Below are 49,037 nucleotides of genomic sequence, written 5' to 3'. Positions count from 1 at the left end.
CTTCTTCAATTCGGCTCTGCTCAATGTCACTGTCTCCTGTCTCATAGTGACATTATCTCAGAACAGTTATAGGGTGACATTATCACAGCACAACGACAGGGATATCTTTTTTTCTTGACGCGAACGCCCACACGTGGTATTCTATATTTCGTTGACGCGATTCGCGAATAACACAAATATGCGGTCATGGCGGAATTGGCAGACGCGCTAGATTCAGGTTCTAGTGTCAGCAATGACGTGGAGGTTCGAGTCCTCTTGACCGCACCACTTTAACAATGAACAAGCTCTTGAATTGTCCTTGCGACAATTCAGGAGCTTTTTTTGCATGATTGGGTTTTGTATAGTATTGCGAATGTCCCTTGCGATGAAATCTTTGAACTGTAGTCAAAATGAACAAATCGATTACAATAGACATGGTCAGACATAATGGGAGGAGATGCAGCTATGAACGTTTTCATTCTCGACGACGACGAGAATATTGTTCAGGCACTATACAGAATGATCGAGCGCAGCGGACTCCCACTCGAGAGAACGCTTGAAACCTGTTCCCCGGTCGATGCGTTGAACATTGTCGTAGAACAGCGTCCCGATATTATCATAACGGATATTCGTATGCCGGGAATGACCGGACTGGAGTTTATTGAGGAACTCAAGCGAAGAGGCAGCCGCAGCAAAGTGATTTTCATGAGCGGTTATAAGGAGTTCGAATACGCGCAAGAAGCGATTCGTCTAGGAGCTCATGACTATTTGGTAAAGCCATTCAGCGAGCAGCGATTAACCGCTGTTCTCACTTCCGTCATCGAAGGGATTAAGCGGGAGAGAAAGAGCAAGCACGAGCGGGAAACGCTGCTCAAGAAAAGCCTATATCACAGTTTGATAAAAGGGTATCAATGGGAACTCGCCGATAAGGAGCAATTGGACGGCTGGAACATGCAAACAAAATCGTTGTTTTATTATTTGCTATATATTGAACTGCAAATTCCGGCAGACGGATCCATTGAACGATTTACCGATATTGAAGCTAAGTTGAGAAAATGGGAAAAGGAAGTGTTGTTGCCCGAGTACCATTCGCTTCTTCTGTTTGATGACGTGCGTCAACTTGCGCTTATATATTCTTATGCGGGACAACGGCAAGCGTCTATTCATGAAGAACATAGGGATGTATGGGTCGGTATTAAGCAGGAAATAGAATGCAATCTAGGCGTTATCGCCAATATTGGCGTAAGCAGCATTCTGCATTCCGTTTCCGAGCTGCCCAAAGGATTCCAAGAGGCGAAAAAAGCCTCGCAGCAAATGTTCTTTGCCGGAAAGCCGGGAATTCATATGTACGATCCATCTGACAAGGCTGAAGTGGTTTCTTCAGATCTGTTCGAGTCCGCCAAAATCGTCGAGTGCATTCTGCTAGGCAAACACCAAGAGTCGACGGAGCTCATCCTATCCGGTTTTGCGCGTATCAGGCAAAATCATCATGCGGATAAACAAGCGATTTTCTTAGCTTGCAACAACTTGATAGGCAGACTGTCGCCGATTCTAAAGCAGACGGGCGAGTCGTCGCTTATGGAGAACATCGGAACGTTAACGGAATTGCAGGAATGGATGCTTCAACAATTGGCATTGGCGGCCATGACGGCAGAACAGGCTAGAAAGGACCCTGACGATCAATTAATCGCCAAGGTGAAGCAATATTGCTTGGATCATATCGGGGAGGATATAACATTGCAGCAAATCGCCGAATTTGCCGGATATAATAAAGCTTATTTCTCATCCTATTTCAAGAAAAAGGCGGGCGTTTCTTTCTGGGATTACTTGACGGGGGTCAGAATCGACAAAGCAAAAGAGCTGTTGGAAACATCGCAATTGAACGTATATGAGATCGGACAAGCGGTAGGTTACCACAATCCCAGTCATTTCGGCAAAATGTTCAAGCAAGCGGTCGGGTGTACGCCTGCCGAGTACAAACTCACGATGGCGGGGTTCGGCAAATGAAGCGGATCCTCAATCGAATTCGGAAATCGTACCGGAATCTCTTGTTGCGGCAAAAAATCACGCTCATCTTTTCCCTCATGGCTATCGCCCTTCTTATCGTTCAAGGGACTGTCATCTATCGGATCTCAGTAGGCGTAATCCGCAATGAAATGGAAAGCGGCGCTAAACAAGCGATCGAACAAACAAGCTTGAATATCGATTCCTATTTTGAAGAAATCAAAACGATCATTCAACTGACCGCCAATAACCGAACCTTGATCGATTCCGTGGAAAATTATTTCTCCGGATTCGTCGATCAACTGGAATATAATCAAAACCTCCAAAACATTCTGGTCCAATATACGTACATGATTCCTTATGTGGATAATATCCTTGTCATTAAAGACGGGCGGGCGATTTACGATAAAAACAGTTCGACTCGCAAAGATTATGATTTCAATAAGCAAACTTGGTTTACGAATAATATCAGCCGTTTGATTAAAGCTTCATTCGTCGGTCCTCATCATAATGATTATTATTACGATCCGTCGAACACGCGCGTCATTTCGGTTATCATTCCCGTACGTGATTCGTTGAAAACCAACAGTCGCAATGCAGGAGAAATTATGATCGATATCGATATCAAAAAGATTACGAGTATATTCGGGAAGATCGGATTGGATAGCTCTCAAGATATTTCGATTATAGATCGTGCAGGGACGATTATTGCTAACCGGGATAATCAATTGATTGGCACCTCCTACAATCAAGACGATTTGGCAGAGATGAAAGCTAACGACAAAGGTACTTTTACGATCTCGGAAGGAAATACGCCTTCCCTAGTCGTCTATTCGACATCGCCTGTAACCGGCTGGAAAACGGTCATCACCACGAAGATGACGAAAATCGGACAAGTTGCGGGAAGCGTAAGGTTTACGACCGTACTAATCATTTTCACGGCCGTTTTGCTTGCAATGGCGACCTCGCTGTTCATTTCCTCCAAAATAACGAGAGGAATCATTAAATTAAAGGAAAAAATGGATCTTGTCGGCAGAGGGAATGACCTCGTAATCGTGGAAGTGGAGAACAACGATGAGGTCGGGATGCTAAGCAGACACTTCAACCGGATGGTCGTGGAGTTAAAGCAACTGATCAATGAAAATTATCTCGTGAAAATCAAACAAAAAGAGGCGGAACTCAGCGCGCTTCAAGCTAAAATCAACCCGCATTTTCTCAACAACACCTTGCAATCTCTACACGCGATGGCTGTCCTGAATAAAACGAAAGACATTGAAACGACGATTGAGAGCTTAGGCAAACTCTTCGATTACGTGCTATATGAGAGCGGCGATATCGTGCGTGTGGAGGACGAAATGAACTATCTCGAATCCTTTTTGCAAATCCAACAAAGCCGCAACACCAAGAGGTTCGAATATTCGATCGATGCGGATCCTCAAGCGAGAAATATTCAACTTCCAAAGCTTCTAATCCAACCTTTAGTGGAAAATGCATTGATTCACGGGTTGAAATCGAAATTTGCAGGAGGATTTGTAAGCGTTTCAGTTTGCTTGGAAGAAGGGAATGTCGTTATTCGAGTGTCCGATAACGGTGAAGGAATGTCTTCCGAACAATTAGAACGAGTCCATCGCCTTTTGAATGACGAGGACCTCCATGCCAAAAGCATCGGATTAAAAAACGTGAAAGATAGATTGAAATTGACCTATGGAGAAGACACGAGCTTCCTGATCGAAACTAAACTGTCAGAAGGAACCAGCGTATGGGTCAAGCTTCCGATAACAGCTGAATATTAGAACATCGATCTAAATACTTCGAGATTATCAATTTTTCTCGCTGCACTTATGATTGAGTCATTAGATCGTGTTCAAGAGAATCGGTCTCCTCGGGACACATCTAAAAAAATCAGATGGGGGAAAAAAAGTGAATAAAAGAATCTACTCGATCACGTGCGGGCTTCTGGCATTGTCGCTCGTTCTGGCCGCTTGCGGCAAAAGCAATAACAATGCGGAATCCTCTCCGTCGGCCTCGGCCTCGGCGACGGCAAGTCCCGGCAGTTCGCCGACTGAGAAGGTTCCGGTTACGATGGTCGTTCAATATAATCCTAATTTGTTCGGCGATCTGGAAAAGGCGTTCGAAGCCCAAAATCCGGATATCGATCTGCAGCTTGTATTTATGGATAACGCTCAAGCCAACAAAGTGCTGAACGCACAGTTCGCAGCGGGCGAAGGTCCGGATATCGCTCCGATGAACGTCGATTTCTACAAGCTTGGCTATGCGCTCAAACTGAATGACCAACCGTTCATCGACAGGCTCAGCGATGCTGCCAAGTTGTCGGCGACCCAACCCGATGGATCGATTTTCTCCGTTCCATTCGAAACGTGGTTCCAAGGTATCATGTATAACAAGAAAATTTTTGCGGACAACCAGATTGAAATCCCGAAAACGTGGGATCAGCTCATCGACATCAGCAAGAAGCTGAAAGCGGCCGGCATTAAACCGATGGGCGTGGGCGATAAGGATGGCGACGTCATCGGTAAAATGGCGCTGGGCGTCGTATTGTCAACCGGCGCAATTATCGAACCGGATGTCGAAGCCGGAAAAACAACGTATTCCGAGCGTTGGAAAGCGGGACTTGACGAGTTCTACAAAGCGGTTAAAGAAGGCATTATCGGTACGGATGCATTCGGGATGTCCGTAGACGACATGGTCAACGAGTTCCTGAACGGCAAATCCGCGATGATTAGTATGGGCAGCTGGCAAGTGGCTGACATGCACAAGAAAGATCCCAACTTCGACTTCAACATTTTCCCTTATCCTTCCGCTGCGGATGGGCAAGAGCAATGGGCGATCGGCGGCGTCGCAGGGGGCGGCGGCGTGAATGCGAACTCGAAACATATGAAAGAAGCTTTACGCGTTATGGACTTCATGGCAAGCCCTGAAGGGGACGCGCTGTGGATTGCAGTTACGCATGGCGGTCCTACGATCAAAGGGACGCAAGGCGGATTGGATCCGTCGCTATCCGGACTGCAGGAAACTCTTGGAGCCGGCAGAACCTATTCGCCATGGGAAGGGTTCAAGAAGATCAACGGAGAGAACTTCGTCAGAACGTGGTTTAAAACAAGCCAAGAAATCGTAGGAGGCAAGAAAACGGTCGATCAAGGCTTGAAAGCGATCGACGATTACGTTGCCGACCAGTTGAAGGCCGCACAGGAGTAAACAGAACGAAGAGATAACCTATTCGTTCCGCAAACAAAAGGTGGTATGCGAATACCGCCTTTTGTTCATTAAATCACAGAATCATGCTTTGCAGGGATTGGAGCGACTCTATGTTTAACAAAGAAAAGTGGAAGGTGTCGCTGCAGTATGAGCTGTTGCTGCTCCCGGCGCTCGTCGGGTTTATCATCTTCTTTCTATATCCTTCCGTTCAATCGTTCATGTATAGCTTTACGAATTACAGCGTGAACAAATTGAACTATTCGTTCATCGGGTTTCGGAATTTTATCGATGTATTTCAGGATGACCGGTTGATCGCTTCGATGAAGAATACGGTTTATTTTGCGATTGCATCCACCGTGCTCCAGAACATTTTGGCTATACCGCTGGCTGTCGCGCTTCATTCCAAGATCAAGACGAAAAACATCCTGCGGATGATCTATTTCATGCCGTGGTGCTTCAGCGGCTTGATCATCGGGTTTCTCTGGTCCTTTATCCTATCGTCCAGCGATACCGGTCTCTTGAACCATGTCATTCATCAGCTTGGCATTCATTTTTTGCCGAGCAATTGGCTGGGTGAACCGAGCTTGGCCATGAAGTCGGTTATCTTCGTTGCGGTATGGCAAACGACGGGTTGGGCCATGATCATCTACTTAGCCAACCTGCAAAGCATCCCCGCTGAACTTTACGAATCCGTGACGATGGACGGCGCAAACAAGTTCCAAGCTTTCTGGCATATTACGTTCAAGTTTTTGGCTCCCGCCATGACCATCAATGTATTGTTGTCTACTATCGGCGGATTTAAAGTTTACGATCAAATTTTGGCCTTGACCAACGGAGGACCGGGATACGCCACGGAATCGATCACGTTCTCGATCATCAACTACGGGTTTTCCGAGAACAGATATGGCTATGCGTCGGCGCTCTCCGTGGTCATGCTGATTATCATTCTGATCGTTTCCATGATCCAACTGCGCTATTTCTCCAAGAGGGAGGAAAGCTTATCATGAAGTCGGCAGCCTTACGCGCCTCGAAAAGATCGAATATCCTATTGGAGCTGCTGCTCTGGGTTCTTTCCCTGGTCATCTTGATCCCGTTCTATTATTTGATCGTGAACACGCTTAAACCACCTCAGGACGTGCTTGCGAAACCGATGAGCTTCGAATGGTCTCACCTATCGTTAAGCGCCTATTTCAAAGCTTGGAAAGACATGAAATATGAACACGTGTTCATGAACAATGTCATCACAACGGTAGGCGCCGTCATCATCATCGTACTCATCGGCTCCATGGCGGCATACACCCTGGTAAGAAGGAATAACAGATTCCACAGGTTTGTTTATTACCTATTCATTTCATCGATTATTATCCCGTTCCAAATGGCGATCGTTCCGCTTTTCAAAATTTTCGTGAAGTTTCATTTGATGAATTCATTGCTCGGGGTTATTTTGGTATTCGTGTTCTCGAATATTTCATTCGTCGTTTTTCTATATTACAGCTTTATCCGAACGATACCGATCCAACTGGAGGAAGCTGCGAAAATCGATGGGGCATCCATTATCAGAACGTTCGTGAGCATCTGTTTCCCTTTACTATGGCCGGTAACGGGAACGGTTATCATCATCCAATCGGTGGCGTTCTGGAACGACTTTTTCGTACAAATCCTGTTTATCATGTCGCCTAAATATTTCACTATCACGCGAATGATCTATGCGAACGTAGGGATATTCTCGACGGATTGGAGCGCGCTATTGCCCATGTTCGTGCTCGGGATGCTGCCGATTCTGATCTTCTACGTGTTCATGCAGAAGAGCATCATTAGCGGAATAACCGCAGGTTCGGTTAAAGGATAAGAGGGGCGGGAAACAGGCATGAATAGGAAAAAAGTTTTCATCGCGCCGACGACCCATTGGGACCGGGAATGGGTGATGACGAAAGGTCAATTTCAAGTAAGACTTGTTCGCTTGATGGACAATCTCCTGAAGATCATGGATGACCACCCGGACTATCGTTTCCTGCTTGACGGGCAAGCCATCGTGCTGGAGGATTATTTGGCTATCAGACCGGAACAGAGGGAGCGATTGTCGCTGCTCATGGAAGAGGGCAGATTGGTCGCCGGTCCATGGTACGTTCTAGCCGATCAATTTCTGGAAAACGGAGAGTCGATGATCAGGAATTTGTTGGTCGGCATGGAGACGGTCCGGGACATGCGCGGCAGGCCGATGATGCTCGGTTACGTGCCCGATTCTTTCGGCAGCATCGCGAGTTTACCCCTGATTCTGAACGGTTTTCGCATTCCGTTCGCGACCTTCGGGCGCGGAAGACCCAAGTGGGGAGCGGATCTTGCCCACTACGAGTTTTGGTGGGAAGGACCGGCCGGTTCCAAAGTATTGGCAGCCAACCATGGTTATAATCATGGCGTATTTCTGAGTTATCCCGATATATGGACCGATATCATGCAGCAGGCTTCTTTGAATCCCGATCCCGACGAGACGATGGCCCGATTTCTGGAGGAGGCTGGTAGTCAGGGCTGCAAAGCTGCTACATCCAACTTGTACTTTTCCGTCGGGATCGACCATATGGAACCTCGGAAGTCGTTGCCCGGATTGATGGCCTATATCAATGAAAATCAAGAGAAATATGAATTGGTTTACGGCACGCCGGAGGATTACTTGAACGTAGTGGCAGAGGATGCCCGTCATCTGTCCGTGTATGCGGGCGAGATGCGCGGCTCGGACGAATTGCCGATGGATTTGGTCGGAACGTTGTCCTCTTACATGCCCTTGAAACAAAAGAACGACCGCTGCGAAATCCTGCTGCAAAGAGAAGTCGAGCCTTTATGGGCGATGGCCTCCGCCGCGTCAGGGGCATCGTATCCCAAGGGGCTGTTGCGGCATCTGTGGAAGCTGCTGCTGGCGAATCATCCTCACGATTCCATATGCGGTTGCAGCGTGGATCAAGTGCATAAAGATATGCTGAATCGTTATGAGGAAATCGAGCACACCGGCGCCTACCTGATCAAAGATGGACTTCATGAGCTGATATCCGCTATCGATACGACCGGTAAGGATCATGACGCGGTTGCTGTCGTCGTGGTCAATCCGCTCGGACGAACGCATTCAGGTCCGGTTCGAAGCCTCGTCCGTGTGCCTCGAAAGTTCAAATATGATGCCTATACGCTGATAGATGACCAGGGCCGAACCGTTCCCTCCGTCATCCGCCACATCAAGGATAAAAATAAAGATTTGGAAAGCGTCTATATGACCGCCGAGATGCTGTCGGTCGTGATTTCCAAGGATGCCGATGACGAGCGGCCGGACGATCAGGTGTTCACCGTGCTGGAAGTAGATTTCAGAGCGACGGATGTTCCGGAAATGGGGTATAGAACCTACTGGATCAAACCCGGCGTTCAAGCGGAAGCGGCTCCTTCAACCGTAACCCTATGCGAGAACGGAATGGAAAACGATACGATTAAAGTCGGTTTTCACCCGGATGGCACGTTCGAACTGGCGTATAAGCGCACGGGGCGTATTTACCGCAACTTGAACTTTTTTGTCGACCGGGAAGAGATCGGAGATTTGTACGATCATGGCGAATATGTCGTTAGCGACGAAAGGGATTCCAGATCATGCGAAGCGGACTGGCGGCTGCATGAACAACAGCCTGACCGTATCGTGTTCAAGGCGGACATGATGTGGGAACTGCCAGAAGCCTCCGGGGAAGATGGACGCTCGATACAGTCTAAAAAGATGCGTATTACAATGTTTGCGACGTTACATGCGAACACCGAGCGGCTGGAACTGATCGTCGATCTGGACAACGTATGCGAAGACCATATGTTGCGGGCCGTATTCGATACGGGGCTGCATGCTCCAACCGTTGCCGCTTTCGATCATTTTCATGTCGTCGAGAGGAAAGTCCGGAATGTCGGCGAAGCATGGCGAGACGAGCCGTTCCAGGAATTCGTCGACGTGTCGGACAGCAAGGAAGGACTTTGCCTCTCGACGAAGGGTCTTCCGGCATACGAGGCTGTAAATGGGAGTTCCGGCACGCGCCTTTATCTGACCTTGTTGCGATCGTCAGGCAGTGTCGGCCAAGCCGCTGGCGCCAATTATCCGGCCCCGGGAGGGCAATGTCCGGGCGTTCATCGCTTTGAATATACGCTTATCCCCCATGAGGGGAACTGGCTGCAAGGAGATTGTTTAGGCAAGGCCAGCGACTATCGATCATCGTTCCTCGTCGAGGCCGACGTGCAGCATGAAGGGAAATGGCCCTCGACTGGATCGTTCCTATCCGTTAACCCGACGCAGGAAAACAATCTCTACGTTAGCTGTTTGAAGCAGGCCGAGGATGGCAGCGGGTGGGTCGTCCGAATGTGGAATCCGGGAGAGGACGGGCATGTTCAAGTACGGAGTTATCTGGATATCCGGGACGTCCGATTGGCCGAGTTGGATGAAAGTCTTAAGGATAGCGTTAGATCTATAGAGGAAGGGTTCCCGATCACTGCGAAAGAAATCTTAACGTTAAAAATCGTGGAGGCGTAAAATGAGCGACTTGCAAAATCTCGGACGAACGTTCGGCGACCCTGACGCTGCTTATCGGCCTCAGCCGTTCTGGTTTCTCAACCACGAATATAAACCGGAGGAACTCGTCCGTCAGCTGCGCGAAATGGCGGATAAGGGCATCGGAGGGGTCGTGCTTCATTCCAGGCATGGAAAGACGGTGGAGTATTTGTCGGAGCCGTATTTCGACATGCTGGAAACCTGCATCGAGGAATGCGGCAAGCTTGGCATGCACGTCTGGCTATATGATGAAGATAATTGGCCAAGCGGCACGTTCGGAGGTAAACTGACCCGTCAACACCCTGAATACCGGATGCGTTATTTGCGAGTGGAGGAGAAGCGCTGCTCCCGAGCGGATTCTCAGCGGGGGTGTTCGCTCGACTTCATCTTGGAAGAGAATCAATCTCTAATCGCTATTTTGGCTTATCGGATCAAGCAGCAAGCTGGGGAATCCCTTATTTTACATGAACATCCGCACGACTTGACCGATTTGTACGGCGGAACGTGGCAGCCGGCGGAGGACGACGATTATGTTGTCCTCGCCTTCTGGGAGTGCGAGGTCGCCGAGAAGGTCACTTTTGCCCGCGGCTACTATTTGGATACGATGAATCCGGAAGCCGTAGCCCGATTCATGGAACTAGGCTATGCGCCGTTTGACCGGTTGTCGGAACATTTCGGAACGCTGATCCAAGGGGTGTTTACCGATGAGCCCGGTCTCATGATTCACGACGGATTTTTCGGGGTGGAGGCAATGAAGACCCGCGTCGATGATTTGAACGGCAACTTGCCGGGCATGATCTTCGCCTGGACGAGCAACCTTCTGGAGCGCTTCGAGCAGCGCTGCGGTTATTCGCTTCGCTCAAGCCTCGGAGCGCTTCTTTATCAAGTGGAAGGGATAAGTCATAAGGTGCGCGAGGATTATTACGCGTCTCTTACGCATTGGTATATCGACGCCTATCACCGGGCGTTAAGCTCCTGGTGCGAAACGCGCGGATTGACCTATATCGGACATACGCTGGAAGAGCCGATTTGGGGACAAGCGCGTTCGCAAGGCAACCAGACGCAAGTGCTGCGGGAGTTTCATTATCCGGGCGTCGATTATTTGCAGGCCGGCATCGGCACGAAAGAGAACCCGTACCGCATTCTGTCCGTCAAGAGTTCCTCCTCGGTTGCCCATATCGAAGGAAAAAAGCGCGTCGTTTGCGAGGCGTTCGGAGCGAGCGATCATGGCTATTCCATGAGACAGCGGAGGTTGGACGCTAATTTTATGGCTTTCCTCGGAGTTAATCTGTTTATTCCCCATGCCTTCTACTATTCGTTCGAAGGGTACCGTAAAACGGACTTTCCTCAAACGGAATTTTACCATGCCCCTCATTGGGAGCATTACAAGGCGTTCGCCGATTATATCGCCAGACTCAGCCTGATGGGCAGCACGGGTCATCACGATGCGCATATTCTGCTGCTGAATCCGGTCCATACCGTGTATCAGGAAATGTTCGAGAACGGCCGGGCCGAGTTGAAGCCGGCTTCCGACTTGCTGCATGCTCTATTGTCCGATCGCCTGATCCGCAACCGGCTCGATTACGATTATGCGGACGATAGTCAAATTCCCGACAGCCGCGTGGAAGAAGGCGCAGTAACGTTCGCTAAATCGCCAGAGAAGTATCGTGCCGTTATTTTGCCGCGAATGAAAGTGATGTCCGTTGCGACGGCGGCCAAGCTGAATGAGTTCGTTCAAGCGGGCGGTCTCCTGATTGCGATCGGGGAAGTACCTTTGCATAGCTTCACGCAGATGGACGATCCGGAGCTTGCGAAGCATATGAAGCCTCTTTTTCCGCAGCCTGATGGGGAAACACGGCACAAGCATGGACGAGGCGTTACGTTGTTTCTGTCCGAGCACGAGGCAACGGCGGACGATGCCCGCAATTTGTGCGATCAGCTTAGGCAGCACTCCGGCGTTGATCAGGTAACCGGCCGCTGGTTCATTCCGGAGACGGAGCGGGAAAAAGTAATCGCGACATGCCGTTCGGTAGAAGGAAAACGATTTTTCTGGATGATGAACTGGTCGGAAGAGACCGCGCAAATGCAATGCCTCATCAAGCCGGGGGAAATGGCGGAGGAATGGAAGCTGGAAAGCGGCGAGATCGTCAGTCTTCGGCAACGGGAGCTGCAAGAGTTCCGTCTCGATCCCGGCGAGCTGCGAATCGTCTGTATAGATGAAACCGCTTCCTCAGCAACATCGGAACATTCCGGTGACTGTATAAAGTCAATTGAGCTGCCTGCTGCGTGGACGTTTGCGCTTGAAGATCCGAACGTAAAAATATTGGATCGCTGGGAAGTGACCTTTAACGACCGCGAATCGCGCATGAACGCGACGATGCCCGGCCAGACGAACACTTACCGAACCCGGATCATGATCGATGCGTCGGCAGTAGGAAAAACATTACGCTTGATTACCGACGACATCGATCAATATGTGCCATCTCACATCGGCTTTTTAAGCCGGCGCAGAAGCGTGGAGATCTACATGAACGGCCATCGTCTCCCGGCGCTGGAGCCGTCCGGTTGGCAGGATCGCTTCTACAAAAGTGCGGATTTAACGCCTTATGTCCAGGCAGGAGAGAATTGGCTCGAACTGATAACGGTCTCCTTGCTGGAGCCGATGATACCGGTTTCTTTCCCGTCGTTCCTGATCGGCGATTTCGCTTTGAACGAAGAAGGTTCCCTGATCGCCTGCAACGAACAGATAACCGGATTTTGGAATCAAGAGGGTTACCCTTACCTGTCGGGCAAGGCGATTTATTCTCAAACCGTAGAGTTGGATGACATCCAAACCGATGAAGGGCCGCGGCAGTACGAATTGGAGCTTGAGGATGTACGGGAAACGGCAGAGGTGTGGGTCAATGGCCAGTCCGCGGGGACGCGCTTGTGGCCGCCCTATCGCTGGGACATCGCGGAGGTTGTGCGGCCAGGCCCCAATGAGATTCGCGTTCGCGTTGCGAACACGCTGGCCAATCTATACGAGAAACGGGCAATGCCGTCGGGAATATCCGGTAAAGCGTTCATTAGGTATAAATAAACGGCGTGTAAATATACGAGGAGGAGAAAAGATGAGAGCCGTAAACAAATTGGTTTGGACCGTGTGCTTGGCAATAGGGTTGGCAATAGTCGCTTGGTCTTCGTCTGCAAATGCAAGCGATCATATGATCTCCGAGATCGAGGGGGCGTGGCAGCCCGGAGCGAATGTCGTTAGCGCGCAACCGGTAAGCTCTTCGCTGAATGCGCCCGGCACTCCTTACGAAGGGGAGGCGATGCTGGAGGCGAGCAGCAACGCGGTTTCCGCTAACAGTTGGCGCACGGTTTACTTCGATTTCCCGGAAAACGTCAACATGGAAGCCTATCCGGTTCTGTCGCTCCAATTCAACGGATGGGGCGGAGCTCCGGGAGCGACCGCTTATACGGCTAAGCTGGGAGTGGTCACATCGGACGGCTTGCGGTTCGAGAAGTCGTTTGCCGTAACGCCCAACAGCTGGAATGCGTTGTCGATGAACATTGAAAGCTGGGAATTCGCGTCTCGCGTCAAGCGGATCGAAGTTTCCTATATGGCCAATTCTTCCTCGGCATGGGCGTCGTCCTTCCAGATCGACGATGTGAAACGCAGCGATACATCCGGCCGTTCGCTCACCCGCAATTATTTGGGTGTCTGGCATTTCGAGCTGCCATGGAGCGCCGGCAACTCGGTAAACAGCCTAGCCGTCACGGAGCAGACGCTTGCTTTTCCGCTCGGCGGATACGGCTCCAACGGGATGCGCGGACTCTATATGCTGGAGGCGTCCAGCGCTAGCGTGCCGGGTAACCAGTACCGCTCCGTATACAAAACGCTTCCCGGCGAGAACTGGACTAACGAGCCGATCGCGTTGATCCACATGAACACATGGGGAGGATGGCCCGGCATAACCGGCGGATACGGCGCCAAGTATTGGGCCAAAGTGAAAATTTACAGCAACACGCAGGTGTTCGAGAAGACGCAGGCGATTTCGCCCAATGCATGGAATGAAATCCCTGTAGACGTCTCGGGCTGGGCTTATAAAAATAACGTAACGAAGATCGAGGTGGGAATGTGGGGGGATTCCACTCAATCCGTCTCCAGCAAGTTCCAGATCGATAGTCTGATCAGGCGTTCGGACACTTTCCCGACCTTCTCAAGCTCGAACGCGACCTACACGGACAGGTTGAATCGGATGCTTCAGATGCATTGGTTCACCGATCCCGGACTGAATGCAACCAGAAGCGGCAGAGGCATTAAAGCTACTTGGTGGCGGGAATGGGATACGATGGCGAACAGTTGGATCGATACGAACGCGAACCGGTTTTACGGGGACAACGCCAACGACGACGTGCGGAACATTTTGTTGAACACCCCGATGTTCGACAACGGATTCGTTACTATGAATCCGGTCGTTACGGCGGAGAGCCGAAGCCAATTGGGCCAATTTTTCCCCACGTACAATGACAGCAACGGGAAATCCGCCGGATGGGAATTTAACGGCACGACCAAGGAAGGCTGGACTTCTTATAACGTCAGCAACGATAGCGTAGCGGCTCAGCGTTGGTACATGGAGACGGGAGGAAGCTCCGATCCGAATCTGGTCTCGCCGACGCTTACGGTAGACAGCTACAATATGCCTTATCTTGTGGTGCGTATGGCGAGCTCGAATGCGGACACAACTGGCTCCGTCTATTTCAGCACCGCAAGCTCGCCGGGTTTCAGCGAATCGAAGAAAGTTTCGTTCACGGTCATTAACGACGGCAAATATCATTTGTATTCAATTCCGATGTATACGCATGCGCTGTGGAACGGCACGATTACGCAAATTCGACTGGATCCGGTAACGACCGGTTCCACGGGCGGTTGGGTGCTCGTGGATTATATTAACGGCAGCTACGACGTGAGCTGGTATAACAATCCGCTTTTCATCCTGGGGAGCTCCAGATATTACAAGTGGACCGGGGATACCGCGTTTCTGCAACAGCAGATGCCGCGTCTGCGCAGCGCCATTCATTACATGAACGACACGTTGAAAGGTTCAACATACGGTTATCTTCTTTCGACGTACAACGGACATGACGGCACCAGCGGAATTTCGCCGACTACCCGAACGGGATATGGCATCGGCGCCGGCTACTGGGACCTGCTTCCGTCGGGGAACAAAGATTTTTACGCTACGGTCTACTATTATGCCGCATTAACGGAGATGCAGAAGCTAGAGGACCTGGTGGCACTTCATCCGGAATGGGGGATTGCCTCCAATCCTTACGGGGAAAGCGCCTCCGTCATCGCCTCCTATCGCTCCAACGTCGTTTCCCAGGTAACGAACGGCTCCACGTTCTGGAATAGCACGACCAAGCGATATGTGCCGCTCGTAGATGTGGCCGGCAATACGCATGATTACGGTTATACCTTTATGAATTTGGAGGCGTTGTATTACGGTCTCGGCAATTCTTCGAGAGCAAGCGATATCTTTGATTGGCTGGATGGCGCGCGCACGGTAGCCGGGGATACCTCCACAGGCTCCGACATTTATTTCCACGGCTTCGCGCCGCGAGCCACGACCAAACGAAACGCGGATTGGTATGTATGGACATGGAATCCGAACGCTTTCGCATGGGGCGGACAAGTGCAGGACGGAGGCGCCGTGCTCTATGAATCCTATTACGACGTGATGTCGCGTTTGAAATACAAGACGGCGGATAATGCCTGGACTAGAATGAAAGGAATTCTGGACTGGTATCAGGCAACGCAAGATGAGGGTGGTTATCGCTGGTACTACGCTCAGCGAAGCTTATCCTTGCAGGGCGCCGGCGTAGCCGGCGGAATCGGGGTGGACGCCGACTTTACCGAAGCGACCATCGCTCCGTTATCCGCTTTCTACGGATTTATGGGCGTCGATGCCGACGTAGATGCGCTCGTCGTCGCGCCGAAATTGCCGACCGAGCTCAGTTGGATGCAGGTTACGCATGTCAACTACAAAGGAAGCGACGCGACTGTGTACGGCTCGACGACTCAGACCAAAGTGACGCTGACGACAGGCTCAACCGCCCTTTCAATCAAGATCGGGTCCCTTGTTCCGAACGCGTCCTATACCGTCTACCGTGACAATGTCTCCACTACATCCTTTACTGCGGACGCTAACGGATTCGTTTCCTTCAATACGAGCGGATCCGGTACCCATGAATACAAAATAAACAAGTGAGCGTTGCAAAAAAAAGCAGACCGCTATGGCGGACTGCTTTTTTGTCGTATACTGTGTAACAAAAAGGGGGCGGTTCGACTGGGGATGAAACAGAAGATCGACAATATTCCGATTTTTCCCAAGCTAATGCTTACGTTTTTAATTATTATGATGCCATTATTTACGTTAAGCCTCGTATTGAATGAGCTTGGCAAGAAGGAAGTGAAAAGCCAAATATCCAACTCGATAACGATGAACATTCACTATTACTTCATGTCGCTCGAGAAGGAGCTCGAACGGATTATTCGGACGCAACAAGAGTTCGTTAACGACGAGAATCTGTTGCAATTAAGTAACTCCTTGACCATCATGTCGAATTATCAGCGTACGAAAGCGATCAACGATCTGAGGGACAAATTAAAGGCATTGAAGGAATCCAGCATTTATATTAAAGACATCAACGTCTACGTCAAATCGCTTAATGGCACCATTTCGACCTCCAATGAGGAAGATACGCCTAACAGCCAACAGGAAGCAGAGGAAATAGCCAAGGCTACGTTTACGAGCGGATTGCCCGTCACATACTGGCAAGGCCGTTTATTTTTGAATTTAACTTACCCGAATAACCCGATGACTCAGAAACAAGCAAAGTCTCCGCTATTTATTCAAAATATCGAGCTTTCTATGGAAGCGTTAACAAATGTTTTGAATTCGTTTCCTCAGGACGGCGGGGCGATATTGTTCAACGATAGTTGGGCAATTGCCAATGATAAATATCCCGAACCGTTAACCGAAATCAGAAAAAAATTGGCGGAGCCTATCGAACAAGAGATGACTTTTACGAAGCAAATTGGCGTTGGCAAACAAAAATATATGGCCGTGTACGAGAAATCCATGTTTTTGCAAGCATCGCTGCTTTTTTATTTTCCAGAGAACGTTATTGTCGGGCAGTTAAAAACGTATGGACTGTGGTCGTGGCTGCTTGTGATCAGCTCGATTGTCATTGTCATTCTTTTCTCTTACGGGATTTACCTCCTGATTCATCGTCCTCTTCAGACTCTGGTCAGGCGATTCAAGAGCGTGGAGGGAGGCAATTTCGCTGCGGTTCTCGTACCGGCTCGAGGGGATGAATTCGGTTATATTTTTAATCGGTTCGAGAGAACGGTGCATAATCTGAAGACTTTGATCGATGAGCTTTATGTGCAGAAAATCAGGCTCCAGTCGTCGGAGCTAAAGCAGTTGCAGATGCAGATTACCCCGCACTTTCTCTACAACAGCTTTTTTATCCTTCATCGGCTGATTAAACATGACGAGAAAGAAACCGCCGAGTCGGTGTCCAGAAATCTCGGGAATTATTTTCACTATATTACGAGGAACGGGCTGGAGGAGGTTCCTTTCGAACATGAGGTAAACCATGTCCGATCGTACGTGGAAATTCAAAATATCCGATTCTCGAATCGCATTATCGTCCAGTTCGAACCGCTTCCCGAAAGTTTTACAGGGGTAATGATCCCGCGCTTGATTTTGCAGCCTATTGTCGAGAACGCTTACGAGCATGGACTTGGCGATATTGTGACCGAAGGAAGGTTGAATATTCGCTTTGCGGCAGACGACGACAGGCTCTATTTTACGGTGGAGGATAGTGGAGCGGGGTTGACTGAAGAGGGAATGGCCAAATTGGTCCGTATACTAGATTCGGAGGATGCGGTAGAGACGACGGGGCTTATTAATATCCAGCGCCGTTTGAAATTAAAGTACGGCGATCGCGGCGGAGTGGAAGTTGAGCATAGCGCTATGGGTGGCTTGCTGATTCGGATTTATATCCCAAATGACAAAGGAGAATCACTCAGATGTACCGAGTACTGATCGTCGATGACGAACCGATTATCGTGAATAGCATCAATCTGATGCTTCTTGAAGCTTCGCATTTGGAACTGGAGATTTATCGCGCTTATAACGTCTACGAGGCCTTGGACTGCCTGAAGAAAAATCGGATCGATGTCGTGATTTCGGATATCCGGATGCCGGGAATGAGCGGGATCGAGCTGCACAAACAAATCATCGAAAGCTGGCCGCGCTGTAAGGTGATTTTTCTTACGGGCTACAATGACTTCGAATATGCTCGTCACGCGATACGCACAGGAGGCGTCATTGATTACGTACTGAAAAACGAAGACGATCACGTCATTCTGGCCGCAGTGGAGAAGGCTTTTGCGGAATTGGACAAAATGGACGACAGTGCCGACTACATGCTAGACGCCAGAAAAAAACTCCAACTGTCCATACCCGCATTGCAAAGAAATACGCTGTTCGATCTGATGCGCGATTCTTCTTTATTTTCGAATGAGATGGAAAAAAGATTTGAAGAGTCGGACATTCCATTGCTCCCGAACAAGGAAGTCTATCTGGTCATGGGCAGGGTGGATGAATGGATGGAGGACGCCAGCGAGTCCGAAAGAATGCTCCTCCTTTATGCCTGCCAGAATATAGCGGAAGAATATTTAACGCCGACGATCGTCAATGTTTCTGTCGCATTCGAGTCGAACAAGCTCGTTTGGTTTATGCAGCCTAGAGAGTTTCTGGGGGAGAATGATTGGGACAAGGAGCAGGAGAAGCAGGCTTGGGAGCATTTAAAAACAAGAGTATACAGCATTCTGGAGTCTCTACAGATGACGTGTAAGCAATTGTTGAAAATATCGATTTCGCTTGTGCTGGCGCGTGAGCCTTTCGAATGGTCCAGTCTGGGTACGCATTTTCACTACTTGAAGACGTTGCTTGGCCAAGGCTCGAACAACGGTCAAGAACTGTTAATCCTCGATTCCGATCAGTTCGGACTGAATTCGGGTCAGGGGCAAAGCTATTACTTGTCCGAATCTCAGCAAGTCAAGATGCAGCTTGAAGTGCTCGAACAGTATTTGGCCAGTGGCCAAAGGGAGAGATTCAACGGATTATTCGAAGAGATTACGGACGCCAAGGAACTGGCTGAATATAAGAATCAATTGGAAATGTTTTGTAGTTTATCGCTCAGCTTGATTTCTTACGCGATTCGCGTCGGGCTATTCGATGAGCTCTTTATGAAGATGGATCTGGGGAAAACGACTCAATATGATGCGCATGGATCGTGGAGTGAGGCTGCAGCTTATTTAGCCAAAGTAGCCGACTATCTGCTCGAACAATTCGAGCCTGTCCCCGAGGAGCAAAGTCAAAGACTGATCGCATCCATTCACCACTATATTCAAACCCATCTAGGCGGGGATTTGTCGCTGACGAAGTTGTCCACGCACGTTCATCACAGTCCGACATATTTATCTCGCTTGTACAAGCGGATGACAGGCAATATGCTTTCGGACTATATTACCGAAGTGCGTATGAAGAAGGCGCAACATCAATTGGCGCATTCTACGATGAAAATCCAGGATATTGCGATCCAAGTCGGGTATGAGGCAGCTCCCCAGTTTAACCGTTCGTTTAAGAAAATGTTCAAAATGACGCCGCAAGAGTACAGAGACCTCTCATTTTCAGCGAATGAATAGAACAAAGCAATAGATGTCAAGGAAAGCAAGAATGGCAAATAGCAACGTTATTTTCGATCTTTTATACTGACGGAGCAGGTACCAATCAACTAGGGGGATAAAAGATGAAAAGGCATTCCGCAAAAATGATTACGCTGACTTTATTGGCAAGCTCGCTAGTGTTCGCTTCTGCTTGCAGCAAGGATGGCGGGAATAACGCAAGTCCATCCGGCTCACAACCATCAAGTCCGCAAGCAAGCGGAGCGTCGCCGGAACAAACGAAAGCCGACCCAATGGGCAAGATTGATCCGCCTATCGAAGTTACGGCGATAAGGATGTTAGACCCGACGACGAAGTTCGAAAATGGAGAAACGATCGAGAATAACGCTTGGACTAAATTATACGAGAACGAATTCGGTATTAAACTGAAGTACTTGTGGGTTGCCGATCCGTCGCAATACGACCAAAAATTCAATATTGCCATGGCCTCCGGACAGTTGGCCGATATTATGCCCGTAAACGGCATTCAATTTAATCAATTGGTCGAAGCCGATCAATTGGAGGATCTAACCGATGTGCTAGAAAAGTATGGCACGCCTCAAACAAAAGAAATGTTAAAGAAGGATGGCGGGCTTGGTCTTAATTCCGCGACGTACAACGGGAAATTGCTTGGGCTCCCGGTAAATCCGGGTTCATTCGACTTCGCTTCCTTGCTCTGGGTACGAACGGATTGGCTGGAGAAGCTGAACCTGCCCGAGCCGAAGACAATGGATGACGTGTTCAAGATCGCGGAAGCTTTCGTTAATCAGGATCCTGACGGCAATAACAAGAAGGACACCTACGGTTTAGGGGCTACTAAAAAATTGTATGGCGTAACAGGCGATACGATCGATTACGGACTTAGTGGATTTTTTAACGGCTATCACGCTTACCCGCAAAGCTGGGTCAAGGATTCATCCGGTAAGCTTGTTTACGGAAGCATCCAACCCGAAGTGAAGCAAGCATTAGCCAAACTGCAGTCGATGTACAAGGAAGGGCTCATTGATCGCGAATTTGGGGTAAAAGATACGGAGAAACTCAGTCAAGCCGTCCTTGCAGGCAAGCTGGGCATGTTCTACGGTGCCGATTGGTCTCCATTACTTTTCCCGGATGCCAAAAAGCAAGACCCGAAAATGGAATGGAAGCCGTTCGCGATTCCATCTATTGATGGACAAAAAGCCAAGGCGCAAACGCCATATAACATCAATCAATATTATGTCGTTCGTAAAGGAATGAAGCATCCGGAGGCGGCCATTAAGCTACTGAATGCCGCGAGTTACCAATGGGACAGAACGAAGTATCCTCTTACGGATATTAACCAGAACGGCGATATCGCCAAATGGCCGTACGCGCTTCTTCAAGCTTACAATCCGATTCAAAACGTCGAGACATACGAGCACGTGAAGCTTGCGGTTGAGAAGCAGGATGAATCGCAGCTGGACTTAGTTAGTAATCCGGGGCAAGCGACCTTCTATAAAGCAATTAATGATTTTAACAAAGGAGATGTATCAGGCTGGGGATTTACCCGATTCTTTGATGCGATTACGTTGTTGTACGACTACCATGTCAATGACGGATTCCAATTAACGGAATTTACTTCCGGACCTACGCCTACGATGGTCGAGAAGCAAGCGACATTGCTCAAGATGGAACTGGAAACGTTCACGAAAATCGTAATGGGAGAATCTTCTGTCGATTCATTCGATGAGTTCGTGACGAACTGGAAGAAGCTTGGCGGAGACACGATTACAGAAGAAGTGGCGAAGTGGAAAGCGAGTAAATAGTTTGGGGTGAACGATCGGGGAGCTTGTCGCAAAGCTCATTCAAATGTAGATGTGGCAAGCTTCTCCGATTGCACCGATAACATGCAAGCAGGAGGCGTAAGCGATGTCCGTTATGACCGTAACGGGAAAGGTTCGATCCGATAGCCTTGGCTGGGTATTGCCCCATGAGCATGCCTTTATCGATTTGAGAAGCCTGGTGCCTGCATTCAGCGAAATTTCGCGCAAAAAATTGGCCCAGGAGCAAGTCAGTCTCACGAATATCGGGAAATTAATGCGTAATCCCTATGCGGTTCTGGATAATGCGGTCATCGATGACGAGAGGGTTGTAAGGGATGAACTGCTGAAGTTTAAGCGAGCAGGAGGCACGACTTTCGTTGATCTGACACTAAGGGATATTGGTCGTGACCCTACTTTGTTGGCCGCTTTATCAAGGGAATTGGATATTAAGATCGTGGCAGGCTGCGGGTACTATATTAACAAATCCCATCCTGACGATATGGACAGCAAAACAGTGGACAGCATTGCCGAAGAGCTCTTCAATGAAATCTATATCGGCATGGATGGCACCTCGATTAGAGCAGGCGTTATCGGAGAGATCGGAACAAGCGAGATCATCTACCCGAATGAGAAAAAAACTTTGATCGCATCGGCGATCGTTCAAAAGGAAACCGGGCTGGGGTTGCATGTGCATACGGACTTGTACGCAACTAATGGTTATGAAGTAATAACTATTCTTACCGATCATGGCGCTGCGGCTGAAAAAATATGCATTAATCACATTGATGTCGATATCAAAATGAATTATTTGAAGGACCTGCTCGAAATGGGCGTTTACGTGGAGTTCGATAATTTCGGTAAAGAATTCTATGCGGATAAGAGAGACAGAAGCGTATTAAGAGGGCTTTTTGCCAGAGATATCGAGAGAGTCAGAGCCATTAAGCAGCTTATCGACTGGGGTTATCTTTCGCAAATCTTGATCTCCAACGACGTCTGCCTGAAAACCTGTCTTCATCACTACGGAGGTTGGGGTTATGACCACGTCATTACGAACATCGTGCCGATGATGGAGGACGAAGGGATTACGACTGAACAGATCCAAACGATCATGTGCACCAATCCCGCAGCATTTCTGGACGATGGGAAAGATTGATTGAACGAGGTGTTACATGAAAATTATCGATTGCAGCTGCGCCATCGGCTATAAAACGATTAATTACGAAGTCGTAAACCATGAGAATTTCTTAGTAAGGGAGAAAGTAAAACAAGCGCGCAATGCTGAGGAGTTGCTGAACGAGCTCGATTTCTGCGGGATTGACAGCGCCGTAGTCAGCCACAACACGATGGCGGATGTCGATCCTGACTACGGGAATCGAGCAGTCATTGCCGAGACTGTCAAAGCGCCGGACCGGCTTCTCCCGACATGGACCATTTTGCCGCCGATTACAGAAAGTCAGTATGCGCCGGAAAGGTTATTTCCCGCGATGAAGGCAAACGGCGTGAAGATGCTCAGGGCGTATCCGGAACGCAACCGGTATTTGCTTAACGGCGTCGTTATGGGAGAGTTGATCGGCGAGATTGCTTCTGCGGGTATTCCTTTGTATTTGTCTTCAAGCGAAGGCTGGCAAGGTATCTATAACGTTCTGCAGGAATATCCGAATTTAACGGTTATTTTGTATAACTACGGTTTGTGGAGCCACTCTCGGTTAACGTTTCCGCTGCTTCAGAACTATAAGAACTTCTATATCGAGACCGGAGATATGCAAGCAGCCGGGGAGATCAAGGAAATATGCAATAAATTCGGTTCGGAACGCTTGCTCTTCGGTTCCGATTTTCCCAGCAACGCAATTGGCGGGCCATTAGCCGCTTTGCTCGGATCAGGCATATCCAGAGAGCACATCGTGAACATTGCGCATGCCAATCTGGAGAGAATGCTAGGCGAGGTGAAGCTATGAGCATACAGTCGATGACGAATCAGTCGCAGTTGGCCAGGGAGTTCGTGGAAACCGGGCGATTGTCGAGCGTCTCTTTCATTGACATGCATACGCACATGGGAGCTTTCTATGGCACCTATTTGCCAGAAGCCAAGCTCGAGACGATGATTCAGACAATGGAACGGGAAAATATCGAGAAGATCATCTCCGCTCCACATAGCGCGCTGTTTGATCCGATCGGCGGAAATTCGGAAATCCGATCGGCAATGAAGCGATATCCGGATCAAATCTATGGCTACTATGTCGTGAATCCCCACTATGATCACGATCTGGAACGGGATTTGGCCGAATTCGACAGCGTGGAAGGTTACGTGGGATTCAAGGTTCTTCCCGATTATCACAAGTACCCGCTTACCGGGGAGAAGTTTCGCAGAATCTATGAATTTGCCAACGAGCGAGGATTGCTGCTTTTGTCGCATACGTGGGGGCATAGTCCGTACAATCCGCCGCAAATGATCGCAGAACTGGCGGCCGAATATGAGAATATTAACTTCCTGCTCGGGCATTCCGCGCCGGGAGAAACTGATTATGCCATTGAACTTGCCCGGAAACAGCCTAACGTCTATTTGGAATTGTGCGACACCGGACGTCTGAATGGCATGATCGGCAAAATGGTCCAAAAGGCTGGTTCGGAGAAGGTGCTCTTTGGAACGGATTTCCCTTGGTATGATCCGCATTACATGCTTGGCAGCGTTTTGTTTTCCGGCATCGAAGACGATGACATTCGGAATATTATCCGCAATAACGCGCTGAGATTATTGGAACAGAGCTTAAAATATAAGGCTTAGGAAGGAAAGGGATATAGTGACTGAAATAATAGAATCCTTTGAGACCGCGAAGGGCAACGTTTTTGGAGATCTGCTGACGAGTAATGTTACGCGTAAGCCATTAAAGATCGGCTTGATCACATTAGGATTTTTCGAGTATTGGCGCATGTTCCCGGATACATTGAAGGCCAACGTTACGGCGGATATGACGTGTATCTATGATCATCTCAGGCAGTATTTGAACGAGGACGAGGTTATCTGGCCGGGGATGATCGACACGCTCGATGCCGCGGAGTCGGCTGGCCAAAAACTGGCTAACGAGCGAGTCGATCTTATCGTATATGTAGCCGGAACGTATTGCCCCGATTATATGGCGATTCAAGCACTGGAGCATGTTCGTCACGTGCCAGTCGTTTTATTTAATACGCAGCATCATAACCGGATTAATCTTGACACGAATTATGAGAATATTCTGCGAAATAGCGCTTTGATTGCTAATCTGCAGCTTGCCGCTACTTTTAAGAAAATGGGCTGGTACCGCGATCTGAAGGTAGTCGTCGGGTCGATTCAGGATAAGTCCGCTTACGAAGAAATGACCAAATATATTCGTTCGTACAAAGCTTATATTAGCCTTAAGAGCACGAACATCGGCGTCATCGGCCATGTATTCAGGGGCATGTATGATTTCGAATACGATAAGACGATGATCAAAGGCACATTGGGACCGAACATCATTTCGATTCAAGTCGATCATCTGCTCGACCAGTTCGGCAAAGCAACGGAGGAAGAAATCGCCGCGATCGTAGAGCAGACGACAGAGCGGTTTAATATTGTCGGGCTGAGCGAGAACGATATTTATAAATCTTCCAAGTTTTACGTTGCCCTCAAGAATACGCTAGAGAGGTTCAGACTGGATGCGCTGACACTGCTCGGTCAGCATTACGTGGAACAGAAGACGGGAACGACCTCTTATTTGGCCAACACGATGATGCATGAAGAAGGCAAATACGTTGTTAACACCGAAGGCGATGTGCATGGTCTGATCATTATGACTTTAATGAAGATGCTCAGCGGTAAGGTCCCCGCATATGCCGAATGGGGCGAATTCGATGAGGAACTGAATGCATTGCTCATGGTTCACCATGGCTATGCGGATACGGATTATGCAACGGACAAGAGTACGGTTAAGGTCAATCGCTCGCCTGAGCAATGGGGATTGCAGGGGGCGGGATTCGGTTTCGAATATACGCTGAGGCCGGGAGTCGTGACGATCAGCCATCTGATCATCGACGCCGAAGGCTACAAGATGCTTATCGTGAAAGGCGAAGCGCTTCACATCCCGAACAACATTCCGTGTGAAGAAATTACGGCAGTTGTGAAGTTCCATACGCCGATCAAACAATTCCTTGCAACTTTAATTAAAGAAGGATTCGCCCATCACTGTATTATCGGCTATGGGGATATGACGGAAGAACTGTCGAACATCGCGGATTTCATGGGGATACGGAAAGTGATTTATTAAACTGCGGACGAGGGGAGAACGAATAGATGTTCAAAATTCCGAAAGAAGAGTTCGTCGCCAGAGTCGATAAGCTCAAACAGTTAATGAAAGAAAAAGAAATACACGCTTGTTTGATCTATGGGGACGAGTATAGGAAGGAAAACTTGCGTTACATGAGCAACTACTGGCCATTGTTCGAAAGGGGAGCCGTCCTCGTCTCACAGATGGGCGAACCGTTCGTTCTTGCCGCACCGGAAGGTGAAATGTTTTGCCGCGAAATGAGCGCATGGCCGGATATTCGGCTGCTTCCGGAATTCGCGTGCGTGACCGTGCCGGATAAGATCGAATATCCTCAAGCGCACTATACGAGTTTGTCCGAGATCTTCCAGGGCATACAACGAAACGAGCCCTTGCTGGCACTAGGTATCGTGGGTATTGATGCGATGCCTGAACCTTTGATGAGAGTGATCGAAGACAGCTTCCCAGGTGTGAAAATTGTCGATGCGGGTGACTTGTTATTTAAGCTCAGAATGACCAAGACAGCTAACGAAGTTGCTTGTCTGCAAGAGGCGGCAAGAATTGCGGATGAAGGCTACAAGCTGATGATTAGTCAGGTAAAGCCAGGCATGACCGAACTTGAGCTGGCCTCGCTGGCCTACGGAGAATGCACCAAACAAGGCGCGGAAAATATCCCGTTCTGTCTGTTAACGAGCGGTGAGCGGGTGAATACGATCATTGGCAGAGCATCGGGCAAAGTGATCGAAGACGGAGATATGATTATGGCCGCTATTGCGGTACAGGTCGAAGGATACGTGGCTACTTTGAATTTTCCTTTCGTCGCAGGCGAAATGAGCGAAGAGCAAAAGGCGTTCATCGATATTCTCGTCGAGGCCGAGGATAGGGCGCTATCCCGGATCAAGGCGGGCGCCAATCAGAACGAAGTGGTACGCGCCGTAAAAGCGTATTTCAAAGAAATGAACGTCACCGAATTCGATCTTTATCCGCCGTTACATGGCTGCGGGTTGGCGGAGGCCGAATCTCCTTACCCGGATGAGCACTCGGAAGCGATATTCGTAGCCGGAATGACGGTGAACACGGACGTGAGTTTGTTCGGACATCCCCATGGCTCCAACAGGATCGAAGAAAGCTTGCTCGTAACCGATACCGGGTACGAATCGATGTCGAAGCTGGTTAGGCATCTCAGTCGAACGTGGAAAGAAACCGCAACGATATCGGTGAACTAAGGAGGATCAGGCGTGAGCAAAGAAGGCGCGAAAAACTGGTATATCGTCGATGGCTATTTACCGTACAAAGGGAAGGTAGAAGGCGATATTTTCGAAGGTCATGAAGCCGTTATGATTTTGAACTGTAACGATGGAGATGCAGAAATTTTCATGGATATTTATTACGAGGACCGTGATCCGGACGAGAATATTAGAATTACGGCCCAGGCGAAGCGCGTGAAATGCATTCGGATGGATCATCCGGACGAGATCGGCGGCATCCAGTTGGATAGACAGCTCCAGTATTCGTTGCGTTTCAGAAGTTCGATTGAAGTCATTATTCAATATGGCAGGATGGATATCGCTCAATCCAATCTCGCTTATATCGGCATGATGGGATACTCCGAGTAAGGGACTGAACGAGATGAATATGAAGAAAACAAGACGCGAACTTCCTCTGCATCTGATGCTGTTGCCTGGAATCGTCATCCTTCTTATCTTTAGCTATTATCCAATGATTGGAATATCGATCGCCTTCCAGAAATTCATCCCCATTAACGGCTTGTTCGGCTCGAAATGGATCGGTCTCGGCAATTTTCGTTACGTGCTGCAAATGCCGGATATTTGGCAAGTGCTTCAGAATACCGTATTTATCGCTTCAATGAAGATTTTACTCGGCTTGGCTGTCCCCATTGTCGTTGCCATTCTCATCAATGAATTAAAGCTAATGTTTGTCAAAAGGGGAGTCCAGACGCTCATTTATTTGCCGCATTTTCTGTCTTGGGTTATTCTCGGCGGCGTGCTTGTCGATATTTTATCGCCCTCGGAAGGAATCGTTAACCAGCTTTTGAATGCCTTCGGGCTGGACTCTATCTTTTTCTTGGGCAGCAACCATTGGTTTCCTTCCGTTCTGATCCTCTCCGACGTATGGAAGGAATTCGGCTTCAGCACGATCGTGTTCCTGGCTGCGATTACCGGAATCAATCCTTCCTTGTATGAGGCGGCAATTGTCGATGGGGCTAATCACACGAGACAAATGTGGCATATTACATTGCCGGGCATGGTGCCGGTTATCGTGTTGATGGCTACGTTAAGCTTGGGTAACGTGCTGAACGCCGGATTCGATCAAATCTTTAATCTGTACAGTCCGAGCGTCTATCAAAGCGGAGATATTCTGGACACTTTAATCTATCGTATCGGTCTTCTGGATGCGCAATTCGGAGTATCGACGGCGATCGGATTGTTCAAATCGGTCGTTTCCTTCGTCCTGATTACGATCTCCTATTTCTTGGCTTATCGCTTGGTCAACTATCGCATTTTCTAACGAGAGGAATGTTTCCAATGCATCATCGGGTGTCCCTAAGCCGAAAAATTTTCGTTGCGGGCAACTATACTTTTCTCGTTGTGCTTTCCTTGCTATGCCTGCTTCCGCTGTTCCAGGTGTTGTCCATTTCCTTTAGCTCCAGCACAGCCGCGACAGCAGGTATGGTTAAGCTGTTTCCCGTAGATTTTACGATAGCCTCCTATAAGTATATTTTGCAGAAGCAGGAATTCATCCGTTCGTTCGGCATCACGCTGCAGCGACTTGTGCTCGGTTTTACGATAAATATGGGACTGTCGCTGCTATGCGCGTATCCGCTGTCCAAGGAAACCAAGGATCTAAGAATCCGCAGCTGGTATGCTTGGTTTTTCGTATTCACGATTTTGTTCGGCGGCGGGCTCATTCCTACGTACATGGTTGTCAGTATGACCGGGCTAGTGGATACGATATGGGCGTTGCTTATTCCAAGCGCGGTGTCCGTATTTAATATTATTTTGCTGATGAACTTTTTTCGCGGATTGCCCAAAGAGATCGAGGAATCGGCCTTCATCGACGGAGCGGGCCATTGGCGCGTAATGTGGAAAATGTATGTTCCGATGTCGTATCCGGTGTTAGCGACGATTGCCTTGTTTACGATGGTTTATCATTGGAACTCCTGGTTCGACGGGTTGATCTATATGAATTTCCCGAAAAACTACCCGTTGTCGACGTATTTGCAGCTATTGGTGATCAATAGCAATCCGATGAAGATGGATCCGCGCAATATGGCGGGGCTGCTGGAAATATCCGAACGAACGACAAGAGCGGCACAGATCTTCTTGGGCGCACTGCCGATTCTCATCGTGTATCCTTTTCTGCAAAAGTTTTTCGTGAAGGGGATCGTGCTTGGGAGCGTTAAAGGTTAAACACCACCACCATGATGAGGTGCAAGATGAAAGCTGCTAACTATGAAAGATGGATATGGATCGAATTAATCGGATTCGATAATCGGGAGAGCGACTTCGGCGTCGCCGCTTATTTGGATACAGTCGGGTTTATTCCGGAAAGTGTCTCCTTTCTGTTTTATACACCCGATTTTGTACACGCCCATCAAGGCATGGAGAAAGAATGGCAACTGCCAATGGAAGTATGCTCTTACGGGGCGCGTCCTCATGGCAAACTGCACGATCGGCAACAATGGACCAACTGGCAATTGCGGGGCTTAGTAGTCGAATTGCAGAAACATGGCATCGATATTTATTGCAGCTTTTTCGATATTTATCAATTCCATGTCGGAAATGAGCTTCGCGCCAGCACATGGTGTGCCGCTCATCCGGAGCTCCGCGAGATGAGGAAGACGGGAGAAGCGTTTCCGGCGATCAATCCGCTTAAGCGCTTTAAGGATGGCAGCTGGTATGAAGACTTGTTCGTCCAGGACTTGATGAGAGTAATGCTGGACTACGGTTTTGATGGCTACCATGGTGCCGATGGCTATACAAGTCCGCGGCTTAGTCTTGCAGAGACGGATTACTCGGATGATATGGTTGAGCAATTTCTGGGATTTACTGGAACTCAATTAGAAGCAGGTATGGCGGCTCGATGCGATGATCATCCGCTAGAGATGGGGCGGCGGGCCGATTGGATCTGGCATCACAAGCGACTGGAATGGATTCGATTTCATAGCGAACGCTGGGGACAGTTGTGGGATAAAATCATGTCGGCCCTTCGTAAGGAAGAGAAAAAGGCTTATCTGAATACGGCATGGACCAGAGAGCCGTTCGAAGCTTTATATCGATACGGCGTCGATTATCGACGGCTTGCAGATTCGGGAATAGACGGCTTCGTCGTCGAAACCGTCGGAGCCTCATTATCTGCCGGCGCCGGGGAAACGGAATATGAGCCTGGTTCGGAGTTCAAGGCGATGTTGCTGACCATTAAGGCCTACGTACCGGACATGAAGCTAATATGCATAAACGCGATCCAGGATACGAATGAGCAATGGGATGCGCTGAGTCATGCTCCAACCGTGCTGGAGAGGGACATTTATTCCTTGTCCAACTTGTATTTGCTGGATTCATCAGGGCTAAGCCGTTGTTCAGGAGGTTTCCTTGCTTGCCTCGGAGACGGCATCAGCAAGGACGGATGGAAGTGGATATCCGAGCGGTGGGATGGCGGCTTTGACGGTAAGCCTGAACGGACGGTCGGCATTTCAGCGGTATGGTCGGATCAACTCCTGCATCATTCGTTGGAAGACTATTGTGTAACCCGACAATGGCCCGTTCACAAGTATATGACGGAATTGATCGCTCTCGGTGCTCCCTTGCATGCAGTTGTTCATGTAAAGGATATTCCGCAAACGAATGGACCCATTCTCGTTACATTGCTCCATCTGCTGCCGGATGATGAACTGCAAAGCGTTCTCGATTACCGGAACGGCTCGTCGATTCTCATCGGCAGGATGACGGATCGTCTGTCCCGGATCGCGTCAATCGCCGAGTGGCGAATGGATTGTGAGGTTAACGAGCTATTTTGCGTCATAAGGGACCGTTCTGGCGTAGTGGTGGAAGCTTTTGCGATGGAGAGCAAGGAGCACCAAGAGAAGCGTCAGCCTTCCGAGATCAAAGAGGCATCGTCCTGGCTTGAGAGTCTCTACTTCAGTCCTATGAGCGAATCGTTCTTGACGAGCTGCGTTGCGGGAATCGTAGAGCACACGAAAGTGCCAATCACGCTGAAAAATGAGGCATTCATACGCACCGCTACGATGGAAGTAGCCCCCAATCGTTGGCGGATCCTCATAAGCAATCTGCATCTGAATTACAAATCGGCGCGTCTCGATGTAGGGCGTCCGATCGAACGCATCACCGTCTTAACCGATTTTCCTGGCATCCCAGTCCATCCGCAAGGCTCGCAATTCAGCTTGTATGTGCCCGGTCGGGGCGTCGTTATGGTGGAGCTTCAACTTCAGGAGGAAATATGACACGACAAAGAATCAACATTCTAGAAAACGGGATATCTATGATCGTGGAAATCACCGAAGGCGGCGATGTACGATTACTGCATCTTTCTTCTTTGCCAGCCGATGAAGGAAATCTTGGAATCGAAGAAGAACGCCGTGTGCGCCGAATCGTGGAATTGCAGGTTACCGGCGAGGATCAGAATGATCACCACGCTTCCAAGTATACGGGAACGATGCCGGGAGGGCGATTGAAATACGTTACCCACCGGGATAATCGGAATGACAATGGTCGAAAATTTGAAGTGGTAATGGAAGACGGAACAACTGAGGTAACGGTTCATTACCAGTTTTATGACGGGATTTCCGTCATTCGCTCCTGGACGGAAGTGGTCAATCGCGGACGAAATTTCCTCCCGTTGGCGTATGTTTCTTCTTTCGCTTTGACCGGTATAGCCAAAGAAGGGACGGGAACATGGGAAACGAAAAGCCGACTTCACGTTCCGCACAATACATGGCACGGAGAGTTGCAATGGAGAAATCATACGCTGCCAGAATTAGGGCTGTCCGCAGCCAATGCCTTTTCTTTAAAGCGACTTGCTTATAGCAAGTCTGGAACGTGGTCATCCGCCGATTTTCTGCCGATGGGCTGTTACGAGAATACGGCAAGCGGTACGGTAATCGGCTGGCAAATCGAGCATAACGGTTCCTGGCACTGGGAGATCAGCGACGCTTCACCGTCCCAACTTTATTTACAGATCAGCGGTCCAACCGAAAATGAAAACCATTGGTGGAAAAATGTTGCGCCGGGAGAATCCTTCGTTTCCGTACCTGCAGCTATTGCTCTGGTTCAAGGACGCTTCGAACAGGCAATCGGCGAGTTAACGCGATACCGGAGAGTTATCCGTCGCCGAAATGAGGATAATGTGAAGCTTCCGGTTATCTTCAACGATTATATGAATTGCTTATTTGCCGATCCGACGACGGAGAAAACCTTACCTCTAGTCGATGCTGCCGCGAAGGCTGGTTGCGAATACTATTGCATCGATGCCGGCTGGTACGCGGACGGGGAATGGAGTGACGTCGGTCTTTGGCAACCGTCAACGAGACGATTCCCTGGTGGTTTTCAAGAGGTGCTTGACTATATCCGGGCCAAAGGCTTAATTCCCGGTTTATGGCTTGAGCTGGAAGTGATGGGCATTCATTGCCCTCTTGCCGATCAGGTTCCGGATGAATGGTTTTTCATGCGACATGGCAAACGAGCGATCGATCATGGCCGATACCAGTTGGATTATCGCAATCCCGAGGTTATCCGATATGCTGATGAAGTCATCGACCGTTTGGTTATGGAGTACAAGGTCGGTTACATCAAGATGGATTACAACATTAATGCAGGAATCGGCACAGAGGTTGATGCGGATAGCTTCGGAGATGGGTTGCTCCGGCACAACCGAGCATACTTAGCATGGCTTGACAGGGTTTTCGCCCGTTATCCCGATCTAGTGATCGAGAATTGCGGCAGCGGGGGTATGCGTATGGACTATGCTTTGTTAGCACGACATAGCGTACAGTCGATAAGCGATCAGACGGATTACCGCAAGTTTGCCGCGATAAGCGCCGCGTCCCCGACGGCGGTAACTCCCGAGCAATCGGCAGCTTGGTCTTATCCCCTTAAGGAAGGGGACGAGGAAGATGTCATCTTCAATATGGTCAATAGCATGCTTATGCGTATTCATCAAAGCGGGCATTTAGCGGAAATTCAGCAGGATCGGTTTGAATTGATTCGCGAGGGGATTTCCTACTATAAGAGCATTAGGGAACAGATTCCGAAGGCGCTCCCCTTCTGGCCGATCGGATTGCCTAAGCATGGAGATTCCTGGCTAAGCATGGGCTTGCATACAGTGGATAAGGCCTATGTAGCTGTATGGCGTTTGCAAGGCGGATCGGAGGAGATCAGGCTTCCGATTGATGGATTCCAAGGTAAGGTGTTGACCGTACGTTGCGGATATCCCAAACGCGAGGATTGCAGTTGGTATTGGAATCAACAGGAGGGAGTTTTAACGGTTACGCTTCCTGCGGACTTTACTGCAAGAATTTTTGAATTGCACAAATAACGAAATAGCCTCCCTGGAAACTTGGGAGGCTATTTCTATACGGACACGATGAGCTCAAGAATTCGTTATTTGAATACCGCAATAGATGTCAAGGAAAGCAAGATTGGCAAATAGTTTCGTGTTTTCAACTGATTTATGATGGAGATGTAAGCGGTTTATATTTTAGCAAGGGAGGGGAGCAATTCGTTAAAGTTCGAACACCATAGGCAATTCCTCGGACCAAACCGAAGTGGAACGACAGAAAGCTATGGTTTCTTTGTTGTGCGCGAAAATTTATTTAAGAGGGGTTGAGCAGCAAGTGGGAAAGGTAAATTCAAGACGTATTGGATCTCTCATGTTGATCGTGTGTATGCTTGTAACGCTTGTGATGCCGTATCAAGTTACGGCGGCTATTGAAAAGGTAGACAACAAGCAGACCGATGCTGTGCAGGGATCGGCAGTTGTTTCAAATCACTGGGCACAAGACGTATTGAACAAATGGATTAGACTCGGTCTGCTTAAAGGGGATAAGGATCAAAACTACCGTCCGGACGACCCGGTTACCCGGGCTGAATTTACCGCATTGATTAATCGGGTGTTCAACTTGCCGGCTGCTCTTGCCAGCGATAAACCGTTTGCGGACGTTGGCGATCATTCTTGGTTTGCCTCGGATGTAAACAGATTGCATGGGGCAGGAATGATTATGGGAGCAGGCGGCAATAGATTCGAACCGAACAAGCCGATCACCCGTCAAGACGCTGCGGTCATTGTTGCTCGTGCGTTTAAGGTAAAAGCAGAGAATAAACCAAGCGAACAATTTGCGGACGCCTCTTCAATCGCTGCCTATGCGATTGCGGAAGTATCGGCATTGAGCGCCAAAGGTTACGTTAAAGGCAAGGGAAACCATCAATTCAAACCGAAAGAAAATACGACGCGCTCTGAAGTCATCCAGATGATCGATAACGTAATGGGTAATTTAGCAAAAGATAAGGGAGAATTCAAGACCAGTGTCGACGGAAATCTAGTCGTGAATACCGATGATATCTCACTTAAAAATATGGTCATATCGGGCGACTTGTTTATCACGCAAGGCGCGGGAGAAGGAGAGCTCCTGCTGGAAGGCGTTACGGTCAAAGGATCGACCTATATTCTTGGCGGTGGGAAAAACAGCATTATCATTCGCGACTCCGTTCTTTCCGGCACATTGATCGTTGACAAATGGAACTCGCAGATCCGAATCGTGGCTGAAGGGACAACGGAGATTCAAGAAGTTCAAATGTTTTCGGGAGGCATTCTGAAGGAACGGGAATTGAAAGGCAAAGGCTTCTTGAAAGTTGTCATTCTCATTCCGAACGATCAAATCAATCGTACCGTCGTACTTGATGGGGAGTTCGATGAGGTCCAGCATATGACTGGAAAGGTAAACTTCGAATTAAGCGGCTCTACCCAAATTATTGTTATGACTTTTAACGCTCCCGCCAATGTTACCGGCGATGGAGTGATTCAGAACGCCACCCTCAATGTAAGCGGTGTCAAGCTAAACAAGTGGCCAATCAAGATCATTTTCAGCTCCAACGTAACGGCCACTATCGGGAATGAACTGGTTTCTGCAGATAATCGGAATACAACAACAAATTCGGGAGGAAACGGGCCGGAACCGACTACATCACCTGAACCGACGCCAGGCCCCTCCGCGACGATCGTACAATCCGGAGTTGCTAACGCGGACATTTTCGTCGATTCCTCGGCGAACGACATGATGGAGCTTGCGGCCAAAGAGCTTCAAGATACGATCAAGATGGTAAGCGGCGCCGAACTGCCGGTCTATAAGTGGAATTCGCAAGCATCCGTAAGTGCCGCGCTATCTGTTAAAGAACTGAACGTTAAGAAGAGCGGACGATATCCAATTTCCATTCAACTCATTAATAATGAAGAAACTCCAGTTCATGTGAATTTAAGTCAAAGCAATGCCGGACCCATAAAGGTGAATCTACCCGAACAAACGGATTTGGCAGCTTATGAAAAGAAAACGATTCAAGGTTCGGTGGAGGTTACGAATGAGCTAACGAGCGGAGAGTATGAAGCTGTTGTACAGGCAACCGCAGGCGAGTCGGCGCTTAGTCCGATGAAGTTAACGGTTCATTACGATCCTAATTTGTTGGGCAACGCCGGATTCGAATTAACGAACTCAAGCAGCAATGTGCCCAGCGGCTGGTATATGCCTTCCGGTGAAAGAGACAATGCCGTTTTTCATGGCGGCGCCCACTCTATGCGTATAGATTTGGGATCAGGCAACGCTTATATGTTTGCGCGATCGGATCAGAATTTCAAGCTGACACCAGGAAAAAGCTATAAACTAAGCGCTTGGGTCAAGGCAACCGGCGCTGGAGAAATGAATATGGAAATCCATGAAATGCTCGCCAATGGCACGAATAATCCCGTGACGACGCGTGTAGCAAAAACATTAAGCACGAATTGGCAACGGATAGAGTTGGATTATCGTCCTGCTGAAAGCGCCACGTACGACTATAACCGAATTTTCTTCTTCATGTCGGGTACGGAATCGATGTGGGTTGACGACATTTCGTTGACCGAAACGGGCCTTATGTATAATTCCGGATTCGAGATCGGCAATTCAGCCGGTACTTTTCCCGATGGCTGGTTTTCCCCAACCGGAGCGTGGGACGATGAGGCATTCAAGAGCGGCGCCAAGTCATTGAGGTTGGATTTGCCAGGAGCGGAAGGCTACACATTAGCTAGATCTCTACAGGATTTTCATCTCCAACAAGGGAAACGGTACAAGTTAAGCGCATGGGTTAAAGGTGCCTCGGCGGGATCTATGGACATGGAAATTCATGAGATGCTGGCGGGTGGCGGGAATAATCCCGTTAATGCAAGGAAGAGCGTTACCTTGACGGATAGTTGGCAGTATGTAGAACTGGACTATACGCCGGATGTGAACGCGCAATACGATCGCAATTGGGTGTACTTCTTCTTGTCGGGAACGGACAAATTGTGGATCGACGATGTGACGTTAACGGAAATGGAGGATTTTGTTCCAGCCGGCGAGAATGGCAGCAGCGGCAGCGGGGACGATCGGGTTCGAATCATTTTGGCCACGCCCGACACGAATGCGGAGCTATCGAATCTATATCCTGCCGACCTCGCCTACTTGCATGATACGGACGGATTCGCAATTAGAACGTCCGGTAAAAAGATTTATATTTTCGGCGATAATGCCAGAGGGGCACTGAATGGGGTTTACGACTTTCTGAAGGAGAATGCCGGCGTTCTATGGACAAGATCGACGGATTTCGGCACGCTCTATGACCAACAATCTACCGTAACGGCGACGAAAATCGATTATGCGCAGAAATCTCCGTTTAAGCTGCGCGGCTGGCATACGGTCGGTACCGGAAAAGCTGGAGAGTTTCATTCGGACGCGGATACGGAATCTATGCTGGCTCGCAACAAATTAAACGCGAAATTAGCAGAGGTCGGAAATATCGATTATTGGGGCAGACAAAACGCTCTTGGTTTGAATCCCGTACTTCTCGGGCACAACCTTGACTTCTGGCTTCCAAACGAAAAGTATTTTGACACTCATCCGGAGTACTACAATGAAATTAATGGAGTATACGTACCTGTCACGCAGGAATTTTCTCAAATTAACTTCTATAATCCAGATGTGCCCGGCGTAATTGCGAATGAGATGAGGCAGCTTCTTGCCGTACAACCGATGGAATACCTTGGAGTCGGAATTATGGATAACCAAGTATTCAACCAAGGAGAATTAAGCAAACAACCGTTTACGACGCCTGACGGCCTAGTAGTTCAACCGACGGATCCTGCTTACAAATCGACGGTGTACTTCACTTTCCTGAACAAGATCGCCGCAAATCTGAAGACGACCAATCCCAATGTGAAAATTGCGACTTTTGCGTACTTTTTCACGGATACGCCGCCGAAAGTTAACTTGGAGGATAATATCATCATCGTAATGGCACCGGGCTCCGAGGACGAAAGAGTTCCGTTTAACACCAGCGATCAAAGTAACTCGAACTATGCCTATAAGCTTAAATTAGAAAGTTGGGTGCAAAAAACCCATAATATTCTGATGTATAACTATTATGGTTGCTGCGCCACGGATATTTACGAAAGGCCGATTGCAGAGAAGGTTCAGGCCGATGTGAAGTATTATCGCGATCTGGGGATCATGGGCGTCGTGCCTGAGGGACAGCTGGACAATGGAGTCATATGGGGCGTAAATGCGCTGCAATACTGGCTCATTAATAATTTATTCTGGAATCCGGATGCGGATCTGGAAGCGCTGAAAACGATGTTCTTGGAAAAGGCCTACGGGGCAGCGGCGGATTCGATGAGAACCTATTACGATTTGATCGAACAAGGCTGGAACTATGATCAACAGGCGGTTAGCGTAAATTCCAGGGCAAGCCAATTGATCGGCAATTATGTCATCAAAGCCGGAATTAAAGACGCTGCCCAAGCGGCTCTGGACGAAGCATGGCAGCTGGCCGACGAGCAGGCAAGGAAAAGAATCGAGCCGATCAAGACGACTTTCGAGACGATCGTGTATCTCGTGGGAGAGCTGCCTAATTTGTCGGCTACGGCTTCCAAAACGTCGTACAGCAAAGAGCAGATCATGAATTCGCTCGACTTCAGCACCGGGCCATGGGCGAAAGTTACGCCGGTAACCGAATTCCGCGAGATGGGCACCCGAAATCAGGTAGGGGAAGAAACGAAAGTGTATCTGTTGTGGGATGACGTAAATTTATATGTAGGTTATGAAAATATCGATCATTACATGGAGGGTATGATCGTTAGCGACGATGCTCCCGGAAAATGGTGGAGAAGCGGCGCGGACGACTCGGTTGAAACTTATGTGACGGGAGACAAGAGCGCCACTTATTATGGGTTCTTCTCCAATCCCAAAAAAGTTAAGTTTGAATATAAGTCGTTTAAGGATTCGACCTATAACGGAATATGGGATGTAAATGCGGAGGTCGGAACAGATCGATGGAACACGGTCCAAGTGATTCCCTTTGCCAGCATTGGCGTTAATCCGAGTAACACGGACACCTTATACGGCTTCTTCTTCCGTAATTTTCACGGCAAGGAACGCTATATCACTTGGGGCGGCGGAATGGTATGGAATCCGGCCGATTTCTACCCGATCCAGCTGAAACCAAACAGTAATTGATTGGCCAAATAGCGCATCTCCCTTGTCCATATGAAGGGAATGCGCTATTTGTGGTAACCACTTTTAACATAAAGGAGCGACTATAAATGATGAAGATGAAGCTAAAGTATCTTTATGTTGCGCTTATCTGTTCGTTATTTTCGTTACTTGTGCAAATCCAAAACCCCCAATCGGTATCCGCCTCGTCACCCAGTGCAACCAGCGACGGAATATTAACGGTTGACGGACAGCCCTTTTTTCCATTCGGATTCTATGAAGTAGCCTGGGGCAGTATTCCGTGGAATACGAACGATTATACGGTGGAGTCGAATACGGTTAGCTTTGCAAGAGCGACGAACGTAAAGGGCGTCCGGTTGAAAATACTCGAGGCGAATATGGTCCAAAATTACTTTGGCATCGTGGAGATAGAAGTGAATGACGGAGTAGGGTCGAACCAAGCGACTTCTGCAACAGCAAGTGCATCAAGCGTGAATGCCGACCCAAATCATTCACCCGCGGAATTGAATGACGGCAGTCTGACCAATGATTATGCCAGCGGTTCCTTCCCGTCGATGCCCGCGTACGTAACCTTAAAATGGAGCAGCGCGAAGTCTTTCGATAGCGTGACGCTCAAAGCATGGCTCTGTCACACGATCGCGCCGACTTATTATGAAGTGGAAGTATCAGCAGATGGCTTAACGGGCTGGACGAAGGTGGCCAGTTCATATAAAATGCCTGCGGGCAAGCTGTCTGCGGATATGAACCAATTGGCGGCGGACGGATTTAACTTTATGCATCCTTCAGCCGACAAAGATAACGGATTCGATACAAGCTTTGTCGATGATGCGGGAGTAAAAGGCATCAAGCTGATGCCGGAAAATATAAATACAATCGTCATGTACGATTATCTAACGCAGTGGAAGGATAAGACAGCATTGCTGGGATGGAGCATTTGCGATGATTGCGATCCTTATAATGACCCAGCTACGGTTCAAGGTTATAAAGATGCCGTCAGAGCAATAGACCCCAATCATATCACTTATGGCGCCGGGGTCCATTATACGTATGAGACGGGATACAATGTCGGGAGCTATGTAAATATTCTTGATGCGATGGGGCGGGAGATGTATCCGATCGGTTCCAGCATACCGATGAATACCGTTTACGCTGCCACGAAGGATACGGTAGATGCCTACGGTGCGGCGGGGAAGCCGGTTTTTGGTATTATACAAACGTTCAGCTGGCATCAAATTTCGCCTTCGATGGGGCCTGATCCGATACTGGGACGCGCCCCTGACCCGAGCGAATTGAGAAATATGACCTATCAGTCTCTTGCTGCAGGGGCGAAAGGCATTATCTTTTTCCCTTATTATTTTTCGCCGACCAATACGATGATTCCGTCCGATCTATACGCAGAGACTAAAGCGATGGTTTCCGAGATTAACGCTTTGAAGCCGGCATTCATGCTCGGTCATCGGACGGAAGTGGCGACTGGAAACCCGGATTTAAGAGTCACTTACTGGGAGTATGAGGGGAAAGTCTATGTCATGATCGTCAACACGACTTATGATTCGGTCGCCAATATTCCTTATTATCAACCGGGCGGACCGGGCACAACCGCGGCGATTAATGCGTCAATCCCGTTGCCGGCGGGTTATCAGAATGCAGTTACGAAAAGTATGTTTACTCGACTACCAGCTACTCTGGCAATAGATGCGAATGGCAAGCTGTCGGGTACGGTTGGAGCCGAACAAGTCCAAGTGTATGAACTAACCCCAGTCGGAACGACCAGCTCCCTAGTAACTGGAAAAGCTTTAGGTTCTTTGGAGAACAGCTTCACGGGAGAAGCGGGGTTTAATTTTACAACGGGAAACGCATCCCGCACCGTAACATCGTTAGGAAGATTGTATGTAAGCGGAAATAGCAGGTCACATACCGTATCTTTGTATAAGGAAAGCGATAAATCGTTGGTGGCATCCTGTTCGGTTCATATGGCGAAGGGGACAACCGACAACTTAGGGTTCAAATACTGCACATTGTCTGCTCCCGTTACTTTGCTGGCCAATACCTCCTATGACCTCGTTGCCAGCGAAATGAGCGGGGGAGATCAATATTACCATGATAATACGACCGTATCGTTAGGAGCGGGTACGGCGAATTTTGCGATATTCAAATGGAATGGCACCTGGTACTACGACGGCGGTCCTTCCCAAAGCTTCGGCCCGGTTAACCTGTTATACAAGGACACTTCCTTGCTTACGGGTAAAACGCCAGGATCGCCGGTAAACGGCTTCACAGGGGAAGCAGGATTTAATTTTACGACAGCTGGAACTTCGCGTACCGTAAGCGCATTAGGAAGGTTGTTCGTAAGCGGTAATAGCGGTCTGCATACCGTTAGCTTGTATAAGGAGAGCGATAAATCGTTAGTGGCATCCTGTACGGTTAGTATGGCCGTCGGTAAAGCGGACGGTCTTGGATTCAAATATTGCAAGTTGGCAACGCCCGTTACACTTCAAGCCAATACCTCTTATGATCTCGTTGCTAGTGAAACGAGCGGAGGAGACTACTATTACCATGACGATACAACTGTATCGTTAGGAACAGGTACGGCGAACTTTGCGATTTTTAAGTGGAATGGGGTTTGGTATTACGATAGTACGACTTCTCATAGTTTTGGCCCCGTCAATTTGACGTATTTTTGAGCAAATCGTCATCATTACTCACAGAGTGGGAAAAAATACAAGGTCGGCACGACTTCGACGAGAAGGTGCGCTTGTATTTGTTTGCCGTTTGATTTATTATCGATAATATTATCGATAATTTAAAGGCGGGGGGAACGACGTCTGTTTAGATTGGATGAACGGGGCGTTTCACTAAGCGAGCAAGTATACTTGGGGCTTCGGGATTCGATTGTCCGAGGAGAGATATATCCCGGCTATCGCCTGCTTGTGCTGGAGATTGCGACTGCGCTTAAAATCAGCCAGGCTCCTGTCAGGGAAGCGATGGAGCGGCTAAAGCAGGAAGGGCTGCTCATTGGCAAAGCGAACAAAGGCTCGATCGTCTCGGAAATGAAGCAGGAGGAGATCGAAGAAATCTACGCGTTAAGGGAACTGATCGAACGGGATGCGTTGCTGAAGTCGATTCCGAAGCTGGGTGCGGCTGATTATGCACAGCTCGATTTACTATATAAACGGATGCGGGCTGCTGCGGAGGAAGAAGATTTGTATCGCTTCATTGATCTCGACCTGGAGTTTCACAGCTTCTTCTACGAGAAGTCGGGCAATCGAACGATTATGAACCTGTGGCTGCAACTTGCGGTGAAGCTTAAGCGTTTTCTGGCGATTACGAACAAGCTGTATTTTCCCGACCTGCTGTCGATCGCCGAAGGCCATGCGCCTCTAATTGATGCGTTGAAAAGTGGGGATGTCGCAGAGATCGAACGATTGTTTGCCGCGCACTTGAAGGAAGTCTGGTGGCGGATGAACGGCAGGGCTCAACGATAAGTCAAGTACGGGAGGTTATGATACAGTGTCACAACATGAGGAAACAGGGTTATCCCCATTCACCCTGGAGGTCGTTACCTTCGGGGAGACAATGGGCTTGCTGATGGGAGGAGCCAAAGGCATTGAGCATAGCGGTACGCTGGACAAATCGTTCGGAGGCGCCGAAAGCAACGTCGCGATCGGCCTCGCGCGTCTCGGCCATAAAGTCGGATGGTTCGGCAGACTTGGCGACGATCCGATTGGTCGAAATATTCTGAAGGCCGTTCGCGGAGAAGGGGTGGACGTGTCGCGGGCAACGGTTGCGGACGACGCGCCGACAGGGCTTATGTTACGTGAGCAATTGTCGGGAAAAACGTCAGTCTACTACTACCGCAAATTGTCCGCAGCCAGCCGACTAAGACCGGAACATCTGGATAACGGGTACATTGCGCAAGCTCGATATTTGCATCTGACAGGTATAACACCTGCACTAAGCGAGAGCTGCAGACTATCTGCGTTCGAAGCAATACGGATCGCGAAAGCGAATGGCACACAAATTGTTTTCGATCCGAACATGCGCCTGAAGCTGTGGGGATTGGACGAAGCGAGGGAAGTTCTGCTTGCTTTCGCGGAAGAGGCGGATTATTTCCTTCCGGGACTCGACGAATTGAAGTTGTTGTACGATACGGACGATTGGGACATCATCGTGGAGAGATTGCGGGAGTTGCCGGGGCAATCAATCGTAAAAGGTGGAAAAGAAGAGACGTATGTCGTCGGCAAGGACTCGGTGACGGCGGTTCCATATTTCAGAGTAAAACAAGTCGTCGATCCGATCGGGGCAGGCGACGGTTTCTGCGCAGGTTTTATTTCCGGGCTTCTGCGCGGGGAACATCCCGTCGAGTCGGTACGGCTCGGTAATCTCGTCGGCTCAATGGTCGTACAGACTGTCGGAGATTGGGAAGGACTGCCGATCCGAGCGGAAGTGGACGCTTTGTTAAACAATGTCTCGCACATTGAACGCTAACGATAAATACGTAATGAATGGACAAGGAGAGGGAGAAACAAGATGAACAAGTTGCGCACGATTCAAAGTATCGTCGATCATGGCATTGTCGCCGTGTTGCGGGCGAAAGATGCCGACGAAGTTGCAGAAATGGCGGAACAAGCGATTGCGGGCGGCATTAAGGCGATTGAAATTACGATGACCGTCCCTTCAGCGTTGAGAGCGATCGAGAAATTGGCGGCGAAATATTCGAGCAAGGCGACCGATGAAAGCAAATTCGCGATCATCGGCGTCGGCACGGTGCTCGATCCCGAGACAGCAAGAGCGGCTATCCTCAGCGGGGCCGAATTCGTCGTTGGACCAGCGCTGAACCCGGCCACCGTGGCGTTATGCAACAGATATCGCGTCCCGGTCATGCCCGGCGTCATGACGATTAAAGAAATCCAGGAAGCGCTTGAACTAGGCGTCGATATCGTAAAGCTGTTCCCGAGCACGACGCCTGCGATGATCAAGGCGATCAAAGGCCCTTTGCCGCAGGCGAACGTGATGCCGACCGGTGGCGTTACTCTCGACAACGTCGGCGAGTGGATTTCGGCGGGCGCGGTCGCCGTCGGCATCGGTTCGGATCTGACAGCGGAAGCGACCAAGAAGGGCGACCTCAACCTCGTAGCGAAACGCGCGGCGCAATACGCGGAAGCGTTCAAACGTGCGAAAGCGATCGGTTAGTTCGGTTAGGCAGGCACCCGCGAATAACCTTAATTCAACGAGGTGATTCGCGGGTTAGATGCGGAGACGGCAAAGCTCGGTGGCCTATGGCCAGATTGACTTTGCAGAGGTTACTTCGCCGAACTCATGACAGCTGGCGCAATACTGGTTGACAGGCCCCCCGCACATATGATAAATTATATTTCGCTGACGTCAAAAGTCGGCAAATGAATATGCGGTCGTGGCGGAATTGGCAGACGCGCTGGATTCAGGTACTTGCGCGAAAGTTGGTTGTAATTCCCCGGAACCCTTGTTGTTATGCGGTTTTATCAGTTTTACTGTTTCAAGTTCTCTCCTGTAGTTCTCTCCTTTATCTGAGGTACAGGGTGAGGCTAAATGTGCGGTCATGGCGGAATTGGCAGACGCGCTGGCTTCAGGTGCCAGTGGTAGCAATACCGTGGAGGTTCGAGTCCTCTTGACCGCACCACCCTAAGAATGAATCAGCTCTTGAATCGGTCCTTGTGACGATTCAGGAGCTTTTTGTTTGATTGGGATTTGTAAGGTGTTGCTCATGACCTGCGCCGACGAAACCTTAGAACTGTAATCCAGATGAGCATAAATGTTAGCCGTTGTGGAATAGTGACTATGCCCCAACCACTCTTGAATCTCTTTCAGGCTGACCCCGTTTGCAAGCAGCAAGCTCGCACAACTGTGGCGAAGATCATGAAAACGAATATGCTTTAGCCCATGCTTCTGGAGAACAATCGGGAAATGTTGTGTGATATATCCCGGTTTGATTCGGTCTCCCAGCTTGTTCACGTAGATGTACTCTTCATATTTGTAGCAATAGGAGTCTTTGAACAAGGCGCGATTTTGTTGATGCTCTTCCCACAGGCGTTTCAAGAGTTCAAAAAAGGCAGGAACGAGCGGCAAAGTACGATAACTCGATTTATTCTTTGCACGATCCTTCTCCACAATGATCTGTTTCCCCTCATACGATATGGAAGTGACGGTGTGGCGGATGGAGATGGTCTGATGCTGAAAATTGATAGCGCTCCATTTCAATCCGACTATTTCGCTCCGTCTAAGGCCATAGAACGAAGCCAAATACACTGCCAGTTCAACAGGATCGTCTGTCACCGCTTCGAATAACTGATTAACTTCGTCGTTCGTGTAGTAGCTTCCCACAAACTGTTGCTTCTTAGGTCGTTCAACCTTATCTGCCGGATTGGAGGGAATCATGTCCATTCGAAAGGCATGTTGCAACGCCTGACGAATATTCGCATGATATTTCTGAGCAGTGTGGGCAGTGATCTTGTACTTATTCAGAACAAACAGATAAAAGTCTTGCAAATGCTTCGCTTGAAGTTCTTCCAGCAAAATCCCCTCTTCTTTGAAATAAGGAACAATTTTGCCCTCTACATTAAAACAATAAGCCGCATGAGTCGTGACTTCAACCTGATACTTCATCATGTTAAGCCATTCCAACATGAAATCTGCGAACAGAATGCCGGCAGGACTTTCTTCATCAGATGTTGCTTTTTCCTCAACTGGTAGCGCTACTTCCTCTTCAATGGATTCAGAAGGAATTTCAAAATTCTTTCGTGCTTCTTGTAGCATGCCTTCTGCTCTCTTCTTATTGCCCTTTGTAGGCAATCCTGTTGCAATCCACTTAGTTTTACGTTTGCCCTCTTCATCTTTGTAATTCAGAACAATATAGTAATTGCCTTTCTTTTCTTGTAGGTGGCCTGCTACCATTTTGTATCCCTCCCAGGATAGCAGCCCTGGCTTCCTACCATCGACACTTCCATTATAACAACGGAATCAAAAATGATTCAAAGCTGTAAAGTGTGATGATCGCATGGTGTGCCAAGGGCCTCGATTTCCCTTAAATATTGGATAATGCTTAGCTTCGGGATTTTGTAAAAGCGACCAATTCGAAAATGGGCAATGCGTCTTGATTGGAGTAATTTACGGCCCGTTTTGGTACTGATGCCGCCTAACATGGTACACATTTGTTCGACAGTTACGACATCGGGAATGGTCTGAAATAGAAGCTGATATGGGTCAGCTTCAACAACGGGTTGATTTTCATCATCCGACATGGGCGATCTCCTTTGTAAATGTCAAGGTACATAGAGGTTCTGAAATATCCCTCTATTATCCGTTTCATTTTTTTGATGAAATCGGATATTATCCGATAAAATTTTTCTGTATACGCTGAAAACAGATGTTTGCTGTTTGTAAACACCTTGGTTTACATATACAAAATACTGGGGAGATTGCAATGTGTGAATAGAAGAAATGAAATCCACTGTAGGAAGTGAATGTACGGCGGGGAGTTTCGGCCTATGAGCTAAGAAATAGCTGCAGGAATTATGAATAAAGTGAATGCGTGCTCGGATCCGGGCACGCATATTTCAGCGGGAGGTCACCGAATGGCCATGGATCGAGACATTTTTGCAGTTGAGCACCATGGGACTCAGCCAGTGAAGCATTGTATCAAGTTGCCAATGTTCGCGAAAAACTGTATCCAAGGTGTTAAATCGGGCAAGTGAGAAGGAATTGACATGGCCGCTACCTGAGGATGTAGCGGATATAGATCTACAGTCTGCTTTTCCACGAAAAAGAGCAATATGTCGGGTCGATTCCTAGTAGTTCTTATTTATCAGTATTCAGTGAAGTATAAGTTCTTTAAGTCTGATAGAAAAAAATAATATAAAAATGGATTGAACGATAAAGTCGAAGTGTCTAATGTTTTGGATTTGAAATGGGTAGATTCATCGATTGAATTTTATTAATGCAGTTATTAGGTTGGTTGTTCAAGAGGGCATCCTTTGGGCGGTTACTTTTTATGTCGTTTTTCGCCGATTTGATGGAAGGTATTAGGAGTTGATTTGTTGAATAATGGAATAGGTACAACGTCGTATGTTCTTTTAAGGAAGGGGTGTCTGCTTCGGATGGGAAAAGTTCACTCAGTCTCTGATGAGGAGAAGTTAAGGATTATGGACGTCCTGAAAGGTGTCTTTGGTGGCAGTGGTTCACTTGATGAGCTGAAACAAAAGAGTCATCTTGCACCGTTTGTATTACGGTGACGATCAGGACGACAACAATATTACTTTTAGGATTCGTATTATTTCCGATAAAGGGGTAAAGATCCCCGACCCGAACATCCACTTGCACGTATATCTTGAAGATCAGCACATTCATATTGCAGATATTCTGATCGAAGGTAATTATTTAAATCGCGGATACGATTCCATCGTCATGGACGAGATCTTGAAGCTGGCACGACAACTTAAGATCAAATTAATCAGTGGCATGTTGGCAGGTGTTGATTGGGGTCACATTGATCGGTCACCGCACTTCTACCGGAAATTCGGCTTTAATGTAGAATTTATTTGAGTGGGATGGAAAGATCCTTGGCTGAATAAGGAGCTGGGGTTGTTCGGAAAGAGTTTTGATCTTTTATTAAAATCTGATCCATTTTAAATTAATACATAGTTGATTTATCCCGTATTTATCAGTAAAAGATCAGGGAGGGATCTTGTGCTATCGGAGCAGAACTACATAAAAATCTTGAATTATTTCGATAAGCGATTATGGGAGGGGAAGATTTCAGAAACTAACTGGCAATATTATGGTCTTGTTTTGGATTGGTACTTTGATAATTCTGTATTGAGTGCAGAGTACTTAAACATTGAGGATTTCTTCGATCAAAATGGTGGTCTTAGCATTGTAGAAGACAAGCATTTAATTGACCAATACAGTGGATTGCCGAACAATAAGTGGTTACATGTACTACAAAATATTATGAACATTTTTAAATACTCTTCCATAAATAAAGAACAAAGTAATAACGTGCTCGAACTTATATCAAAAGTATTATTGAGAGACAACGTAAAAGTCAGAAATCCTGAGATAGGAGACATCATATTAATTCCAGACGATATTTTGGATTATGGCTCTTACTGTAACATTGTGCGAGTTAGAGAAGGGGTCTTAAGGAAAGAGTTGAAGCCTCAGTTTCAAAATGATGATAAGCTGCAAAGACGTTTGAGATATGAGTTTGAAAACATGCAGAAGCTTGAAGCTTGTCCCCAAATTCTGAACGTGTATGAATACGATCCGGACAACCATTCGTATTTAATGGAGCAAGGGGATATAAACTTATATAAATACTTAGAAGAAGAGTTCGATCTCTCCTCTGAAGATAAGCTTAAAATTGTATTCGATATTCTGAATGGAATGGCGTTTGCTCATGAGCAAGAGATCATCCATCGTGATCTTCATTTGGGTAACATATTAAAGATTCAGAATGATTTTGTAATCTGTGATTTTGGACTAAGTAAGGACTTATCTATTGAACGCAGCATGAAATCGTCGCTGACTGAGAAGAACAACCATCTTTTTGTTGACCCTGCCGCTGGTACTGACTTTACCAAATTGGATCTGAAGAGTGACATTTACTCCATAGGAAAAGTAATCGATTTTATCTTCACCTTAAACGCAGAAGGGTAGCGTCAAGAAGTTTGTGTAACATCTTTTGGTTAGTAGAGTATCCATCGGGACGATGGATACCACCGATTTCGTTTTCAATCCCCCAGGGGGTACCCCCTGGAAAATAATTTCCTGTTGTTGGGAATCTACACCTGGTACCGGTCTTTGTACATCTGGTTAAACGCGGCCTTCGTGTCTACATCGACAAAGCCGCGAATTGCCCTGCCACACCACTTCTCATTGTAGTCGAGCGCCTGGAGGTAGATGATCTTCTCCGCCGCTTCAATGTTCGTGAGACTGTTCATCGGTTTGAGTCGCTTACGGAGTTCCTTGTTCGTCCGTTCAATCGGATTCGTCGTGTAGATCGCTTCCCAGGTCAGCTGCGGGTATTTGTAGAAAGTCAGAAGTGTAGAGAGCTGCTCCTCCCAGGACTTCACTTCCTTCGGATACTGTTTGCGCCACTTGTCCCTGAATCCGTCGAATACCGCTCTTGCTACATCTCCATCAAGCGCCGTGTACACTTGCTTGAGATCAGCCAGAAATTCGCTTTTATCCGACATACGAATTTTGGGGAACGTCGCACGTACCTTATGGACGACGCAGTGTTGTACCAGCCATTGGATAGATTTCTCGGAAGGCCTCCTCCAGCCCGGGCAGGCCGTCGAATACGCCGAGCAGTATATCGGTGGCACCGCGCTTCTTCAGATCCTTGAGCACCTCTCGCCAGCCATTCGAGCTCTCGTGACCACCGACGTAGAAGCCTAGGATTTGACGAATCCCTTTTTCATCAATGCCCATCGCCAAGTAAACAGCTTCGCTACTCACCGTGTTACGTTTGAGTTTGACGTAAAGTCCGTCGAGGTAGATGACCGAGTAGCGCTTCTCTAGCGGGCGTTTCTGCCACTGCTCGATGTCCTCCATGACGGTCTGTGTAATATTGCTGATGGTCGTAGGCGAGTACTGCGTGCCAAACATGCTCTCGATGAATTTAGCT

General features: G+C 48.5%; 30 protein-coding genes, 2 tRNA genes and 1 pseudogene. 30 read left to right on the top strand and 3 right to left on the bottom strand.

Annotation, left to right across the window (positions count from 1 at the left end; genetic code table 11):
* Positions 1–180: 180 nt before the first annotated feature.
* From ACFPOF_RS16140 to ACFPOF_RS16005, 28 genes are all read left to right on the top strand, one after another.
* Positions 181–267 (top strand) — tRNA-Leu (locus ACFPOF_RS16140).
* Between the two features lie 177 nt (positions 268–444).
* On the top strand, positions 445–1,986 hold the full coding sequence (locus tag ACFPOF_RS16135) for a response regulator (RefSeq protein WP_378134381.1): 1,542 nt from the start codon (positions 445–447) through the stop codon (positions 1,984–1,986).
* Positions 1,983–3,776: a cache domain-containing sensor histidine kinase gene (locus ACFPOF_RS16130; protein ID WP_378134379.1), complete on the top strand. Its 1,794-nt coding sequence runs from the start codon at positions 1,983–1,985 to the stop codon at positions 3,774–3,776. Before ACFPOF_RS16135 ends, ACFPOF_RS16130 begins: the two co-directional genes overlap by 4 nt.
* Positions 3,777–3,903: 127 nt before the next feature.
* Positions 3,904–5,199, top strand: coding sequence for an ABC transporter substrate-binding protein (locus tag ACFPOF_RS16125; protein ID WP_378134377.1), 1,296 nt, complete (start codon positions 3,904–3,906; stop codon positions 5,197–5,199).
* A 110-nt stretch (positions 5,200–5,309) separates the two neighbouring features.
* Positions 5,310–6,206, top strand: coding sequence for a carbohydrate ABC transporter permease (locus tag ACFPOF_RS16120; protein ID WP_378134375.1), 897 nt, complete (start codon positions 5,310–5,312; stop codon positions 6,204–6,206).
* Positions 6,203–7,048, top strand: a complete 846-nt coding sequence (locus ACFPOF_RS16115) for a carbohydrate ABC transporter permease (RefSeq protein WP_378134373.1) — start codon at positions 6,203–6,205, stop codon at positions 7,046–7,048. Before ACFPOF_RS16120 ends, ACFPOF_RS16115 begins: the two co-directional genes overlap by 4 nt.
* An 18-nt stretch (positions 7,049–7,066) precedes the next feature.
* Positions 7,067–9,739: an alpha-mannosidase gene (locus ACFPOF_RS16110; RefSeq protein ID WP_378134371.1), complete on the top strand. Its 2,673-nt coding sequence runs from the start codon at positions 7,067–7,069 to the stop codon at positions 9,737–9,739.
* Between the two features lies 1 nt (position 9,740).
* Entirely contained in the window at positions 9,741–12,836 is a 3,096-nt protein-coding gene (locus tag ACFPOF_RS16105; RefSeq protein ID WP_378134369.1) for a glycosyl hydrolase, read from the top strand.
* A gap of 31 nt (positions 12,837–12,867) precedes the next feature.
* The gene (locus ACFPOF_RS16100; RefSeq protein WP_378134367.1) at positions 12,868–16,011 is read left to right on the top strand and encodes an RHS repeat domain-containing protein; all 3,144 of its coding nucleotides are present in this window, start codon (positions 12,868–12,870) and stop codon (positions 16,009–16,011) included.
* An 84-nt stretch (positions 16,012–16,095) separates the two neighbouring features.
* Positions 16,096–17,856 (top strand): sensor histidine kinase, encoded by a 1,761-nt coding sequence (locus ACFPOF_RS16095; RefSeq protein ID WP_378134365.1) that lies wholly within the window; start codon positions 16,096–16,098, stop codon positions 17,854–17,856.
* Positions 17,841–19,523, top strand: coding sequence for a response regulator transcription factor (locus ACFPOF_RS16090; protein WP_378134363.1), 1,683 nt, complete (start codon positions 17,841–17,843; stop codon positions 19,521–19,523). Before ACFPOF_RS16095 ends, ACFPOF_RS16090 begins: the two co-directional genes overlap by 16 nt.
* A 104-nt stretch (positions 19,524–19,627) precedes the next feature.
* On the top strand, positions 19,628–21,325 hold the full coding sequence (locus ACFPOF_RS16085; protein WP_378134361.1) for an extracellular solute-binding protein: 1,698 nt from the start codon (positions 19,628–19,630) through the stop codon (positions 21,323–21,325).
* A 103-nt stretch (positions 21,326–21,428) separates the two neighbouring features.
* Positions 21,429–22,475, top strand: a complete 1,047-nt coding sequence (locus tag ACFPOF_RS16080) for a phosphotriesterase family protein (RefSeq protein WP_378134359.1) — start codon at positions 21,429–21,431, stop codon at positions 22,473–22,475.
* 16 nt (positions 22,476–22,491) lie between these two features.
* Entirely contained in the window at positions 22,492–23,277 is a 786-nt protein-coding gene (locus tag ACFPOF_RS16075) for an amidohydrolase family protein (RefSeq protein ID WP_378134357.1), read from the top strand.
* A complete protein-coding gene (locus ACFPOF_RS16070) occupies positions 23,274–24,104 on the top strand; it encodes an amidohydrolase family protein (protein ID WP_378134355.1) in 831 nt (276 codons plus the stop codon). The genes ACFPOF_RS16075 and ACFPOF_RS16070 overlap by 4 nt, the downstream gene beginning before the upstream one ends.
* Before the next feature lie 16 nt (positions 24,105–24,120).
* On the top strand, positions 24,121–25,605 hold the full coding sequence (locus ACFPOF_RS16065; protein ID WP_378134353.1) for a hypothetical protein: 1,485 nt from the start codon (positions 24,121–24,123) through the stop codon (positions 25,603–25,605).
* A 26-nt stretch (positions 25,606–25,631) separates the two neighbouring features.
* A complete protein-coding gene (locus ACFPOF_RS16060) occupies positions 25,632–26,828 on the top strand; it encodes a M24 family metallopeptidase (protein WP_378134351.1) in 1,197 nt (398 codons plus the stop codon).
* Between the two features lie 12 nt (positions 26,829–26,840).
* On the top strand, positions 26,841–27,218 hold the full coding sequence (locus tag ACFPOF_RS16055) for a sensory rhodopsin transducer (protein WP_378134349.1): 378 nt from the start codon (positions 26,841–26,843) through the stop codon (positions 27,216–27,218).
* Positions 27,219–27,231: 13 nt separating this feature from the next.
* Positions 27,232–28,131, top strand: a complete 900-nt coding sequence (locus tag ACFPOF_RS16050; RefSeq protein ID WP_378134347.1) for an ABC transporter permease — start codon at positions 27,232–27,234, stop codon at positions 28,129–28,131.
* 17 nt (positions 28,132–28,148) lie between these two features.
* On the top strand, positions 28,149–29,033 hold the full coding sequence (locus ACFPOF_RS16045; protein WP_378134345.1) for a carbohydrate ABC transporter permease: 885 nt from the start codon (positions 28,149–28,151) through the stop codon (positions 29,031–29,033).
* A 26-nt stretch (positions 29,034–29,059) separates the two neighbouring features.
* Positions 29,060–31,084: a hypothetical protein gene (locus ACFPOF_RS16040; protein ID WP_378134343.1), complete on the top strand. Its 2,025-nt coding sequence runs from the start codon at positions 29,060–29,062 to the stop codon at positions 31,082–31,084.
* Positions 31,081–33,174 carry a glycoside hydrolase family 36 protein gene (locus ACFPOF_RS16035; RefSeq protein ID WP_378134341.1) on the top strand — a complete coding sequence of 698 codons (2,094 nt, stop codon included), beginning with the start codon at positions 31,081–31,083 and terminating at the stop codon, positions 33,172–33,174. Before ACFPOF_RS16040 ends, ACFPOF_RS16035 begins: the two co-directional genes overlap by 4 nt.
* 298 nt (positions 33,175–33,472) lie before the next feature.
* Positions 33,473–38,374, top strand: a complete 4,902-nt coding sequence (locus ACFPOF_RS16030) for a DUF4838 domain-containing protein (protein WP_378134339.1) — start codon at positions 33,473–33,475, stop codon at positions 38,372–38,374.
* Between the two features lie 86 nt (positions 38,375–38,460).
* Positions 38,461–41,055: a hypothetical protein gene (locus tag ACFPOF_RS16025; RefSeq protein ID WP_378134337.1), complete on the top strand. Its 2,595-nt coding sequence runs from the start codon at positions 38,461–38,463 to the stop codon at positions 41,053–41,055.
* Between the two features lie 150 nt (positions 41,056–41,205).
* The gene (locus tag ACFPOF_RS16020; RefSeq protein WP_378134335.1) at positions 41,206–41,856 is read left to right on the top strand and encodes a GntR family transcriptional regulator; all 651 of its coding nucleotides are present in this window, start codon (positions 41,206–41,208) and stop codon (positions 41,854–41,856) included.
* Between the two features lie 25 nt (positions 41,857–41,881).
* Complete coding sequence (locus ACFPOF_RS16015; protein ID WP_378134333.1) at positions 41,882–42,859, top strand: sugar kinase; 978 nt, start codon at positions 41,882–41,884, stop codon at positions 42,857–42,859.
* 42 nt (positions 42,860–42,901) lie between these two features.
* A complete protein-coding gene (locus ACFPOF_RS16010; protein ID WP_378134331.1) occupies positions 42,902–43,564 on the top strand; it encodes a bifunctional 2-keto-4-hydroxyglutarate aldolase/2-keto-3-deoxy-6-phosphogluconate aldolase in 663 nt (220 codons plus the stop codon).
* A 379-nt stretch (positions 43,565–43,943) separates the two neighbouring features.
* Positions 43,944–44,030 (top strand) — tRNA-Leu (locus tag ACFPOF_RS16005).
* 2 nt (positions 44,031–44,032) lie between these two features.
* On the opposite strand, the gene ACFPOF_RS16000 is transcribed toward ACFPOF_RS16005, so the two are convergent.
* Both ACFPOF_RS16000 and ACFPOF_RS15995 read right to left on the bottom strand, forming a co-directional pair.
* Positions 44,033–45,301 carry a tyrosine-type recombinase/integrase gene (locus tag ACFPOF_RS16000; protein WP_378134329.1) on the bottom strand — a complete coding sequence of 423 codons (1,269 nt, stop codon included), beginning with the start codon at positions 45,299–45,301 and terminating at the stop codon, positions 44,033–44,035.
* A 77-nt stretch (positions 45,302–45,378) separates the two neighbouring features.
* Complete coding sequence (locus ACFPOF_RS15995) at positions 45,379–45,648, bottom strand: helix-turn-helix domain-containing protein (RefSeq protein ID WP_378134328.1); 270 nt, start codon at positions 45,646–45,648, stop codon at positions 45,379–45,381.
* A gap of 967 nt (positions 45,649–46,615) precedes the next feature.
* Here ACFPOF_RS15995 and ACFPOF_RS15990 point away from each other — a divergent pair.
* Together ACFPOF_RS15990 and ACFPOF_RS15985 are read left to right on the top strand one after the other, a co-directional pair.
* Positions 46,616–46,948 carry a GNAT family protein gene (locus ACFPOF_RS15990; protein WP_378134326.1) on the top strand — a complete coding sequence of 111 codons (333 nt, stop codon included), beginning with the start codon at positions 46,616–46,618 and terminating at the stop codon, positions 46,946–46,948.
* Between the two features lie 144 nt (positions 46,949–47,092).
* A complete protein-coding gene (locus ACFPOF_RS15985) occupies positions 47,093–48,064 on the top strand; it encodes a protein kinase domain-containing protein (protein ID WP_378134324.1) in 972 nt (323 codons plus the stop codon).
* A 125-nt stretch (positions 48,065–48,189) separates the two neighbouring features.
* Here ACFPOF_RS15985 and ACFPOF_RS15980 read toward each other — a convergent pair.
* Positions 48,190–49,037, bottom strand: a pseudogene (locus ACFPOF_RS15980) (IS256 family transposase); the annotation flags it as partial.

Origin of the sequence: Cohnella soli (genome assembly GCF_042655525.1) — a bacterium.
In the GTDB taxonomy this organism is placed as follows: Bacteria; Bacillota; Bacilli; order Paenibacillales; family Paenibacillaceae; genus Cohnella; species Cohnella soli.
Note: the sequence above shows the minus strand (reverse complement) of the source record. Positions and strands in the feature narration are given on the sequence as shown.

Bases quoted from the DNA above. Each gene is read 5' to 3' on its own strand.
- ACFPOF_RS16135 (WP_378134381.1), top strand. From the start codon at position 445: ATGAACGTTTTCATTCTCGACGACGACGAGAATATTGTTCAGGCACTA.
- ACFPOF_RS16130 (WP_378134379.1), top strand. From the start codon at position 1,983: ATGAAGCGGATCCTCAATCGAATTCGGAAATCGTACCGGAATCTCTTG.
- ACFPOF_RS16120 (WP_378134375.1), top strand. From the start codon at position 5,310: ATGTTTAACAAAGAAAAGTGGAAGGTGTCGCTGCAGTATGAGCTGTTG.
- ACFPOF_RS16115 (WP_378134373.1), top strand. From the start codon at position 6,203: ATGAAGTCGGCAGCCTTACGCGCCTCGAAAAGATCGAATATCCTATTG.
- ACFPOF_RS16110 (WP_378134371.1), top strand. From the start codon at position 7,067: ATGAATAGGAAAAAAGTTTTCATCGCGCCGACGACCCATTGGGACCGG.
- ACFPOF_RS16105 (WP_378134369.1), top strand. From the start codon at position 9,741: ATGAGCGACTTGCAAAATCTCGGACGAACGTTCGGCGACCCTGACGCT.
- ACFPOF_RS16100 (WP_378134367.1), top strand. From the start codon at position 12,868: ATGAGAGCCGTAAACAAATTGGTTTGGACCGTGTGCTTGGCAATAGGG.
- ACFPOF_RS16095 (WP_378134365.1), top strand. From the start codon at position 16,096: ATGAAACAGAAGATCGACAATATTCCGATTTTTCCCAAGCTAATGCTT.
- ACFPOF_RS16090 (WP_378134363.1), top strand. From the start codon at position 17,841: ATGTACCGAGTACTGATCGTCGATGACGAACCGATTATCGTGAATAGC.
- ACFPOF_RS16085 (WP_378134361.1), top strand. From the start codon at position 19,628: ATGAAAAGGCATTCCGCAAAAATGATTACGCTGACTTTATTGGCAAGC.
- ACFPOF_RS16080 (WP_378134359.1), top strand. From the start codon at position 21,429: ATGTCCGTTATGACCGTAACGGGAAAGGTTCGATCCGATAGCCTTGGC.
- ACFPOF_RS16075 (WP_378134357.1), top strand. From the start codon at position 22,492: ATGAAAATTATCGATTGCAGCTGCGCCATCGGCTATAAAACGATTAAT.
- ACFPOF_RS16070 (WP_378134355.1), top strand. From the start codon at position 23,274: ATGAGCATACAGTCGATGACGAATCAGTCGCAGTTGGCCAGGGAGTTC.
- ACFPOF_RS16060 (WP_378134351.1), top strand. From the start codon at position 25,632: ATGTTCAAAATTCCGAAAGAAGAGTTCGTCGCCAGAGTCGATAAGCTC.
- ACFPOF_RS16050 (WP_378134347.1), top strand. From the start codon at position 27,232: ATGAATATGAAGAAAACAAGACGCGAACTTCCTCTGCATCTGATGCTG.
- ACFPOF_RS16045 (WP_378134345.1), top strand. From the start codon at position 28,149: ATGCATCATCGGGTGTCCCTAAGCCGAAAAATTTTCGTTGCGGGCAAC.
- ACFPOF_RS16040 (WP_378134343.1), top strand. From the start codon at position 29,060: ATGAAAGCTGCTAACTATGAAAGATGGATATGGATCGAATTAATCGGA.
- ACFPOF_RS16035 (WP_378134341.1), top strand. From the start codon at position 31,081: ATGACACGACAAAGAATCAACATTCTAGAAAACGGGATATCTATGATC.
- ACFPOF_RS16025 (WP_378134337.1), top strand. From the start codon at position 38,461: ATGATGAAGATGAAGCTAAAGTATCTTTATGTTGCGCTTATCTGTTCG.
- ACFPOF_RS16010 (WP_378134331.1), top strand. From the start codon at position 42,902: ATGAACAAGTTGCGCACGATTCAAAGTATCGTCGATCATGGCATTGTC.
- ACFPOF_RS16000 (WP_378134329.1), bottom strand. From the start codon at position 45,301: ATGGTAGCAGGCCACCTACAAGAAAAGAAAGGCAATTACTATATTGTT.
- ACFPOF_RS15995 (WP_378134328.1), bottom strand. From the start codon at position 45,648: ATGTCGGATGATGAAAATCAACCCGTTGTTGAAGCTGACCCATATCAG.